47 protein-coding genes and 1 pseudogene (2 of these 48 cut by a window edge) are annotated in these 57,671 nt (G+C 73.0%); 31 read left to right on the forward strand and 17 right to left on the reverse strand.

Translation table 11 applies throughout. The features are described 5' to 3' along the window. Both FHX32_RS28475 and FHX32_RS28480 read right to left on the reverse strand, forming a co-directional pair. A protein-coding gene (locus FHX32_RS28475) for an extracellular solute-binding protein (RefSeq protein ID WP_167189986.1) crosses the window boundary here: on the reverse strand, positions 1–1,256 show its 5' portion. The gene continues 91 nt to the left of window position 1, outside the view; 1,256 of the gene's 1,347 nt are visible here — the first part of the coding sequence; the start codon lies at positions 1,254–1,256; its stop codon lies off the left edge, out of view. A 19-nt stretch (positions 1,257–1,275) separates the two neighbouring features. Beyond that, the gene (locus FHX32_RS28480) at positions 1,276–2,406 is read right to left on the reverse strand and encodes a LacI family DNA-binding transcriptional regulator (protein ID WP_167189989.1); all 1,131 of its coding nucleotides are present in this window, start codon (positions 2,404–2,406) and stop codon (positions 1,276–1,278) included. A gap of 231 nt (positions 2,407–2,637) precedes the next feature. Between FHX32_RS28480 and FHX32_RS28485 the strand changes: the two genes are divergently transcribed. The 6 genes from FHX32_RS28485 (at position 2,638) to FHX32_RS28510 (ending at position 10,297) form a co-directional block, all read left to right on the forward strand. Further along, positions 2,638–3,966 (forward strand): Gfo/Idh/MocA family protein, encoded by a 1,329-nt coding sequence (locus FHX32_RS28485; protein ID WP_167190969.1) that lies wholly within the window; start codon positions 2,638–2,640, stop codon positions 3,964–3,966. 34 nt (positions 3,967–4,000) lie between these two features. Further along, a complete protein-coding gene (uxaC, locus tag FHX32_RS28490) occupies positions 4,001–5,422 on the forward strand; it encodes a glucuronate isomerase (protein WP_208419453.1) in 1,422 nt (473 codons plus the stop codon). Between the two features lie 56 nt (positions 5,423–5,478). After that, the gene (locus FHX32_RS28495; RefSeq protein WP_167189995.1) at positions 5,479–6,783 is read left to right on the forward strand and encodes an enolase C-terminal domain-like protein; all 1,305 of its coding nucleotides are present in this window, start codon (positions 5,479–5,481) and stop codon (positions 6,781–6,783) included. Continuing rightward, positions 6,774–8,264, forward strand: a complete 1,491-nt coding sequence (locus FHX32_RS28500) for a mannitol dehydrogenase family protein (RefSeq protein WP_167189998.1) — start codon at positions 6,774–6,776, stop codon at positions 8,262–8,264. Before FHX32_RS28495 ends, FHX32_RS28500 begins: the two co-directional genes overlap by 10 nt. A gap of 200 nt (positions 8,265–8,464) precedes the next feature. After that, the gene (locus tag FHX32_RS28505; RefSeq protein WP_167190001.1) at positions 8,465–9,658 is read left to right on the forward strand and encodes a Gfo/Idh/MocA family oxidoreductase; all 1,194 of its coding nucleotides are present in this window, start codon (positions 8,465–8,467) and stop codon (positions 9,656–9,658) included. Positions 9,659–9,868: 210 nt separating this feature from the next. Then, entirely contained in the window at positions 9,869–10,297 is a 429-nt protein-coding gene (locus tag FHX32_RS28510) for a DUF1801 domain-containing protein (RefSeq protein ID WP_167190003.1), read from the forward strand. Positions 10,298–10,340: 43 nt separating this feature from the next. On the opposite strand, the gene FHX32_RS28515 is transcribed toward FHX32_RS28510, so the two are convergent. Further along, entirely contained in the window at positions 10,341–11,225 is an 885-nt protein-coding gene (locus tag FHX32_RS28515) for a sigma-70 family RNA polymerase sigma factor (RefSeq protein WP_167190006.1), read from the reverse strand. Between the two features lie 102 nt (positions 11,226–11,327). On the opposite strand from FHX32_RS28515, the gene FHX32_RS28520 reads away from it, so the two are divergent. Further along, on the forward strand, positions 11,328–11,690 hold the full coding sequence (locus FHX32_RS28520) for a DoxX family protein (RefSeq protein ID WP_486481379.1): 363 nt from the start codon (positions 11,328–11,330) through the stop codon (positions 11,688–11,690). A gap of 98 nt (positions 11,691–11,788) precedes the next feature. Further along, complete coding sequence (locus tag FHX32_RS28525) at positions 11,789–12,508, forward strand: HD domain-containing protein (protein ID WP_167190012.1); 720 nt, start codon at positions 11,789–11,791, stop codon at positions 12,506–12,508. A 111-nt stretch (positions 12,509–12,619) separates the two neighbouring features. On the opposite strand, the gene FHX32_RS28530 is transcribed toward FHX32_RS28525, so the two are convergent. Both FHX32_RS28530 and FHX32_RS28535 read right to left on the reverse strand, forming a co-directional pair. Next, a complete protein-coding gene (locus tag FHX32_RS28530; RefSeq protein WP_167190015.1) occupies positions 12,620–14,452 on the reverse strand; it encodes an AMP-dependent synthetase/ligase in 1,833 nt (610 codons plus the stop codon). 307 nt (positions 14,453–14,759) lie between these two features. After that, on the reverse strand, positions 14,760–15,272 hold the full coding sequence (locus FHX32_RS28535) for a hypothetical protein (RefSeq protein ID WP_167190018.1): 513 nt from the start codon (positions 15,270–15,272) through the stop codon (positions 14,760–14,762). 371 nt (positions 15,273–15,643) lie between these two features. On the opposite strand from FHX32_RS28535, the gene FHX32_RS28540 reads away from it, so the two are divergent. Then, a complete protein-coding gene (locus FHX32_RS28540) occupies positions 15,644–17,152 on the forward strand; it encodes an Nramp family divalent metal transporter (protein WP_167190021.1) in 1,509 nt (502 codons plus the stop codon). Positions 17,153–17,199: 47 nt separating this feature from the next. Here the strand turns inward: FHX32_RS28540 and FHX32_RS28545 are convergent, their stop codons facing one another. Genes FHX32_RS28545 through aceB form a run of 4 tightly spaced genes read right to left on the reverse strand, consistent with a single transcriptional unit; the run spans position 17,200 to position 22,934 of the window. Beyond that, complete coding sequence (locus FHX32_RS28545; RefSeq protein ID WP_167190024.1) at positions 17,200–18,588, reverse strand: heterodisulfide reductase-related iron-sulfur binding cluster; 1,389 nt, start codon at positions 18,586–18,588, stop codon at positions 17,200–17,202. Position 18,589: 1 nt separating this feature from the next. Beyond that, positions 18,590–19,855: an FAD-binding oxidoreductase gene (locus FHX32_RS28550; RefSeq protein ID WP_167190027.1), complete on the reverse strand. Its 1,266-nt coding sequence runs from the start codon at positions 19,853–19,855 to the stop codon at positions 18,590–18,592. Then, positions 19,855–21,321 (reverse strand): FAD-linked oxidase C-terminal domain-containing protein, encoded by a 1,467-nt coding sequence (locus FHX32_RS28555; RefSeq protein ID WP_167190030.1) that lies wholly within the window; start codon positions 21,319–21,321, stop codon positions 19,855–19,857. The genes FHX32_RS28550 and FHX32_RS28555 overlap by 1 nt, the downstream gene beginning before the upstream one ends. Positions 21,322–21,350: 29 nt before the next feature. Further along, a complete protein-coding gene (gene aceB / locus FHX32_RS28560; protein WP_167190033.1) occupies positions 21,351–22,934 on the reverse strand; it encodes a malate synthase A in 1,584 nt (527 codons plus the stop codon). A 142-nt stretch (positions 22,935–23,076) separates the two neighbouring features. On the opposite strand from aceB, the gene FHX32_RS28565 reads away from it, so the two are divergent. Continuing rightward, positions 23,077–23,937 carry an alpha/beta hydrolase gene (locus FHX32_RS28565; RefSeq protein ID WP_167190036.1) on the forward strand — a complete coding sequence of 287 codons (861 nt, stop codon included), beginning with the start codon at positions 23,077–23,079 and terminating at the stop codon, positions 23,935–23,937. A gap of 174 nt (positions 23,938–24,111) precedes the next feature. Here FHX32_RS28565 and FHX32_RS28570 read toward each other — a convergent pair. Continuing rightward, positions 24,112–24,579: pseudogene (locus FHX32_RS28570) on the reverse strand (PQQ-dependent sugar dehydrogenase); the annotation flags it as partial. Here FHX32_RS28570 and FHX32_RS28575 point away from each other — a divergent pair. Next, complete coding sequence (locus FHX32_RS28575; protein WP_486481380.1) at positions 24,518–24,898, forward strand: YccF domain-containing protein; 381 nt, start codon at positions 24,518–24,520, stop codon at positions 24,896–24,898. The pseudogene FHX32_RS28570 and the gene FHX32_RS28575 sit on opposite strands and share 62 nt — an antisense overlap. Positions 24,899–24,986: 88 nt before the next feature. Here FHX32_RS28575 and FHX32_RS28580 read toward each other — a convergent pair whose 3' ends face one another. Together FHX32_RS28580 and FHX32_RS28585 are read right to left on the reverse strand one after the other, a co-directional pair. After that, positions 24,987–25,754 carry a Stf0 family sulfotransferase gene (locus FHX32_RS28580; RefSeq protein WP_167190042.1) on the reverse strand — a complete coding sequence of 256 codons (768 nt, stop codon included), beginning with the start codon at positions 25,752–25,754 and terminating at the stop codon, positions 24,987–24,989. Between the two features lie 54 nt (positions 25,755–25,808). After that, complete coding sequence (locus FHX32_RS28585) at positions 25,809–26,885, reverse strand: hypothetical protein (protein ID WP_486481420.1); 1,077 nt, start codon at positions 26,883–26,885, stop codon at positions 25,809–25,811. Positions 26,886–27,190: 305 nt separating this feature from the next. Here FHX32_RS28585 and FHX32_RS28590 point away from each other — a divergent pair, with 305 nt between their 5' ends. Next, on the forward strand, positions 27,191–27,619 hold the full coding sequence (locus FHX32_RS28590) for a DoxX family protein (protein ID WP_167190045.1): 429 nt from the start codon (positions 27,191–27,193) through the stop codon (positions 27,617–27,619). Positions 27,620–27,654: 35 nt separating this feature from the next. On the opposite strand, the gene FHX32_RS28595 is transcribed toward FHX32_RS28590, so the two are convergent. After that, entirely contained in the window at positions 27,655–28,647 is a 993-nt protein-coding gene (locus FHX32_RS28595) for an acetylxylan esterase (RefSeq protein WP_167190048.1), read from the reverse strand. A gap of 45 nt (positions 28,648–28,692) precedes the next feature. Continuing rightward, the gene (locus FHX32_RS28600) at positions 28,693–29,724 is read right to left on the reverse strand and encodes a LacI family DNA-binding transcriptional regulator (RefSeq protein ID WP_167190051.1); all 1,032 of its coding nucleotides are present in this window, start codon (positions 29,722–29,724) and stop codon (positions 28,693–28,695) included. A 421-nt stretch (positions 29,725–30,145) separates the two neighbouring features. Here FHX32_RS28600 and FHX32_RS28605 point away from each other — a divergent pair, with 421 nt between their 5' ends. The 12 genes from FHX32_RS28605 (at position 30,146) to FHX32_RS28660 (ending at position 46,464) form a co-directional block, all read left to right on the forward strand. Beyond that, positions 30,146–31,138 (forward strand): ABC transporter permease subunit, encoded by a 993-nt coding sequence (locus FHX32_RS28605; protein WP_167190054.1) that lies wholly within the window; start codon positions 30,146–30,148, stop codon positions 31,136–31,138. Then, on the forward strand, positions 31,135–32,055 hold the full coding sequence (locus tag FHX32_RS28610; RefSeq protein WP_167190057.1) for a carbohydrate ABC transporter permease: 921 nt from the start codon (positions 31,135–31,137) through the stop codon (positions 32,053–32,055). Before FHX32_RS28605 ends, FHX32_RS28610 begins: the two co-directional genes overlap by 4 nt. A 54-nt stretch (positions 32,056–32,109) precedes the next feature. Continuing rightward, positions 32,110–33,750, forward strand: a complete 1,641-nt coding sequence (locus FHX32_RS28615; protein WP_486481381.1) for an ABC transporter substrate-binding protein — start codon at positions 32,110–32,112, stop codon at positions 33,748–33,750. Between the two features lie 136 nt (positions 33,751–33,886). Beyond that, on the forward strand, positions 33,887–35,419 hold the full coding sequence (locus FHX32_RS28620) for a GH39 family glycosyl hydrolase (RefSeq protein WP_486481382.1): 1,533 nt from the start codon (positions 33,887–33,889) through the stop codon (positions 35,417–35,419). A 76-nt stretch (positions 35,420–35,495) separates the two neighbouring features. Continuing rightward, positions 35,496–36,185 (forward strand): DUF624 domain-containing protein, encoded by a 690-nt coding sequence (locus FHX32_RS28625; protein WP_167190066.1) that lies wholly within the window; start codon positions 35,496–35,498, stop codon positions 36,183–36,185. Then, positions 36,182–37,510 carry a beta-galactosidase trimerization domain-containing protein gene (locus FHX32_RS28630; RefSeq protein WP_167190069.1) on the forward strand — a complete coding sequence of 443 codons (1,329 nt, stop codon included), beginning with the start codon at positions 36,182–36,184 and terminating at the stop codon, positions 37,508–37,510. The genes FHX32_RS28625 and FHX32_RS28630 overlap by 4 nt, the downstream gene beginning before the upstream one ends. After that, positions 37,507–39,612, forward strand: a complete 2,106-nt coding sequence (locus tag FHX32_RS28635; protein ID WP_167190072.1) for an alpha-glucuronidase — start codon at positions 37,507–37,509, stop codon at positions 39,610–39,612. The genes FHX32_RS28630 and FHX32_RS28635 overlap by 4 nt, the downstream gene beginning before the upstream one ends. Before the next feature lie 217 nt (positions 39,613–39,829). After that, a complete protein-coding gene (locus tag FHX32_RS28640) occupies positions 39,830–40,252 on the forward strand; it encodes an acyl-CoA thioesterase (RefSeq protein WP_167190075.1) in 423 nt (140 codons plus the stop codon). Between the two features lie 215 nt (positions 40,253–40,467). Then, positions 40,468–41,583, forward strand: coding sequence for a glycoside hydrolase family 183 protein (locus FHX32_RS28645; RefSeq protein ID WP_167190078.1), 1,116 nt, complete (start codon positions 40,468–40,470; stop codon positions 41,581–41,583). A gap of 118 nt (positions 41,584–41,701) precedes the next feature. Further along, the gene (locus FHX32_RS28650) at positions 41,702–43,537 is read left to right on the forward strand and encodes a glycoside hydrolase family 3 protein (RefSeq protein ID WP_167190081.1); all 1,836 of its coding nucleotides are present in this window, start codon (positions 41,702–41,704) and stop codon (positions 43,535–43,537) included. An 8-nt stretch (positions 43,538–43,545) separates the two neighbouring features. Next, entirely contained in the window at positions 43,546–45,369 is a 1,824-nt protein-coding gene (locus FHX32_RS28655; RefSeq protein ID WP_167190084.1) for a serine hydrolase, read from the forward strand. Between the two features lie 582 nt (positions 45,370–45,951). Continuing rightward, entirely contained in the window at positions 45,952–46,464 is a 513-nt protein-coding gene (locus FHX32_RS28660; protein WP_167190088.1) for a winged helix-turn-helix domain-containing protein, read from the forward strand. A gap of 97 nt (positions 46,465–46,561) precedes the next feature. On the opposite strand, the gene FHX32_RS28665 is transcribed toward FHX32_RS28660, so the two are convergent. Beyond that, the gene (locus FHX32_RS28665) at positions 46,562–50,929 is read right to left on the reverse strand and encodes a S8 family serine peptidase (RefSeq protein WP_486481383.1); all 4,368 of its coding nucleotides are present in this window, start codon (positions 50,927–50,929) and stop codon (positions 46,562–46,564) included. A gap of 337 nt (positions 50,930–51,266) precedes the next feature. On the opposite strand from FHX32_RS28665, the gene FHX32_RS28670 reads away from it, so the two are divergent. Then, the gene (locus FHX32_RS28670) at positions 51,267–51,821 is read left to right on the forward strand and encodes a winged helix-turn-helix domain-containing protein (RefSeq protein WP_486481384.1); all 555 of its coding nucleotides are present in this window, start codon (positions 51,267–51,269) and stop codon (positions 51,819–51,821) included. Positions 51,822–51,872: 51 nt separating this feature from the next. Here FHX32_RS28670 and FHX32_RS28675 read toward each other — a convergent pair whose 3' ends face one another. Continuing rightward, a complete protein-coding gene (locus FHX32_RS28675; protein ID WP_167190094.1) occupies positions 51,873–52,769 on the reverse strand; it encodes an AurF N-oxygenase family protein in 897 nt (298 codons plus the stop codon). Between the two features lie 48 nt (positions 52,770–52,817). On the opposite strand from FHX32_RS28675, the gene FHX32_RS28680 reads away from it, so the two are divergent. From FHX32_RS28680 to FHX32_RS28700, 5 genes are all read left to right on the forward strand, one after another. Continuing rightward, complete coding sequence (locus FHX32_RS28680; protein ID WP_167190097.1) at positions 52,818–53,534, forward strand: TetR/AcrR family transcriptional regulator; 717 nt, start codon at positions 52,818–52,820, stop codon at positions 53,532–53,534. Positions 53,535–53,610: 76 nt separating this feature from the next. Further along, positions 53,611–53,901 carry a DUF4873 domain-containing protein gene (locus FHX32_RS28685; RefSeq protein WP_167190100.1) on the forward strand — a complete coding sequence of 97 codons (291 nt, stop codon included), beginning with the start codon at positions 53,611–53,613 and terminating at the stop codon, positions 53,899–53,901. Beyond that, positions 53,891–54,763: an SDR family oxidoreductase gene (locus FHX32_RS28690; protein ID WP_167190103.1), complete on the forward strand. Its 873-nt coding sequence runs from the start codon at positions 53,891–53,893 to the stop codon at positions 54,761–54,763. Before FHX32_RS28685 ends, FHX32_RS28690 begins: the two co-directional genes overlap by 11 nt. After that, a complete protein-coding gene (locus FHX32_RS28695) occupies positions 54,760–55,584 on the forward strand; it encodes an alpha/beta fold hydrolase (RefSeq protein ID WP_167190108.1) in 825 nt (274 codons plus the stop codon). Before FHX32_RS28690 ends, FHX32_RS28695 begins: the two co-directional genes overlap by 4 nt. 155 nt (positions 55,585–55,739) lie before the next feature. Beyond that, positions 55,740–56,441 carry a dihydrofolate reductase family protein gene (locus FHX32_RS28700; protein WP_167190111.1) on the forward strand — a complete coding sequence of 234 codons (702 nt, stop codon included), beginning with the start codon at positions 55,740–55,742 and terminating at the stop codon, positions 56,439–56,441. A gap of 80 nt (positions 56,442–56,521) precedes the next feature. Here FHX32_RS28700 and FHX32_RS28705 read toward each other — a convergent pair whose 3' ends face one another. Continuing rightward, positions 56,522–56,773: a hypothetical protein gene (locus FHX32_RS28705; RefSeq protein ID WP_167190114.1), complete on the reverse strand. Its 252-nt coding sequence runs from the start codon at positions 56,771–56,773 to the stop codon at positions 56,522–56,524. 105 nt (positions 56,774–56,878) lie between these two features. On the opposite strand from FHX32_RS28705, the gene FHX32_RS28710 reads away from it, so the two are divergent. Continuing rightward, positions 56,879–57,671, forward strand: partial view of a D-alanyl-D-alanine carboxypeptidase family protein gene (locus FHX32_RS28710; protein WP_486481385.1) — the 5' portion only. Its footprint extends 398 nt past the window's final position; only the first 793 of its 1,191 coding nucleotides appear in the window; its start codon is at positions 56,879–56,881; its stop codon lies beyond the right edge, outside the window.

Below are 57,671 nucleotides of genomic sequence, written 5' to 3' on the forward strand. Positions count from 1 at the left end.
ACCAGTTCGGAGCGGACCTTGCTGTGACCCTTGATCGGCACCTGCGGCGAGTCGCCGAACTTCTGCGCCAGGTCGGACTCGACCTGGATGGACTGCTTCATGGCCGCGTTCGTGGTTGCCTCGCTGACCTTGGCGCGCAGGTCGAGGTTGGACGGCAGGCCCCGGTCGGTGCCGAGCAGGGCCACCGCCTCCTGGTCGTTCATCATAAAGTTGATCACGTCGACGGCGATGTCCTTGTGCTTGCTGCCCTTGAACACCGACCAGTACATGGCGGCCCGCGCCCACTGCCCGCTCGGGTCACCCGGGTACGCGATCACGCCCAGCTCGTCCTTGGTGCTCTTCTTCAGGTCCGGCATCTGGTTGACCCAGACCCAGGAGGTCGCGGACTTGCCGGTGACCACCAGTTGCTTGGTGATGTCGCTGGAGTTGCCCTCGTGGATGACGTCCGGCGTCGGGGTCGCGCCCCGGTCCCGGGCACCCTTCCACAGCTCGAACCACCTCGTCACGTCCTCGACGGTGAAGCCGAGGTCCTTGCCCTTGTAGAGGTCCTTGCCCTGCTGGCGCAGCCACACCCAGAACGCCTTGTAGTCGGCGCTCGGGTCCTGGGTGCCGGGCACCTTGGCCGTCTTCGCCACCCGCTCGGCCCAGGCGATGTGCTCCTCCCAGCTCATCCCGGTGGTCGGCTCCGGCAACCCGTGCTCGGTCAGCAGCGTCTTGTTGTAGACCAGGCCCTGGGTGTTCTCCCCGGCGGCCACACCGGCGAGCTTGCCGTCGACCACCCCGTACTGCCAGAGGCTCTTCGGGAACTTCGACACGTCCAGCTTGCCGGAGTCCTTGTAACTGGTCAGGTCCATGGTGGTGCTGCGGCCGGCGTACTCGGCGAGGTAGTTGTCGTCGATCTGGAACAGGTCCGGCGGGTTGCCGCCGGCGGTGAGGGTGGCCAGCTTGTCGAAGTAGCCCTGGTTGGCCTGCCAGGTCTTCTCGAACGTCACGTTCGGGTGCTTCTTCGCGTAGAGGGCGAGGGCCTCCTCGGTCAGCTTGGCCCGGGCCTCGCCGCCCCACCAGAAGACGGAGAGCTTCACCGGGGCGTTCGGGTCGGTCGCCGGGTCGTCGCCGCCGCAGGCGGCGGCCCCGGTGACCAGCGGCGCGGCGACCGCCACGGCGAGCAGGCCGCGCAGCAACCGGCGGCGGAGCAGCGGGGTACGGTAGGTGCGCCCGGCGGGCGCGCTGGCGGTGGGGGGCGTTGCGGGGTGCATGTGCGCTCACTCCTCGGCGTTAGGAGGCGACGCCGTCACCGGTGGCCACCACCGGGTCGCCCGGGCCCGCAAGGCGATGCGGGCCCGGGCCTGCCGGGGCGGCCGAGGGACGGTCCCGGCCGGCATGGGGGCCCGGCCCGGTCGAGTCGCGGATGACCAGTTCGGTCTGGAGCATCACCTGTGCGGTGGTACGACGGGCGCCGGCTGCCGTGCCGGTGCCGATCCCCCGCGCGGCGCGCGGCGGCTCGGCGTCCTGTTGCAGCAGCATGTCGACGGCCGTCCGGCCGGCGGCCGCGGTCGGTGTGGCCACCGTCGTCAGCTTGGGACGGGTGAGCCGGCTCAGCGCGATGTCGTCGACCCCGACGACGCTCACCTGCTCCGGCACCCGGATCCCCAGTGCGTCGAGCCCCTCGATGAGGCCGATCGCCATCAGGTCGTTGTAGGCGAGCACGGCGGTGACGCCGCTGCGCTGGATCTGTTCGGCCAGCGCCAGGCCACCGGTCTCGGTGGGCGGGTTCGGGCCGAGCACGGTCAGTTCGGCCCCGCCGGCCCGGGCGGCCGCGCCGGCGGCGCGGCGGATCTCCCGGTTGGTCCAGGAACCGCGCGGACCGCCGAGCAGCGCGATCTCCCGGTGGCCGAGGCCGACCAGGTGGTCCACCGCCGCCCGGGCGCCCTGCCCCACGTCCATCAGTACGCAGGGCAGGCCGGCCAGCTGGCGGTTCACCACCACCAGCGGGACCTCTCGGCTGAGCTGCTCGATGAGGCTGTTGCTCATCCGGGGGCTGCACAGCAGCACGCCGTCGACCTGCTTGGCCAGGGCGTGGACCAGTTCCTCCTCGGTGGTCGGATCCTCGTTGGTGTCGGCCACGAAGACGTGGTAGTCGCGGTGCCGGGCCTGGCCCTCCGCCGCCTTGATCAGTGGCGGGAAGAACGGGTTGGCGATGTCGGCGATGATCAGGCCGATGTTGTGCGTCCGGCCGGTGATCAGTGCCCGGGCGGCCCGGTTGGGCCGGTAGCCGAGGTCCTCCGCGCAGGCCAGTACCCGGACCCGGGTCTCCGGGTTGACCAGGTGCGGTGCGGAGAAGGTGCGGGAGACCGTGGAGACGTGCACGCCGGAGGCCCGCGCGACGTCCCTGATGGTGACTGGCACGGCGTCCCTCCGATGTGGCGGCGGTCACGGGTGCCGCCAATTAATGCAAACGGTTGCTCCAGTGTCAACGGTGGATGATTACAGCTCGGTTTCGGCTGCGCTCCCATCAGGCGCCCGCATCGCCGCTAATGCCATCAAAAGCCGCTGATTCCCGTCCGGGCGTTGACTCGTCAGCATCGATCGTGGTTACTTCACTGCAAACCTTTGCAGCTTGCCCGGGAGGCCGAGCAGATGTCACCCCAGGCCAGCGGGCGTCTCCGGTACGCCGTGGTGGGCACCGGCGCCCGCGCCGAGATGTTCGTCCGGGCGCTGGTGCGCGACCACCCCGACACCGCCGAGCTGGTCGCCTTCGCCGACGTCAACCAGGCCCGGATGGACGCGCACAACCGGTGGCTGGCCGAGTCGGGCCACCCGGCGGTGCCCACCTACCGGGCCGCCGACTTCACCGCGATGCTCACCGAGGAGCGGGTCGACGTGGTGCTGGTGACCAGCGTGGACGTCACCCACGACCGCTACATCGTGGCCGCGCTGGAGGCCGGCTGCGACGTGGTCACCGAGAAGCCGATGACGGTGGACGCGCCGCGCTGCGAGCGGATCCTGGACGCGGTGGCGCGTACCGGCCGACGGATCACGGTGGCCTTCAACTACCGCTACAACCCGCTGCACGAGCAGGTGCGCCGGCTGCTCGCCGAGGGCGCGGTCGGCGAGATCGGGTCGGTGCACTTCGAGTGGCTGCTCGACGTGCGGCACGGCGCCGACTACTTCCGCCGCTGGCACCGGGACAAGGCCGCCTCCGGCGGGCTGATGGTGCACAAGGCCAGCCACCACTTCGACCTGGTGAACTGGTGGCTGGACGCCCGGCCGGTGGAGGTCTACGGCGCCGGCCGGCTCTTCTTCTACGGCGAGTCCGGCCGCCGGCACGGCTACGCCCGCGACTACGACCGGGCGCACGGCTCCCCCGCCGCCGGCGACGACCCGTTCGCGCTGCGCCTGGCCGCGCACCCCCGGCTGCGCGAGCTCTACCTCGACGCCGAGGCCGAGGACGGCTACCAGCGCGACCGCAACGTCTTCGCCCCCGGCGTCACCATCGAGGACGACATGGCGGTGCTGGCCCGCTACTCCACCGGCGCCACGATGACCTACCACCTCACCGCGTACGCGCCCTGGGAGGGCTACCGGGTGATGGTCAACGGCAGCCGGGGCCGGCTGGAGCTGGAGGTCACCGAGAGCGCGTACGTCAGCCCGGCGGCCGCCGGGGCGCTCAAGGGCGCCGCCCTGCACGGCGCGGAGGCCCCCGACGAGGCCGGCGGGGCCACCCTCACCCTGCGGCCGTTCTGGGCCCCGCCGCGGGCGGTCACCGTCGAGGGCCACACCCGGCAGGGCCACGGCGGCGCCGACGCGCGGATGACCCGGGTGCTCTTCGGCGGCGCCCCGGACCCGCTCGACCGGGCCGCCACCGCGCACGACGGCGCGCTCGCCCTGCTCACCGGGCTGGCCGCCAACCGGTCCTTCGACACCGGCCGGCCCGTCCGGGTCGCCGACCTGCTCACCCTGCCCTGACCTCGACCCCCGGGAGCCGCATTCCGTGCCCACCATGTCCCGTACCGACCTGCTCCTGCCCGCCGAACCGGGCCAGCGCGCGCTGGCCCGGGAGCTGTATGCGCTGGCGGCCGAGCTGCCGATCATCTCCCCGCACGGGCACGTCGACCCGGCGCTGCTGGCCGAGGACCGGCCGTTCGCCGACCCGGCCCGGCTGCTCATCGTCCCCGACCACTACCTGACTCGGATGCTGCTCAGCCAGGGCGTGCCCCCGGCCGAGCTGGGCGTGCCGAGCCGGGACGGCAGCCCGGTGGAGACCGACGGCCGGCGGATCTGGCGCCGGTTCGCCGCGCACTGGCACCTGTTCCGCGGCACCCCGTCCCGGCTCTGGCTGGAGCAGACCTTCACCGAGGTGTTCGGGGTGGGTACCCCGCTCTCCCCGGCCACCGCCGACGCCGTCTACGACGAGCTGGCCGCCCGGCTGGCCGAGCCGGGCTTCCGGCCCCGGGCGCTGTTCGAGCGGTTCAACATCGAGGTGCTGGCCACTACCGAGTCGCCCCTGGACGACCTGGGGCAGCACGCCAAGCTCGCCGCGGACGGCTGGGGCGGGCCGGGCGGGCGGGTGGTCACCACCTTCCGCCCGGACGACGTGGTCGACCCGGAGTTCGACAACTGGTCGGCCAACCTGGCCCGGCTCGGCGAGCTGACCGGCGAGGACACCGGCCGGTACGCCGGCTACCTGGCCGCGCTGCGCGCCCGGCGGGCGGCGTTCGTCGCGGCCGGCGCCACCTCCTCCGACCACGGCCACCCCACCGCCCGGACGCTCGACCTGGCCCCGGCCGAGGCGGCGGCGCTGTACGACCGGCTCCGCCGCGGGCGCGCCGAGCCCGGCGACGCGGAGGCGTTCCGGGCGCACATGCTGCTGGAGTTCGCCCGGATGTCGCTGGAGGACGGCCTGGTCATGCAGCTGCACCCGGGCGCGGTGCGCAACCACAACCGGTGGCTGCACGCCCGGCACGGCCGCGACGTCGGCGGCGACGTGCCGCAGGCCACCGAGTACGTGCACGCGCTCGCCCCGTTGCTGGACGCGTACGGCAACGACCCCCGGCTGCGGGTGGTGCTCTACACCCTCGACGAGTACACCTTCACCCGGGAGCTGGCCCCGCTGGCGGGCGGCTACGCCGCGCTCTACCTCGGGGCGCCCTGGTGGTTCCTGGACTCCCCCGAGGTGCTGCGCCGGTTCCGGGAGGCGGTCACCGATACCGCCGGCTTCTACAACACCGCCGGTTTCGTCGACGACACCCGGGCGTTCTGCTCGATTCCGGTCCGGCACGACGTGGCCCGGCGGCTGGACGCCGGTTTCCTGGCCCGGCTGGTCGCCGAGCACCGGTTGCCGATGGCGGAGGCCGCCGAGACCATCGTGGACCTGGCGTACCGGCTGCCGAAGCGAGTCTTCAACTTCGGGGAGTCACGGTGAGCGCGAGAAGTGCAGCGCAGCGGAGCCCCGCGGTCGCGAACGAAACGGGAGCAGGCATGAGCGTCACCATCACCTCCGTGGACGTGCACGACGTCCGGTTCCCCACCGCGGCGCGGGGCGACGGCTCGGACGCGATCAACCGGGGCGACTACTCGGCCACCTACGTCGAACTGGGCACCGACGCCGGGCCGACCGGCGCCGGCTTCACCTTCACCAACGGCCGGGGCAACGAGCTCACCTGCGCTGCCGTCCGGGCGCTGGAACACCACGTACGCGGCCGCACCGTCGCCGAGATCGCCGCCGAGCCGGTGGCGTTCTGGCGCTCGCTCGTCGCCGACGTCCAGCTGCGCTGGCTGGGCCCGGAGAAGGGGGTCATCCACCTGGCCACCGGGGCGCTGGTCAACGCGGTCTGGGACCTGCGGGCCAAGCTGGCCGGCCAGCCGCTCTGGCGGTACCTGGCCGAGCTGCCCACCGACGACCTGGTCGGCTGCGTCGACTTCCAGCACATCGCCGACGCGCTCACCCCGGACGAGGCGGCCGCCCTGCTGGACAAGGGACGCGACGGGCTGGCCGACCGGCTGGCCACCCTGGAGCGCGACGGTTTCCCCGCGTACACCACATCGGTGGGGTGGCTGGGCTACCCGGACGACAAGGTCCGGACGCTGACCCGGCAGGCGTACGCGGACGGCTGGCGGGCGATGAAGATGAAGGTCGGCGGCCAGCTCGCCGACGACCTGCGCCGGGCCCGGATCATCCGGGCCGAGATCGGCCCGGACGCGCTGCTCATGATGGACGCCAACCAGGTGTGGGGGGTCGACGAGGCGATCGCCGCGATGACCGCGCTGGCCGAGGTGGACCCGTACTGGATCGAGGAGCCCACGCACGCCGACGACATCCTCGGCCACGCCCGGATCGCCCGGGCCGTCGCCGAGCTGACCGGCGGCCGCTGCCGGGTGGCCACCGGGGAGGTCGCCGCCAACAAGGTGATCTTCAAGCAGCTGCTCCAGGCCGAGGCGATCGGGGTGATGCAGGTCGACGCCTGCCGGGTCGGCGGGGTCGACGAGGTCCTCGCCGAGCTGCTGATGGCGGCGAAGTTCGGGGTGCCGGTGTGCCCGCACGCGGGCGGCGTCGGGCTCTGCGAGTACGTCCAGCACCTGGCGATCTTCGACTACCTGCGGGTGGGCACCAGCCTGGACGGCCGGATGATCGAGTACGTCGACCACCTGCACGAGCACTTCGTCGACCCGGTGCGCACCCGCGGCGGCCGGTACCTGCCGCCCACCGCGCCCGGATACAGCAGCACCATGCGACCGGAGTCGGTCGCCCGGTTCCGGTTCCCGGACGGTCCGGCATGGCGCTGACCGTGGGCCCGTCCCGGCTCGGCCTCGGCTCGCTGCGCCGGCTGCCGGCGGCGAGCCGGCCGCTGCTGCGCCCCGGCACCGTGCCGGCCGGCGTGCTGCACCTTGGCCTCGGCGCGTTCCACCGGGCCCACCAGGCCGTCTACACCGAGGCGGCGGTCGGCGCGGCCGGCGGCGACTGGGGCATCGTCGGCGTCGCCCCGCGCAACGCCGCGCTGGTCGCGGACCTGACCGCGCAGGACAACCTGTTCAGCGTCACCACCCTGGCCGCGGACGGCGCGGGAACCCGGGTGGTGGGCGCGCTGGCCGAGGTACGGCACGCGGCCAGCGACCCGGCGGCGGTGGTGGCGTTGCTCGCCGACCCGGCGATCCGGGTGGTCACGCTGACCGTGACCGAGAAGGCGTACCAGCTCGACCCGACCACCGGGGCGCTGCGCCCGGACCCGGCGCTCGCCGCCGACCTGGCCGGTGACCGGCCGCCGGCGACGGTGCCGGGGCTGCTGGTGCGCGGCCTGCTGGCCCGGGCCGCCGCCGACGCCGGGCCGGTGGCGCTGGTCAGCTGCGACAACCTGCCGGCCAACGGCCGCCGGCTGCGCGGCCTGGTCGAGCAGGCGCTGGCGTACGCGGGCGCGCCGGCGCACGCGGTCGGCTGGGTCGGCGAGCAGGTGTCCTTCCCCGGCACGATGGTGGACCGGATCGTGCCGGCCAGCACGGCGGAGACGCTCGACGTGGCCCGGCACGCGCTCGGGGTGACCGACCTGGCCGCGGTGGCCGCCGAGCCGTACGCGCAGTGGGTGATCGAGGACGACTTCCCCGGCGGCCGGCCGGCCTGGGAGCGGGCCGGGGCGGTGCTCTGCGCCGACGCCGGGCCGTGGGAGCGGCTGAAGCTGCGCACCCTCAACGGCGTGCACTCGGCGGCCGCCTACCTCGGCGCGCTGGCCGGCTGCGAGACGGTCGCCGACGCGCTCGCCCTGCCGTACCTGGCCGACGTGCTGCGCCGGCTGGTCGCCGAGGACGTCGCGCCCAGCTTCACCCCGCCGGACGGCATCCGGGTGGTCGACTACGGCGCGCAGGTGCTGGACCGGTTCGGCAACCCGGCGATCCGGCACCGCACCCTCCAGGTGGCGATGGACGGCTCGCAGAAGCTGCCGCAGCGCGTCCTGCACACCATCGCCGACCTGCGCGCCGCCGGCCGGCCCGCGCGCTGGGCCGCGCTGGTGGTCGCCGCCTGGCTGCGCTTCGCCCAGGGCGCCGCCGACGACGGATCCCCACTGCCGTTGCAGGATCCGCTCGCCGACCGGATCCGCGCCGCACTGGCCGCCGCCCCGCCCACCCCGACCGGCGCGGTGGACGCGGCCTTCGCGCTGCGCGAGATCTTCCCCGCCGAGCTGGCCGAGGACGCCGTGGTCCGCGCCGACGTGGTGGGCTGGCTGGCCGACCTGACCCGGCACGGGGTGCCGGCGACCCTGGCGGGTGCCCGGTGACCGGCTCCCCCGCCGCCCGGTCCCCCGCCGGCGAATCCCCCGCCGCCCGCTCTCCCGCCGCCGGCGACCCTGCCCGGCGCCCGGCGCCCGGCCCGCTCCCACCCGGCCTCCCCGCCCCCGGCTCGCCGGTCGGCCGGCCCGGGGCGCGCCCGGACAGCCGGTACCGGACAACCGGACGGCGGCCGGGTGACCCGCCCCGGGTGGCGCTGGTCGGGGCGAACGGGCACGGACGCTGGCACCGCCGGGTGCTGGCGCCGCTGCACGCGGCCGGCCGGCTGCGGTTGGCGGCCCTGGTGGACCTGCGCCCGGTCGAGGACGATCCGGCCGCGCCGGTGCCGGCGGAAACCACCGTACACACCGACCACCGGGAGATGCTGGCCGCCGTACGCCCGGACGTGGTGGTGGTCTGCACCCCGCCGCACACCCACCTGCCGGTCGCCCTGGACGCGCTCGCCGCCGGGGCGGACCTGCTGCTGGAGAAGCCGCCGGTGCTGTCGACGACCGAGCACGACGAGCTGGCCGCCGCGCTGGCCGCCACCGGCCGCGCCTGCCAGGTGGGGTTCCAGGCGCTCGGCTCGGCGGCGCTGACCGAGCTGACCGCGGCGGTGACGGCCGGTCGGCTCGGCCCGGTCACCGGCATCGCCACCGTCGCCGCCTGGCGGCGCACCGACGCGTACTACGCGCGGGCGCCCTGGGCGGGCCGCCGGACGCTGCACGGCCGGCCGGTGCTGGACGGCGCGCTGGCCAACCCGCTGGCGCACGCGGTGATGCAGTGCCTGGCGATCGCCGAGGCGGCGGCCGGTACGCCGGTGCGGCCGGCCAGCATCGAGGTGGAGCGCTACCGGGTACGCCCGATCGAGGTGGAGGACACCGCCGTGCTCCGGGTCCGGCCGCGCACCGGGCCGCCGGTCCTGGCCGCGGTGACCCTGGCCGGTGAGGATTTCATCGCCGGCGAGGTGCTGGTGACCGGGGACGCCGGGCGGGCCGTGCTGGAGTACCCCACCGACCGGCTGCTGCTGCCCGGCGACGCCGCGCCGCGCGAGGTGCCCGGGCGGCGCGGCCTGCTGGAGAACCTGCTCGACCATCGGGTCGACCCTGCCGTGCCGCTGATCGCCCCGCTGGCCCGGACCGCGGCGTTCACCGCCGTGCTGGACGCGCTCCGGTCGGCGCCCGCGCCACGGCTGCTCGGCGCCGACCTGGTCGAGCCGCTCGGCGCCGGCCCGGAGCGGGTGCTGCGCCTGCGCGGCGTCAACGAGGTGCTGCGCCGGGCCGCCGAGCAGGGCCGGCTGCCCTCGGAACTCGGCGTGCCGTGGGCGGTGCCGCCGTACCGCACCGCGCTCTCGCTCTGCCGGGGCCCTGACCCGTTGTTAGCGTGCGGTGATGGCGACCATTGATTCCCTCACCGTCGAGCTGGAGGACGGATAGCACCGCCTCACCATCGGTAGCGATTCGGAACCCTGCTCCGACCCGGACGGATTCCTGTGGGAGGCCGCATCCTGCTGAGCAAGCATCCGGCTGAAGCCAGGTGGTTGCATCTCGCTACGTCGACGCAGTCGCGACGTCTCTTTCCGGATGTCGCGGACCGCACCAAGGAAGTGTCACTCATGTCCGATGACAAGAAGCCCGACGCGGGACCGAGGTTGCTCTCGGGCGGCAATCCCCAGATCCCCAAGGGTGAGGGAAGCGGGCCGGTTCGGGACTACATCGCTGCCATGCCCGGCTGGAAACGAGACGTCGGGCAGCGCCTGGACGACCTCATCGTGCGCACCGTCCCCGGCGTGCACAAGGCCGTGAAGTGGAACCAACCGTTCTACGGGCTCAAGGGCGAGGGCTGGTTCCTGTCGTTCCGCTGCTATACGAACTACGTGCAGGTGCAGTTCCTGAAGGGGACATCGCTCGATCCCATGCCGCCGAAATCGTCCAAGCACGACGAGGTGCGCTATCTCGACATCCGCCCGGATGAGGAACTGGACGAGGACCGGCTGCGCTCCTGGATCGAGCAGGCCAGCCGGTTGCCGGGCGAGCGGATGTGACCAGGCGTCAATGCCCAGCCGTCGAGCACCGCGCCGCCGCGGCCTAGTCGTCGGTCCCGGCAGGCCGGCAGGGGGGCGTGGGCATGGACGCCAGCCGGCGCGGGTCGGCCAGAGCCACGACCTCGACGAGGCGGCCACCGCGCACGGTACACGCCATCACGCTGAGTGGCGCTCCGGTGCGGCTCCAGGTCATGATGCCCGGCTCCCCGTTGACCAGGACCCGGCGTGCCACGACCGAGGCGCGGGTCCCACGTTCGGCGGCGGCGATCACCTCGGTGGCGCCGAGCTTCACCACGACTCCGCCCGGGGTGTACGACCGCCACGTGATCTGTGGGTCGAGTACCTGCAGCAGTGCCTCGAAGTCCCCGTCCCGGGTAGCAGCCAGGAAGGCGTCGACCACCTGACGTTGGCGGCGGCGGCCGTCGCTGGGAAGGTCGGCGCCGCGCACCTTGCGGCGGGCGCGGCTCGCCATCATCTTGGCTGCGGCCGTGGAGGTGCCGAGGATCTCGGCGATGTCCTTGAACGGCACCGCGAAGATGTCGTGCAGCACGAACGCCAGCCGTTCGTCGGGCCCCAGCGCCTCGAGCACCACCAGCAGAGCGAGGCCCACCGCGTCGTTGGCCGCTGCCGCGTCATCGGGGGGTTCAACGTCCTCGCTGACCGTGAACTCGGGGAGGTCGGGCTCATGCGCCGGGAGCGGGCGGTGCTTGCGTGCGCGCAGCATGTCGACACAGACCCGCGCCGCCACGGTCGTCAGCCAGCCAGGGAGGTTGTCGATCGACGCCGGATCCTGGCGAACCAGACGCAGCCACACCTCCTGGACGGCATCCTCGGCATCCGCTCGCGATCCGAGCATCCGATGGGCCAGGGCCACCAGGCGTCCTCGCTCGTCATCGAACACGGCTGCCAGATGCGTGTCCGGCGTCATCGTCGTTACCTCTCGTGGCTGGGCTCCGTCACACCTACGACGCGCCTCGGGGAGGCGAGGTAACGGATGTGAGGAGCTGTCATGCACACCGCACTATGGATAGTGACTGCCATTGTCGCGACCGGGTTCGTCATCGGCGGGGTCAGTCAGGTCGTACTGACGAAGGAGCGGTTCCGCTCGTTCGGAGCCAGCCAGCACTGGGTGGACGACTTCGGCCGCGGGCACATCAAGGCGATCGGCACGATCAAGATCATCGGTGCTCTCGGCCTGATCCTGCCAGCTGTCGCCGACGTGGCTGTCGTGCTCGTGCCGTTGGCTGCGTCCGGCCTGATGCTGGTGATGGCGGGTGCGGGGACGACCCGGTTCCGCCGCAGCGAGTGGGGCTACCTGCTCGGTGACCTGATGTTCATCGGCCTGCTCGGTTTCGTCGCCTGGGGGAGGTTCGCGCTCGAACCGCTGGGCTGACGTGCGCGTGCGCTCACCGGGCGACGGCTGCCGGCCCCGCCCGTCGGGTGGCCGACCGCCGGACCGGGTTCGTGGTGAAGATCCGCTATAAGTGACGCATGGACTTCCCCGCGTACCTCGCCACCATGCCGATGCACGCGATCACCGAGATCCACGGCGAGCCCGGCCTGCTGGAACGGTTCCGGCTGGAGATCCGGGCGTTCGACGAACCCGCCCGGCAGCGGCTCACCGCCGCCCTCGACCTCGCCGCCGACCTGCACCGCGACGACCGGCGGGTCCGCGAGCCGTACCTCAACCACCTGCTACGGGTGGCGATCCGGATGATGCACCACTACCAGGTGCGCGACGTGGACGTGATCGTCGCCGGGCTGCTGCACGACGCGGTCGAGGACCACCCCGACGAACTGGCCGGCGACGCGGAGGTCGACGACCCGACGACGGCGGCGCTGGCCACCCTCGCCGACCGGTTCGGCCCCCGGGTGGCCCGCCTGGTCGCGGCGGTCACCAACCCGGCGTACGACCCGGGGCGGGACCGGCACGAGCAGTACCGCGAGCACGTGGCGGCGAGCCTCGAGGGCGAGCCGTGGGCGCGGGTCATCAAGGTCTCCGACTTCACCGACAACGGGGTGGGCGTGATCCACACCGTCGGCCCGAAGGTGGCGTCGGCGGCGGCGAAGTACCGGCCGCTGGTGCCGGTCTTCCGCGACCTCGTCACCCGCCCGGACACCCCGCTGTCGGCCCCGGTCAAGCAGCACATCCTCGACCAGCTCGACCTGGCCGAGGAACGCTTCAGCGCCATCCTGGACCAGCCCGCCTGACGGCCCGGCCCGGGCGCAGGCCACGTTCACCGTGCTGCTCACCTTCGTCTCCGCCCTGCTGCCGCCTCGCCGCCGGCTCCCGGCTGACGGAAGTCCGCCCGGCGCGGTGGTTCAGTGGCCCCGGTACAGCGCCTCGACGTCCTCGGCGTAGCGCGTCGCCACCACCTCCCGTTTGATCTTCAACGTGGGGGTGAGTTCGCCCTCGGCCTCGGTGAGGTCACGGTGCAGGATCCGGAACGTCTTGACCTGCTCCGCCCGGGACACGGTCGCGTTCGCCCGGTCGACGGCGGACTGGATCTCGCCGCGCAGCTCCGGGTGATCGCGCTGCTCGGCCACCGGCACGTCGGGCAGGCCGCGCGCGGCGCGCCACCGCGACCAGGCGTGCTCGTCGACGGTCACCAGGGCGGCCACGTACGGGCGGCCGTCGCCGACCAGCATCACCTGGCTGACCAGCGGATGCTCGCGGATCGCGTCCTCGATCGGCGCCGGCGCGAGGTTCTTCCCGGCCGCGGTCACCATGATCTCCTTCTTCCGGCCGGTGATCCGCAGGTAGCCGTCCTGGTCGAGGCCGCCGAGGTCGCCGGTGCGCAACCAGCCGTCGCTGGTGACCGCCTCCCGGGTGGCCTCGGGGTTGTTCCAGTAGCCGGTGAAGATCATCGGGCCGTGCGCGAGGATCTCGCCGTCCGCGGCGACGCGGATCCGCACGCCGGGGATCGGGCGGCCGGCGGTGCCGATGCGCATCGCCGACGGCGGGTTGACCGTCAACGCCGGTGACGTCTCGGTCAGCCCGTAACCCTCCAGCAGGGCCATCCCGGCGCCGCGGAAGAAGTGCCCGAGCCGGTCCGCCAGCGGCGCCCCACCGACGATCGCCAGCCGGCACCGCCCGCCGAGCGTGGCGCGCAGCTTCCGGTACGCCAGCACCTCGAAGACCGCGTGCGCCAGGCGCAGCAGCGGCCCCGGACCGCGCGGGGCGTCCAGCGCCCGGCTGTAGCGCACCGCCAGCCGGTCGGCGAGGTCGAACAACCGCGCCCGATTCGCCTCGTCGGCCTTCTGCCGGGCCCGGTTGTACATCTTCTCGAACATCCGCGGCACCGCCAGGATGAACGTCGGCCGGTACTTCCGCAGCTGGTCGAGGACGCCGCTCATGTCGGCGCTGTGCACCATGGTCGCCCGGCTGTGCACCATGCCGACCTGGATCAGCCGGGCGAACGCGTGCGCCAGCGGCAGGAACAACACCGTCGAGGCGCCCGGGTGCAGCAGGTCCCGCAGCACCTCGACGGCGCCGGTGACGTCGCTGTGGATGTTGCGGTGGGTCAGCACGCAGCCCTTCGGCCGTCCGGTGGTGCCGCTGGTGTACACGATCGTCGCGACGTCCCCGCCGGTCACCGCGCGCCGGCGGGCGTCCACCCGCGCGTCGTCGACGGCGCGGCCCTCTCCCGCCAGGGCGATCAGGTCGCCGCCGTCGATCCGCCACACCTGACGTAACGCGGGCAGGTCGTCCCGGAAGCCGGCGAGCATCGCGGCGTGCTCGCCGGTCTCCAGCACGCAGCCGACCGCGCCGGAGTCGGTGAGGATCCAGCGGAGCTGGTCGGCGCTGGAGGTGTCGTAGATCGGCACGGTGACCGCGCCGACCGACCACAGGGCATAGTCGACGAGCGTCCACTCGTAGCGGGTGCGGCTCATCAGGGCCACCCGGTCGCCGTGGCCGATACCGGCGGCGACGAACCCGCGGGCGAGGGCGAGCACGTCGTCACGGAACTGCCGGCAGGTCACCGGCTGCGGGCCGGTACGCAACGGCCGCGGCGCCGGCCAGGATCTGGGGACCGGGTCCGGGCGCAGGAACTGCACCGCCTCGGGCGCCGCCTCGGCGTTCTCCCACACCACGTCCGCCAGGCCCGCCGACCGGGCCTCGGCGACCACCGGTTCGACCGACACGTCCTGCACGTCAACTCCCCCGTTCCTCCGTCACCGGCACGCGGGGGCCCGCCGGGGTGGCTCCGCGGCCATCATGGCGCGACCGGCGGCGCGGGCGGCGGCGAACGGCGAAAGTGCGGCCGCCGCCGTGGGCGTTCTCGTGCCGGGACGCAACGGGTGGGCCGATTGTCGGCTTCGCCGGCACGCCGCCGCCCCGCCTTCGTGCCGATGCGACGGTGCGGCCCGACGGACGGGTCACCCGGCCGGCGCTGGAGCGTGCGGTCCGACCATCGGCCGGGCGGGGCGGCGCGACGCCGCCCCGCCCGGTCGTCGCAGGTCAGGCGGGGATCGCGTCGACCAGCTTGCGCAGCAGTGTCTCGTTGGCGGTGGCGTCGTCGTGGAAGCTGCTGATCTGGACCGTGTAGGCGCCCGCCTTGCTGATCACCACGGCCTCGGCCTCCGTCCCGCCGGCCGCGAGGTACCCCTGGTCGCCCTTGTCCACGTCGGACACCCGCTCGAACCGCTTGCCGGCCTGTTCCCTGCTGTAGTCGTAGGTCGTCTGACCGGCCAGCTGGGAGGCGAGGGTGATGGTCAGGATGGCGACGCCGTTGTCGTCCCGGAACAGGCAGTTGCCGTCGGCATTCAACGTCCGCCCGACCAGCTCCGAGGCACGCTCCGGGGTGAACGGGCAGGACGGGCGCTCGACAGCCGCCCCGTCCCCCTCGATGACGCCGTCACCGCCGTCGACCTCCTCCGCCGCCCCGGGCGACCCTTGCGGCTCGTCCGAGCCACCGCATCCGGTCAGAGCCAGCACGACCGCCAAGGCCGCCGGCGCGATCCACCGCCGCATGACACCCCTCGCTCTCGTTCACGTCGAAGAGACCGGTTCCGGGCTCGCACCGCCGGGGCCGGATCGGCCCGGCCGCCCACCGGTCGCCACCGCCACCGTCGGGCGGTCCGGCACGCCTCGACGCTAGCTTTCGGACCACCGTCGACGAATCGGGGAAATCCCTACCTACTGACCGGATCCCATCCCGCCGAAACCCGGGACGTCCGGCCGGACCGCGGGCCGCGGCGCGGGTCATCGGCGCGGTCCGGCGATCATTTCCGGGCACGGCGTGGAAACGATCAGCGAATCGTCACATACAGATCAGTTATTGCTTCTGTGTTAACGAGGTATGACGATTGATCAGGGGGGCCCTTCCCATAAGGAGGTTCTTCATGACCGAAGTAACTGAGGCCCCGGACGTCCGCACCTATCAACTGGGAAAGAGCCGTCCTCCGCTGGCCGTGGCGGACCTGCCCGAGCCGGAAGAGGTGTTCGGTGTCCGCAAGCTCGGGCTTCCGCAACTGTTCAAGTACGCGCTCGGGCCGAGCCTGATCGCCCTCGGCATCTCCATCGGCAGCGGGGAATGGCTGCTCGGCCCGCAGGCGGTGGGCCAGTTCGGCTTCGTCGGGGTCGGCTGGGTGATCCTCGTGTCGGCCGTGCTCCAGACGTTCTACAACGTCGAGTCGTCCCGGTACGTGATGGCCACCGGCGAGGCGCCCGTCGTCGGCTGGGGACGGGTGCCGCCCGGCTACCTGTTGTGGGTGCCGTTGTCGGTGTTCCTGGTCATCTTCGCGTTCATCGCCGGCGGTTGGGCCGCGTCCGCCGGCCAGGGCCTGTACGCGCTGGTCCACGGCACGGTGCCGCCGGCCGGAGCCGAGGAGCCGCGGCTCTGGGCGATCGGTCTGCTGGTGCTGGTCTTCCTCATCACGGCGGCGGCCAGACGGATCAGCCGCACGCTGGAGCTGGCCAACTGGCTGATGATCGGGACGATCCTGGTCGCCCTGCTCTTCGTCACCCTGCTCGTGGTCCCGGGGAGCCTGTGGTGGGAGGGCATCCGCGGGTTCTTCACGCCGGCCGCCCCACCGGCCGGCATCACCGCCACCCAGCTGGGCGGGCTGGCCGGCTTCACCGCGCTCGCCTCCGGCCTGAACTGGTACGTGATGGGCCACTACCGGGACAAGGGCTACGGCATGGGCTACCGCACCGGCTACATCTCCGGGCTGCGCGGTGACCGGCGCGAACTGCTGGCCAACGGGGTCACCTTCCCCGACGACGCCGCCAACGCCGCCCGCTGGAAGCGGTGGTACCGGCTGCTGCTCACCGACATGTGGGGCGTCTTCTTCGTCGGCGCCATGCTGGGCATGCTGCTGCCCACCGTCCTCATGGCGCAGGCGGTGGAGCTGTCCGGCGAGACGCCGACCACGGCCACCGTGCCCACCTTCGTGGCCACCGCGCTCGAACCCGAGTACGGCCAGGTGATGTTCTACGGCATGCTGCTGATCGGTGTGCTGATCCTGTTCAGCACCCAGCTCGGCATCTTCGAGGCGATGGTGCGGGTCACCACCGACGCGGCGCACGCCACCAGTCCCCGGCTCCGTCGCCTGCTGGAGGGCGATCCCCGCCGGTTCTACTACCCGTTCATGCTCCTGCTGCTGGTGATCATCGCCGTCGTCCTGCACCTCGCGCTGCCGGTCAGCCTGGTGCAGTGGTCGGCGAACATGTCCAACCTGGGCGCGCTGATCTTCCCGTTCATGCTGATCTACCTGAACCGCCGGCTGCCCCGCGCGGCGCGCCCCCGCTCGTGGCACTACGCACTGCTCATCATCAATGTCATTTTCTTCGGCTTCTTCTTCGTCAACTTCATCGCCGACTTCATCGGCGACCCGCTGGTCACCTTCTGACCGGTCGGATCGGCCGGCACCCCTCCCGCGCGCTGGCGGGAGGGGTGTCACGGCAGCAGGTCGGTGACCGGTCGGGCGCGGATCGACGCGTCCAGCACCTGCGCGGTGTGGGCCAGGGCGACCGTGCCGCCGAGCCGCCCGACCGCTGCGGCCACCTGCATCAGGCAGCCCGGATTGGCGGTGACGAGCAGCTCGGCGCCGGTGGCCAGCACGTCGCGGGCCTTACGCTCCCCGAGCTGCGCCGCCGGCTCCGGGTTGAGCACGTTCCAGACCCCGGCCGATCCGCAGCAGATCTCCGGGTCGGCGATCTCCCGCAGTTCGAGCCCGGGGATTGCGCGCAGCAGGTCGCGGGGCTGCGCCCGCACCCCCTGGGCGTGCGCCAGGTGGCAGGCGTCGTGGTAGGCGACGGTCACCGGCAGCGGGTGCCGCCGGGCGACCGGGCCCAGCTCGACGAGCAGCTCGGCCAGGTCGCGCACCGCGGCGGCGAAGGCCGCCGCGCGCTCGGCGTACGCCGGGTCGTCGCGGAGCAGCTCGCCGTACTCCTTCAGCGACGACCCGCAGCCGGCCGCGTTGACCACGAACCGGTCGATGCCGGCGGCGTCGAAGACGTCGATCAGCGCCCGGGCGAACCGCCGCGCCTCCTCCGTTCGTCCGTTGTGGACGCTCAGCGCGCCGCAGCAGCCCTGCCGGTCCGGGAGGATGACCACCTCGCAGCCCTCCGCGGCGAGGACCCGGGCGGTGGCCGCGTTGACGTCGGGGAAGAACGCGCGCTGCGCGCAGCCGGTGAGCATGCCGACCCGCGCCCGCCGCGGGCCGTACGCCGGCAGCCGCGCCGGCAGCCGGGCCGCCCGCCCGAGCGTGGGGGCCAGCGATTCGAGGGTGGCCAGCGTCGGCGCCAGGCGCGCCGCCAGGCCGCTGCGGCGTACCAGGCGCCGCAGGCCGCTGGCCTGGTACGCCCGCAGCGGCCCGCGCAGCAGCCGCAGCCGGCGCGGGTACGGGAACACCTGGAAGATGGCGGTCCGCAGCAGCCGCTCCCGGCGGGACCGGTTGTGCCGACGTTCCACCTGCTGCCGGGTGTCCTCGATCAGCCGGTCGTAGCGGACCCCGGACGGGCACGCGGTCACGCAGGCCATGCAGCCCAGGCAGCGGTCGAAGTGCCGCACCATGGACGGGCTCAGCGGCTCGCCGTCGAGCCCCTCCTCCATCAGGTAGATGCGCCCGCGCGGCGAGTCCATCTCCTCGCCCCACAGCAGGTAGGTGGGGCAGGTGGGCAGGCAGAAGCCGCAGTGCACGCAGTCGTCGACCAGGTCCCGCCGGGGCGGGTGGTGGTCGTCGAAGGCCGGTTCGCCCGGCGCTCCGACGACCGGCCCCAGCACGTCCGGCAGGGCGCGGCCGGGCCGGTCGACACCGCGCTGGGCGGGGACTTCGCTCGACATCTCAGATCCCTCCCACGAAGCGGCCGGGGGCGAACCGGGCGTCCGGGTCGAACTGCGCCTTGACCCGGTGCATCAGTTCCAGCCCGCCGACCGGTCCCCACAGGTCGACCCGGTCCCGCACCGCGGCCGATGCGGTCAGCACGACGGCGTGCCCGCCGGCGGTCGCCGTCGCGGCGCGCAGGTCCGCGACGATCCGGGCCACCACGTCGGGCGTCGCGGCGCCGGGCAGGCCGGCGTAGAGGACGCCGGTGCCCGCCGAACCGCTGACCCGCACCGGTACGCCGCGCCGCCGCCCCGCCTCGCGCGCCGCCGCGAGCAGTCCCGGGACGCCGGAGAGCGCGGCGGTCAGCTTCAGTCCGACGTCACCTGTCCGCCACGGGTAGGCCGACCACCACGGCGGCGGAGTGTCCGAGGCGGTGGCGGCGGCACCGAGCAGGCGCCGGGTCGCGGCGACCCGCTCGCGGACGCCGGACGGCGTGCCCTCGATCAGCACCGCGACCTCGACGCCGCCGTCGGGCGAGGCGTGCACCTCCAGCGCGCTCGGCACGAGCTGCGCGCCGAGCACGGCGGCCACCAACCGGCCGGCCTCGGTCGCACCGTCGGCCGGGCGGCGCACGTACCCGCTGGCGGCCGGCAGCGGATGCAGCCGGAAGGCGCACTCGGTGATCAGGCCGAGCGTGCCGTACGAGCCGGTGAAGAGCTTGCCGAGGTCGTAGCCGGCCACGTTCTTCACCACCTTGCCGCCGGCGTGGGCAATCACCCCGTCCGGCCGCACCACGGTGATGCCGATCAGCAGGTCCCGGACGGCGCCGTAGCGCATCCGGCGCGGCCCGCTGGTGTTCACCGCCACCGCGCCGCCGACCGTCGCGCCCGCGCCGCCGGCCAGCGGCGGCGCGTCCAGGGCCAGTTGTTGCGCGGCCGGGGCCAGCTTGGCGCGCAGGTCGCCCAGTCGGGTGCCGGCCCGTACCACGACGATCAGGTCGCCGGCGGCGTGCTCGACCACCCCGGTGAGCCGTCGGGTGTCGACGACCAGGTCGAGCCGGCGCGGGGGGTTCGCCCAGTCCTGCTTGGTCCAACCGCCGGCGGCGACGACCGCGAGGTCGTGCGCGGCCGCCACCCGCAGGACGGCGGCGGCGGCCTCGGTGGAGCCGGGCGCGGCGCGGTAACGGGCCGGCACGCCGGCCACCGCGAAGCCGGCACCGGCCGGGCGGACGGCGTCGCGCTCGCCGGCCGCGGCGCGGAGGGCGGCCAGCACGTCGTCGGCCATCAGAACAGCTCCGCCAGACCGGCCTCCTGCGCCGGGTGGACGCCCCGACGCCGGCCGGGCACCTCGCCGCAGAGCCGGGGCGTCGGGAAGACCTTGCCCGGGTTGGCCAGCCCGCGCGGGTCGAAGGCGCACCGCAGCAGCTGCATCGTGTCCAGGTCGTCGTCGGTGAACATGCGCGGCATGAAGGTCACCTTGTCCATGCCGACGCCGTGCTCGCCGGTGATCGAACCGCCGTGTTCGACGCAGAGGTCGAGGATCGCCCCGGAGACCTCCTCGGCCTGTTCGGCCTGGCCGTCGACGCTGTCGTCGAAGAGGACCAGCGGGTGCAGGTTGCCGTCGCCGGCGTGGAAGACGTTGGCCACCCGGACGCCGCGCCGGGCGGCGATCTCCGCGATGCGGCGCAGCACCTCGGGCAGCGCGGTGCGCGGGATGACGCCGTCCTGGACGATGTAGTCGGGGCTGATCCGGCCGACCGCGGCGAACGCCGACTTGCGCCCCTTCCAGATCAGCGCCCGCTCGGTGTCGTCCGCGGCGACCCGGATCTCGCCGGCGCCGTTGTCCCGGCAGAGCCGCTCGACCTCGGCGAACTGGGCGTCCACCTCGGCCGTCGGGCCGTCCAGCTCGACGATGAGCACCGCCCCCGCGCCGGCCGGGTAGCCGCACCGCACGGCCGCCTCGGCGGCGGAGATGGCCAGCGCGTCCATCATCTCGATCGCCGCCGGCACCACGCCGGCCGCGATGACGGCCGAGGTCGCCGCCCCCGCCTCGTCGGTGGAGGGGAAGGCGGCCAGCAGCGTACGGACCGACTCGGGCAGCCGGACCAGCCGCACGGTGACCTCGGTGGCGATGCCGAGCGTCCCCTCGGAGCCGACGAAGGCGCCGAGCAGGTCGTAGCCGGGCGGATCCGGGGCGCGGCCGCCGAGGCGCACCAGGTCGCCGTCCGCGGTGACCACCTCCAGTCCGGTGACGTGGTTGGTGGTGAAGCCGTACTTCAGGCAGTGCGCGCCGCCGGAGTTCTCCGCCACGTTGCCGCCGATGGAGCAGATCTGCTGGCTCGACGGGTCGGGGGCGTAGTAGTAGCCGTACGGGGTGGCCGCCCGGGTGACCTGGAGGTTGATCACGCCGGGTTCCACCACGGCCCGCTCGTCGGCCGGGGCGACCTCCCGGATGGCGCGCAGCCGCGAGGTGACCACCAGCACCCCGTCGGCGTGCGGCAGCGCCCCGCCGGACAGGCCGGTGCCGGAGCCCCGGGCGACGAACGGCACTCCGGCGTCCACGCAGGCCCGGACCGTCGCCGCGCACTCGGCGGCGGTGCCCGGCAGGGCGACCAGGGCGGGGATCACCTTGTACTGGGCGAGCCCGTCGCACTCGTAGGTGCGCAGCTCCTGCCGGTCGGTGATCACATGCTCCGGGCCGAGGACGGCCCGCAGCGTCGCGGCGAGGGTGCCGATGTCCGTCGTGGTCATCGCCGGCCTCCCGTCGCGGTCGCTGGTGGTCAGGGCATCCGCTCGTACGCGGGCAGGGTCAGGAAGTCCACGAAGTCGTCGGCGACGGCGACCGCCATGAACAGCGACCGCGCCTCGGCGTAGTCGGCCGGGTCGCCCGGCAGCTTCGCCAACTCCTCGTCGGCGAGCCGCTCGACCAGGTCCCGGTCGACCTTCTCGCCGGTGTCGTCGAGGGTGACGCCGTTGTGCAGCCACTGCCACACCTGGGAACGGGAGATCTCCGCCGTCGCGGCGTCCTCCATCAGGTTGAAGATGGCCACCGCCCCGGTGCCGCGCAGCCAGCTCGCCAGGTACTGGACGCCGACGCTGATGTCGTTGCGCAGCCCGGCCTCGGTCCGCCGGCCCGGGGTACTCCGCACGTCCAGCAGTTGGGCGGCGGTGACCCGTACCTCGTCGCGGGTCCGGTCGAGCTGGTGGGGCCGGTCGCCGAGCACGGCGTCGAACACCTCGCGGCAGACCGGCACCAGGTCGGGGTGGGCCACCCAGGAGCCGTCGAAGCCGTCGCCCGCCTCGCGGGTCTTGTCGTCGCGGACCTTCGCCAGCGCGGTCTCGTTCACCTGCGGGTCGCGGCGGCTGGGGATGAAGGCGGCCATCCCGCCGATCGCGTGCGCGCCGCGCCGGTGGCAGGTCCGCACCAGCAGCTCGGTGTACGCGCGCATGAACGGCGCGGTCATGGTGACCGCGTTCCGGTCGGGCAGCAGGAAATCGCGGCCCCGGGTGCGGAGCTTCTTGATCACGCTGAACATGAAGTCCCACCGGCCCGCGTTCAGGCCGGCGGAGTGCTCCCGCAACTCGTAGAGGATCTCCTCCATCTCGAACGCAGCCGGGTAGGTCTCGATGAGCACGGTCGCGCGGATGGTGCCGCGCGGGATGCCCAGCCGCTGCTGGGCGAACAGGAACACGTCGTTCCAGAGCCGCGCCTCCAGGTGGCTCTCCAGCTTGGGCAGGTAGAAGTACGGCCCGGAGCCGCGGTCGAGCAGCCGGGTGGCGCAGTGGAAGAGGTACAGGCCGAAGTCGACCAGGCTGCCCGAGGTGCGTTCGCCGTCGACCAGGATGTGCTTCTCGGTCAGGTGCCAGCCGCGGGGCCGGAACACGATGGTGGCCAGCTCGCCGTCGTGCAGCGCGTACCGGCGGCCGTCCGGGGCGGTGAAGGAGAGCGTGCGGTCGATCGCGTCGCGCAGGTTGAGCTGGCCGCCGATCACGTTCTCCCACAGTGGGGTGTTGGCGTCCTCGTGGTCGGCGAGCCAGACCTTGGCGCCCGAGTTGAGCGCGTTGATGGTCATCTTCGCGTCGGTCGGCCCGGTGATCTCCACCCGGCGGTCGACCAGGCCGGGCGCGGGCGGAGCGACCCGCCACTCGCCGTCGCGCACGTGCCGGGTCTCGGGCAGGAAGTCCAGCAGCTCACCGGCGGCCAGCGCCGCCTCGCGGTCGGCGCGCCGGGCGAGCAGCTCCCGCCGCCGGGCGTCGAAGGCGCGGTGCAGCTCGGCCAGGAAGGCGAGCGCCTCCGGGGTGAGGATCTCCGGGAACCGGTCGTGCCGGGGGCCGGCCAGTTCGACGCCGTCGGGCATACCCATGACGCGCTCCTCACCGTCGAGGGAAGATGCAGTCGGATCGATCCACGGGATGCTGGCGTCGACTCTAGTTGCCCTTTCGCCCGACCGCGAGGGGTCGCGCGCGGGGGCGGCCCGCTGAGCCGCCGATCAGTAGGATCTCCGCGTGGCGACTTTCGACAGTGCTGACGGGACCAGGTTGGCGTACCACCGGCTGGGGGCGGGTGCTCCGCTGGTCTGCCTGCCCGGCGGCCCGATGCAGGCCGCCGCCTACCTCGGTGACCTGGGTGGGCTGTCCGCGCACCGCGAGTTGATCCTGCTGGACCTGCGCGGCACCGGCGCGTCCGCCGTCCCGGCGGACCCGGCGAGCTACCGGTTCGACCAGCAGGTGGCCGACATCGAGGCGCTGCGCCGCCACCTGGGGCTGGACCAGCTCGACCTGCTGGCGCACTGCGCCGGCGCGGCGCTCGCCCTGTGCTATGCGGCCCGGCATCCCGACCGGGTCGGCCGGCTCGCCCTGGTCACCCCCAGCCCGCGGGTGGTCGACCTGGCGGTCACCGACCAGGACCGTCGGCTGGTCGCCGAACTGCGCCGGGACGAGCCGTGGTTCCCGGCGGCCTACGCCGCGTTCGAGCGGATCTGGTCGGGTCGGGCCACCGACGCCGACTGGGCGGCCATCGCGCCGTTCACCTGGGGCCGGTGGGACGCGGTCAGCCAGGCCCACCGCGCCCGGGAGGCGAGCCTGCGCAACGCGGACGCGGCGGCCGTCTACTACTCGGCCGGCGCGGTCGACCCGGCGACCGTCCGGTCCGCCCTCGCCCGTCTCGCGGCGCCCGTCCTGGTCGTCGCGGGCGAGTACGACGTCTCGCTCCCGCCGACGTGCGCCGCCGAGTACGCCGGCCTGTTCCCGCACGCCGAGGTGACAGTGCAGCCGGGCGGCGGGCACTTCCCGTGGCTCGACGACCCGGAGTCGTTCGTCGCGACGCTCGCCGGGTTCCGGCGTCCTCCGGCCGCACCCACCGCGTAGAGCCGGCCCCGCCAGTCCCAGGCCAGGTCCTGCACGTTGCGGTGGCCGAGGCTGTGGACCAGCGGACCCGGACCGGGTTGTCCCACGGCACGCCGCCGTCGGGCCGCAGCCGCAGCATCTTCCCGTCGCGGCTGCGGGATCCTGAACGGTGGCCGGCTGGGCGGCGTCCCCGACGCCCGCGTAGAGCATCCCGTCGGGGCCCAAGGCGATCCGGCCGCCGTCGTGCGAGCCGGCCCGGGCGAGCCCGGTGAGGATCGGCTGCTGGACCTGCGGCGCGGCCAACCGGAGGCGGACGATCCGGTTGTCCACGGCGGAGGTGAAGTAGGCGTACACGTAGCCGTCGGCACGGTAGCGCGGCGAGACGGCCAGCCCGAGCAGCCCGGACTCGCCGACCGCCGACACGCCGGCGATCCGCGCCACCTGCCGCGGCGCCACGCCCCGGCCCACCCGCAGGACCCGCCCGCTGTTCCGCTCACCGACCAGTGCGCTGCCATCGGCTAGGAAGGCCAGTCCCCACGGCGCGTACTGACGCCGGAGGCGTCGGGACACCCGGTGGCGAGCGGTGTCCATGCTGGAAGGCGTGATTCGCTTCGTGTTGAACGTGCTGTGGCTCATCTTCGGCGGCGGCCTCGTCCTCGCCATCGGTTACGGCATCGCCGCGCTGATCTGCTTCGTCCTCGTCGTCACCATCCCGTTCGGGGTGGCCTCCCTGCGCCTGGCCGGATACTCGCTGTGGCCGTTCGGCCGCACGCTGGTGCCCAAGCCGGGCGCGGGGGTCGCGTCCGGCCTGGCCAACGTGCTCTGGGTGGTGCTGGCGGGCTGGTGGCTGGCCCTGTCCCACCTCGTCGCCGGCGTCGCGCTCTGCGTCACGATCATCGGCATTCCGTTCGGGGTGGCCAACTTCAAGCTCGTCCCGGCGGCGTTCTGGCCGCTCGGGCGGGACGTCGTCGACACACCGTAGGCGCGCCGACCGCCCGCACCTCGACCCGTACGTCACCGGCGCGGCGACCGGCGACGCGGGGCGGCCGGCTGTCGGCGTGGTGGACAGCTCAGGCGCCGGCCAACTCTGCCCGGTACCGCCGGATCCACTCCCGGTTGAGCCGGTCGGCCTGGCGCCGGTGCCGGGCCACGATGGCGCCGTCCCCGGCCGGCGCGTCGAGCCCGAGGAAGTCCAGGACGCCGCGGGTGGCGGCCACCATGTCCTGGTCGAGGTCCTCGTAGCGCACCCGGTACGGCCGGATCCCCCGCGTGGCGAACCACGCCTCCCAGGCCGCGTTGTGCTTCTCGATGACCTCGACGTGGCGCCGGATCCCGATGGCGTCGAAGCGGGGCGCCCGGCCGGTGCCGGCGTTGCCGCTGATCTCCCCGTTGCCGCCGACGAACCAGGTGCCGGTCTGCTCGGCCCGGAGCCAGGAGACCGCCTGGGCCAGCACGTCCGCGCGCCGCAGGAAGACGAACCGGGTACGGCCGAACGCCCGAGCCAGCAGGGCGATGTCGTCACCGGCCAGGTCGGGGTGGACGGTCGCGAGGCGGGCGGCCAGTTCGTCCACCGTTCCCCACATGAGCTTCGCGCCGAACACCCCGTTGCCGGTCCGGCCCTCGGCGAGCGCGGCCCGCAGGTAGTCCGCGTAGTCGATGCCGCCGTCGGCGGTGCGGGGCAGCCGCCACCGGTCGGCCCAGAGCGGCTCGTCCGGCGACCGGAAGTACGCCTGGGGACGACCGGCGACACCGGTGGACTCCAGCAGCCCGAGCAGCAGCGAGCTGCCGGTACGCGGGGTGGCGCAGACGAAGTACGAGTCGATCGGGTCGGCCGGCATGGCCACACCCAAGCGCACCGCCGGCGTGCCCGGCAACCGAGTTCGCCGACCGGCTCAGCGCGGCCGGCCGGACCGGGCCCGCCGCGACCGGGCCAGCACGAGCAGGCCCGCCACCAGCAGGCCGAGCCCGATCGCCCCCGCCGCCACCGTCGGCGTGACCCCGCTGCCGGCGCGGTCGGCCCGGTCGCCGGCGACCCGGTCGCCCGGCACGGAGGTGGTCGGCGGCGCGGCGGGTGACGGGGCCGCCGCCGGGTAGCGCAGGATGCTCGGTCGCGTGCCGACGGGCTGGTCGGCGGTCTCCGAGACGGTGAGCAGGGACCGCCCGTCCCGGCTGTAGGTGATCGACTCGCCCTGCGGTTCGTCGGGCAGCGGGGTGACCCGCGGCGTCCCGCCGGTCAGCGCCTCGATCACGTCGCCGCCGGTGACGTCGAATTCGAACGCGTCGGCGTAGGTGCGCAGCACCACCCGGCTCCCGCCCGGCGCCGTGGCGGCGCCGGTGACCGCCGTCCGGCCGAGCACCGAGAACGGGTTGCTCGTCGTGGAGGCCGGCAGCCGGACCTGCCCCACCTGCGCCAGCGGCACGGTCGCGCCCGGCCGCAGGGCGGTGCTCGGTGCGTAGAGCACGCCCGAGTACTTGGCAACGATCACCGGCCGGTCGTCGCCGGTCACCAGCATCGCCTCGGCGTCGTGCGGACGGTCCGGGTACGTCATCCGGTACAGCACCGGCCGGGCCGCACCCGGGGGGAGCTTCCACACCGCGACCGTCTGCCGGGAACGGTCGTTGTCGCCGATGTCCGCCACCCAGAGCGTGCCGTCCGCGCCGACGGCGAGATCCTCGGTGTCCCGGGGCCGGGACGGGTAGCGCAGGGTCCGGGTCACCGCGCAGTCCGCGTCCAGGAAGAATATCCGGCGGCGGGCCTCGTCGTCCGCGCCGTCGTTGACCACGACGTACCCGTCGTCCGTGGCCACCAGCCCGGAGATCTCGGTCAGCCGGTCGTCGCGGATCTGGCACACCGGGACGCCCGCGGCGGGCGTCGGGTCGGCCGCCGCGCCGGTCGGGGTCAGCACGGCGAGGGCGACGGCCGCGGCCACGGCGGCCGACAGCCGGGGCGTTCCGTCACGTGGTCGCATCACCGGCAATCCTTCCATCACCGGTCGCGCCGGCCGCGCCGGCCGCGCCGGCCGCCCGTGGCCGGACCCGGTGCCGGTTGGAGCGGCCGCTCACCGCCACCGTGGAGCCGCAGGAAGTCCGACCCAGTTGTCGACCGCTGGGCCCAGGCCGCCGGCGGGCGGACGACTCCGCCGCCGCGCGACCGGCGACACCGGTCGCCAGCCCGTCCGTGGGAGCGTTCCCACAGTGGGGGAAAGTATCGACATAACTAGATGCACGTCGGCATCCTGGGCCCCGGTTGGTTTCTTAGAACGGAGGTGTCGGAATGCGTGCTGAGCAGATCGTCGGACCGGCGGTGTCCCTCTTCCGCGCGGTCATCGGGCTGCTGTTCCTCTGCCACGGCCTCGCCTCGCTCTTCGGCGTCCTCGGCGGCAACCGGGGCACCGGCGAGGCGATCCCGCTGGGCGCGTGGCCGGGCTGGTGGGCCGCGCTGATCCAGGGGATCTGCGGCGCGCTGGTGCTCCTCGGCCTGCTCACCCGGCCGGCCGCGATCCTGGCCTCCGGCTCCATGGCGTACGCGTATTTCGTGGTGCACCAGCCGGACGCCCTGCTGCCCCTGCGCAACGGCGGCGAGCTGGCCGTGCTGTTCTGCTGGTCGTTCCTGCTCATCGCGGTGCTCGGCCCCGGCGCGTGGGCGCTCGACCCGCTGCTGCGGACCCGCCGCGCCGGCCGGGCGCCGGTCCCCGCCCGGTGAGCGTTCGGCGCCGGCCCGGTCGGGAGCCGGGCGGGTCAGTGGCCGAGCACCCCGGCCAGCCACCGCAGCTGACGCCGCACCTGCACCGCCTCCCCGCCCTCGTGCTGGTTGAACGGGTAGACGTGCAGTTCGCGCTCGGGAAGGTCGGGCCGGCCGTTGCCGGCGCCGTACTGGTTGTAGGCGGCGAACCCGGTGCTCGGCGGGCAGACCTGGTCGCGCAGGCCGATCCCGAAGTGCGCGGGGGCGGTGGCCCGGCGGGCGAAGGCGACGCCGTCGACGTAGGACAGCGTCCGGCGGACCGGCTCCTCCGCCTCCCGGTTGACCGCCAGGTACTGGGCGATCTCGCCGTACGGCGAGGCGTCGGTGATCTCGATGGCCCGCTGGACGTGGCAGAGGAACGGCGCGGTGGTGAGCAGCGCGGCGAGGTCGGGGACCAGCCCCGCCACGGCCAGGGCGAGGCCGCCGCCCTGGCTGTTGCCGGCCGCGACCACCCGGCCGGCGTCCACCCCGGGCAGCACGCGGGCGGCCTGCACGGCCCGCACCGCGTCGGTGATGAGCCGGCGGTAGTAGTAGCTCTGCGGCGTCAGGATGCCCCAGGTCACCGGCCAGGGGCCGCCGGGCGCGCCGGCGCGCGGGTCGACGGTGTCGCCGCCCCCGTACCGGCCGGACTGGCCCCGGGAGTCCATCAGCAGGTGCCCGTAGCCGGCCACCGGCCAGGTCAGACGCTCGTGCGGCAGCCCGCGGCCGCGCCCGTAGCCGACGTACTCCACCACGGTGGGGAGCGGCTCGTCGGTGCCGGCCGGGCGGGTGTACCAGGCCCGGACCGGGTCACCGCCAAAGCCGGCGAACGTGACGTCCCAGGAGTCGACCAGGCGCAGCTCGGTCGGCTCGGGCCGGACGTCGAGCAGCACCGGCCGGCCAGCCTCCGCGGCCAGCGTGGTGCGCCAGAACTCGTCGAAGTCCTCCGGTTCGGGCACGACCGGCGCGTACCGCTGGAGTTGGTCGAGGGGAAGGTCGAACAGGGCCATGGCTCCTCGCGGGCGGGCGCGGCGGGTGGGCTCAGCGGGGTCGGGTCAGCGGCGGTCGGCCGGCGGCGCGGTGGTCTCCCGTACGATCAGTTCGGTCACCAGGTCGACCCGGGAGGTCGGTAGGTCCGCGCCGCGTGCCAGGTCGAGCAGCATCTGGGTGGCGGTGCCGGCCATGTCACCGAGCGGTTGGTTGACAGTGGTGAGGGCCGGGCCGATCCACGCCGCCACCGGCAGGTTGTCGTACCCGATCACCGAGAGGTCCCGGGGGACGTCCAGGCCGAGCTGCCACCCGGCCCGGAGCACCCCCATCGCCTGCATGTCCGAACCGGCGAAGATCGCCGTGGGGCGGTCCGGTCGGGACAGCAGCTCCAGCCCGTGCGCGTAGCCGGCGTCGACGTAGAAGCTGCCGAACCGGATCAGCTCGGGGTCGACCGGCAGGCCGGCCTCGTCGTGTGCGGAGCGGAAGCCGGCGGCCCGGGCCCGGCTGCACAGTACGTCCTCGGGCCCGGAGATGATCCCGATCCGGCGGTGGCCGAGGTCCAGCAGGTGGCGGGTGGCGAGCAGGCCGCCGTTCCAGTTGTTCGAGCCGACGGTGGGCACCGAGGCGGACGTCGCGCTGTCGGTGTCGACGACGACGAACGGGACCGCCTGACGCCGCAGCTGCTGGTGCTGCGACTCGGACAGGTGGCAGAGCACGAACAGCATGCCCAGCGGGGGATGCGCGAGCGCCTCGTCCAGCCACTGCTGCGACGGGCGGTGCCGCCCGCCGAGCTGGGACAGCAGCACGCCGACGTTGGCCGGGGCCGCCACCGACTCGACCCCACGGATGATCTCCATCGCCCACTCGTTGTCGAACTCGTGGAACACCAGGTGGATCTGCCGGGAGCGGGCCGACTCCCGGCGTGACCGGCGGCGGTACCGGTGCCGGTCGAGGCTGGCCTCGACGCGCGCCCGAGTCTCGGCGGCGACGTCCGAGCGTCCGTTGAGGACCTTCGAGACGGTCGCCGCGGAGACGCCGACCTCTTCCGCGATGGTCGCGATGGTGGCGGGGGCGCGCGCTGGGCGGGACGGTGTCATGGAACCTCATCCGTGACGGCCGAAATTTTCGGGGAACCCTAGCACAGCGTGCCGGCGGCCACGAGGCCTCCTGTCAAGCACGTCGATTACCGACGTCGATACCCAATCGTCCAATCCAACCGTGGGAACGGCAAGTTCGCGACTCTTGACACACCTGGAGTCGCCCCCTAGGTTTCCGCAGCAAGTACCGGGAGGTTTCCGAAACTTTCGAAGACGGCCACCGCAGTGCAGCCCTGCTGCCGGACGGCGGCGTCTGGTCGACCTGAAGGGGTGTGCATGACCAACCAGTTGCCCGCCGGCCGTCGACCGACCCGGGATCCCGGGCCGGACCGGCACCCGCGGTCCACACCGGCCGGACGCGGCACGGCGTCGCCGGAGCGTCCGGCCACGGTCCTCCCGCTCGCCGCCTAGGAGACCGCCGATGAGCACCCCCGGAACGCTGCATCCGCCACCGCCGGCACCTGACCTGCCCGCGACCAGGACCGCCGCCGCGCCCCGGCGTCGCAAGCGCCGCCGCACCTGGCGCCAGGCGCTGCGCCGGGACTGGCAGCTCTATTCGCTCGCGGTGCTGCCGCTGCTGTTCTTCCTGATCTTCCGCTACCTGCCGATGCTCGGGAACGTGATCGCCTTCCGCCGGTTCGAGCCGGGCGGGAGCATCTTCGGCGAGCGGTGGGTGGGGCTGCGGTACGTGCGGATGTTCCTCAACGACCCGTCGTTCTGGGAGGCGTTCACCAACACCCTGGTGCTGGGCGCGTTGACCCTGCTGTTCTGCTTCCCGCTGCCGATCGTGCTGGCGTTGCTGCTCAACGAGATCCGCACCCGCAAGCTCAAGCAGTTCGTGCAGTCGGTGTCGTACCTGCCGCACTTCCTGTCGATCGTGATCGTGGCGGCGATGGTGATGCAGCTGGTCTCCGTCGACGGGACGGTGAACCAGCTCGTCCAGGCCGCCGGCGGGGAGCCGGTGCCGTTCCTGCAACGGCCGGAGTGGTTCCGGACCATCTACGTCTCCTCCGAGGTCTGGCAGACCGTCGGTTGGGGCACCATCCTCTATCTCGCCGCGCTCACCACCGTCGACGACAACCTCTACGAGGCGGCCCGGATCGACGGCGCGAACCGGTGGCGCCAGACCTGGCACGTGACCCTGCCGGGCATCCGGCCGACGATGGTGACGCTGCTGATCCTCAACATCGGCACGTTCATGGCGGTCGGGTTCGAGAAGATCCTGCTGCTGTACAACCCGCTGACGTACCCGACCGCCGACGTCATCTCCACGTACCTGTTCCGGATGGGCTTCGGGTCCAGCAACTTCAGCTACGCGGCGGCGATCGGGCTGTTCGAGGCCGTGATCGGGCTGACGCTGGTGCTGTCGGCGAACCTGATCGCCCGCCGCACGGTGGGGACGAGCCTGTGGTGACCCTCGAGACCACCGAAGCCCCGCCGCGACCACGGCCCCGTGGCCCCCGGGCGAGCCGGGGCTACCGGGTGTTCCAGGCGGTCAACGCCGTGATCCTGACCGGCGTCGTGGTGGTGACGTTGTACCCGTTCGTCAACATCGTGGCCCGCTCGCTCAGCGACGAGGCGTACATCATCGCCGGTCAGGTGAGCCTGGTCCCACGAGGGTTCAACCTGGACACGTACCGGCTGGTGATGTCCGACTCGATGTTCTGGACGAACTACCGCAACACGGTGGTGTACACGGTGGTCGCCACGTTCATCTCGATCGTCCTGACCACCTGCTACGCGTACGTGCTGTCCAAGAAGCACCTGCGGGGCCGCTCGGCGCTGGTCGGCGTCGCCGTGTTCACCATGTTCTTCTCCGGCGGGCTGATCCCCAACTACGTCCTGGTCACCAGCCTGGGCATGAAGAACACGATCTGGGCCATCGCCGTACCGAACGCCATCAACGTGTTCAACCTGCTGGTGATGAAGGCGTTCTTCGGGGGCCTGCCGGTGGAACTGGAGGAGGCGGCGGCCGTCGACGGCCTGAACACGTACGGCATCCTGCTGCGGATCGTGCTGCCGCTGTCCAAGGCGGTGGTCGCCACGATGGTGCTGTTCTACGCGGTCTCCTTCTGGAACTCGTGGTTCGCCGCGTTCCTCTACCTGGACCAGCAGGACCTCTGGCCGGTGACCGTCTACCTGCGCAACCTCATCGCCGGGGCGACCGGCGCGGAGAACGTCGGCGCCATCGCCGAGGCCGACGAGGTACAGGCCGAGGCGACCCTCAAGGCCGTGACCATCGTGCTCACCACCCTGCCCATCCTGCTGGTCTACCCGTTCGTGCAGCGGTACTTCGTGTCCGGGGTCATGCTCGGCGCGGTCAAGGGCTAACCAGCGGTCTCCGCCATGTCCCACCCATCCCCCACCCCACCGAAAGGATCCGCCGTGTTCCACAGATCGCGGCGCCGGCTGGCGGTAGCCGCCGCCGGCCTGCTCGCCCTCACCACCCTCGTCGCCTGCGGCGACGACTCGTCCGACGGGAACGACCTCGCGGAGAACCGGGTCGGCGCGATGGCCGACTACGGCGTCGGCACCCAGTTCACGGCCACCGAGCAGCTCTCCTTCCCGGTGCTGTACAACAACCACTCGAACTACCCGCTGAAGGACGACTGGCTGTTCTGGTCCGAGTTGACCAAGCGGACCAACGTCAAGCTCGAGCCGGTCGCCGTGCCGGCGGGCGACTACGAGCAGAAGCGCAGCCTGCTGATCGGCGCCGGCGACGCGCCGTTCATCATCCCGAAGACCTACCCCCACCAGGAGGACGCCTACGTCTCCTCCGGCGCCATCCTCCCGGTCAGCGACTACCTCGACCTGATGCCCAACCTCAAGGACAAGATCTCGAAGTGGAACCTCAAACCCGAGATCGACACCCTGCGACAGGCCGACGGCAAGTTCTACCTACTGCCCGGCGTGCACGAGAAGCCGTGGCACGACTACTCGCTCGCCGTCCGCACCGACATCCTCGATGAACTCGGCCTCCAGGTGCCGAAGACCTGGGACGAGCTGTACACCGTGCTCAAGGCGATGAAGGCGAAGTACCCGGCCACCTACCCGTTCTCCGACCGGTGGAGCAAGCCACACCCGGGCGGCAATCTGCTGAACCTGCTGGCCCTGACCCACGGGCTGGCCGGCGCCGGCTGGAACTACCAGCACGCCAGCTGGGACCCGAACGCCAAGAAGTTCCGGTACACCGCCGCCACCGACCAGTACAAGCAGATGTTGCAGTACCTGAACAAGCTGGTGAAGGAGGGGCTGCTCGACCCGGAGAGCTTCACCCAGACCGACGACCAGGCGCGGCAGAAGCTCGCCAACGGCAAGTCGTTCGTGATCAGCGCCAACGCCCAGACCCTGGTCAACGACCACCGGCCGGACCTGGCGAAGACCATCCCGAACGCGAAGCTGGTCAAGATCCCGCTGCTGGTCGGCCCGGCGGGTGAGATCAACCCGGCCAGCCGCCTGGAGAACGGCGTGATGATCTCGAAGAAGGCGCGGGACAGCAAGAACTTCGTGGCCATGATGCAGTTCGTCGACTGGCTGTGGTACTCCGACGCGGGCCAGGAGTTCGCCCGCTGGGGCGTGGAGGGGACGACCTTCGTCAAGGACTCCGCCGGCAAGCGCACCCTGGCGGACGAGGTCAACGTGGTCGGGCTCAACCCGAAGGCGAGCAAGCACCTGCAGAAGGACTTCGGCTTCTACAACGGCGTGTTCGCCTACGGCGGCAACCCCGACCTGGTGCAGGCGTTCTTCTCCGCCGAGGAACAGCAGTTCCAGCAGGTGATGAACGCCCGGACGCCGATCCCGGTGGCCCCGCCGTACCCGCTCACCGACGAGGAGCGCGAGCAGGCGTCGCTGTGGGAAACCCCGCTGCGCGACCACGTCACCCAGGCGTCGCTCCAGTTCATCCTCGGCCAACGCGACCTGGGCCAGTGGGAGGCCTACCTGACCGAACTCAAGGGCAAGAACATGGACCAGTACCTGGAGATGGTCAACAAGGCGTACGACCGCTACCAGAAGGAACACGGCTGACCTGACGATCCGTCGGGTGGCGCCGCCCACCGGCGCCCCCCGACGGTCCGAGCCGCCTGCGCCGGCGCCACCCGACCGGCCGCGGCCGCCCCAGGCGACGACCGCGGCACCCCAGCCGCACCGAGCACAGAGGACGATGATGCGCATCTCCGTACCGGAGCACCCCTCGGGCCGGTTGACCGGCGCGTGGCGCGCCTGCGTCGGCACCGGCCGGTTCGACCTGGCGCTGCGCCGCGACTACCAGGAATCCCTGGCCCTGGTGCAGCGGGAGATCGGCTTCCGGCACATCCGCGGGCACGGGCTGCTCAGCGACGGCGTGGGCGTCCACCGCCCGTACGAGTACCAGGGGTCGCGCCGGGTACGGCACGCGTTCACGTACGTCGACCAGGTCGTCGACGCCTACCTCGAACTCGGCATCCGGCCGTTCGTGGAGCTGGGCTTCATGCCCTCCGGCCTCGCCTCCGGCGAGCAGACCGTGTTCTGGTGGCGCGGCAACGTCACCCCGCCCCGCTCCTGGACCGAGTGGGCGGACCTGGTCCGCGCCACGGTCGGCCACCTCGTCGACCGGTACGGGCTCGACGAGGTGCGCGGCTGGCCGATCGAGGTCTGGAACGAGCCCAATCTGCCGGCGTTCTGGCAGGGCGCCGACCAGGACGCCTACCACCGGCTGTACGAGGTCACCGCGCACGCGGTCAAGGAGGTGGACGCCGCGCTCCAGGTCGGCGGCCCGGCCATCTCCCCCGGCGCCGACGAGTGGCTGATACCGTTCGCCGAGTTCGTCACCGCCCGGTCGGTGCCGGTCGACTTCGTCAGCCGGCACGCGTACACCTCCGGCCCGGCCCAGCACGTGCCCTTCGGCACCCACCAGACCCTGGCGCCGGCGAGCAGCCTGCTGGAGCAGTTCGCCAGCCCGCGCCGGCACCTGCGCGGCACCGCGCTGGCCGACCTGCCGGTGCACATCACCGAGTTCAACTCCTCCTACCGGCCGGACAACCCGATCCACGACACCGCCTTCCACGCCGCGTATCTGGCCCCGGTCGTGGCCGCCGGCGGCGACCTGGTCGACTCCTTCTCCTACTGGACGTTCAGCGACGTGTTCGAGGAGGAGGGAGTGCCGACGTCGCTGTTCCACGGCGGCTTCGGCCTGCTCACCCACCGCCAGGTCAAGAAACCCACCTACCACCTGTACGCCTTCCTGGCCCGGATGGGCGACCAGGTCCTCGCCCGCGGACCGGACCACCTGGTCACCCGCGACGCCACCGGCCGGGTCACCGTGCTGGCCTGGGCTCCGGTGGACGTGACCGGTCACGAGCCGGTCCCCGACCGGCACACGGTGCGCCTGTCGGTGCCGCTGCCGGCGTCCGCGAGCAGCGCCTTCCTGCTGCGCTCGTCGGTCGGCGAGGAGGCCGGCAACGCCTGGCGGGCGTGGTGCGAGCTGGGCCGGCCCCGCTCGCCGCGTACCGGTGAACTGGACGCCCTGCGGGAGGCGGCCGAGCCGGCCCGCCGGCACGCCAGCCTGCCGGTGCGGGCCGGCCGCGTGGCGCTCGACCTGCACCTGGGCCGGCACGAGGTGACCCTGGCCGAGCTCACGGCGGTGACCGACGAGACCCCGCCGTGGTGGGCCGACGACCGGCTGCTCGGCCGGCAGGCGGGGACGGAACCGGCATGAGCGAGCGTCAGCGAGCGAATCATCGCTACAGCGCGAAAGTGCCTCATGGCGGCACGCAGCGCAGCGGAGTGCCGGCATGAGCGACGCCGTCGACACCCAGCGCCAGTTCGGCGACGGACCGCTGTCCCGCGCCGCGGCGCTGATCTACACCCTGCTGGTGGTCGAATCGCTGCTGCTGGTGACCACCGCGCCCGGCCTGGTCACCCTGGTGCTGCTGGACCGGGACGTGAGCAACCTGCCGCTGGTCGCGGCCTGCGCGCTGCCGGTCGGCCCGGCCGTCTCCGCCGGGCTGTACGCGCTGCACCACCAGCGCCTCGACCTGACCGACCTGCACCCCGCCCGGGTCTTCTGGCGCGGCTACCGGGCCAACCTCGCCGGCGTGCTGCGGATCTGGGTGCCGTTGCTGGTGTGGCTGACCGTCCTCGCGGTGAACCTCGCCCACCTGTCCGCCGCCGGCCTGCCGCGCTGGTGGGCGGTGCCGCTGGTGCTGGTCGGCGCGGGCGCGGCGGTGGTCGGCGTCAACGCACTGGTCATCACGTCGTTGTTCGCGTTCCGGGTGCGCGACGTCGTCCGGCTGGCCCGGTACTTTGTGCTGCGCACCCCGGTCGTCACGCTCGGCCACGCCCTGCTGCTGGCGGCGGCGACGGCGGTGGCGCTGGCCGGCTCCGAGGCGGTGCTCGCGGCGCTGGGCGCGGTGCTGGTGCTGGCCCTGCTGCGCGGCAGCGACCCGCTGATCGCCACCGTCCGGAAGGAGTTCACCGCATGAGCGAGCGGAGTGCCGGAATCAGCGGCCTGCCGGTCACACCGAAGGTGCCCTTCGGCGGCGACTACAACCCCGAGCAGTGGCCCGAGCCGGTGTGGAGCGAGGATCACCGGCTGTTCGACCTCGCCCGGATCGACACCGTCACCCTCGGCGTCTTCGACTGGGCGCTGATCCAGGCCGGCCCGGACGTCTACGACTTCACGCTGCTGGACCGGATCGTCGAGCGGGCCTCCGCTGCGGACGACGGCTCGCCGTCCTGGATGGCGTTGAGCCACGACCTGATGCGCGGGCTCAAGGACGGCCAGCCGTTCTGGTTGATGGAGCAGACGCCCAGCCACACCGCCTGCCGGGACGTCAACGAGAAGTACCACGGCGCGGTGATCGGCCACGCGGGCCGGTCGGACACCCGGGTGTTCCGGGAGGTCGCGCAGCTCGGCGCGGAACTCGACCGGCTCGGCGGGGCCACGCTCGGCGCGCGTACGCCGGCCCGGGTCGCGCTGCTGTTCGACTGGGACAGCTGGTGGGCGCTGGAGATCTCCGACGGCCCGTCCCGGCTGGTCCGGTACCAGCAGGTGGTGCTCACCTACCACCGGGCGTTCTGGGACGCCGGGGTGGACGTCGACGTGGTCGCCGTGACGGCCGACCTGTCCGGCTACGACGTGGTCGTCGCGCCGGCGTTGCACATGCTCAAGGGCGACCTGCCGGAGCGGCTGGCGGAGGTGGCCGCCCGGGGCGGCTCGGTGCTGACCACGTTCCTGTCCGGCCGGGTGGACGAGCACGACAACGCGTTCCTGGCGGACGTGCCCGGTCCGCTGGGGCCGCTGCTGGGCGTCCGCGTCGACGAGTGGGACGCCCGCGGGCCGGAGGTGGTCAACCCGGTGCGCCTGCGGTCGGGGTCAGACGAGATCGAGGTCGCCGCGCGCCTGCTGTTCGAGCTGGTCATCCCGCAGGGCGCCGAGGTTGTCGGCAGCTACCAGGCCGACTTCTACGCCGGCACCCCGGCGGTCACCCGGAACACCTTCGGCGCTGGCCGCGGCTGGTACGTCGGCACCGCGCTGGACCAGGCGGGGGTCTCCTGGGTGGTCCGGCAGGTGCTCGACCGGCACCGGCTGACCGGCCCCTATCCGGACGTGCCCGACCTGGAGACGGCCGTGCGGGTCACCCCGGCCGGGGCACGCCTGCTGTTCCTGCTCAACCACCGCGCCGAGCGGGTCGAGGTGACCGCCCGGGGCGGTGGGCTCGACCTGCTGACCGGTGACCGCGTCGAGGGCGGCGAGCCGATCCGGCTGGCCGCCCGGGGCGTCCTGGTGCTCCGGGAGGATTCGTGACCACCGGCGACCGGAACGACGTACACCCCGCCTGGCTGCCGCCGGAGGCGTTCCGCGCCCTCGGCGCGCGCCGCACCCTGGTCGCCGGCGACGGGCCGCTGGTCGAGACGGTGTACCGCGAGGTGGCGCAGGCGTGCGCCAGCTACGGCGGGGGCGTGTACCGGCCGGGCGGCGCGGCGGACCCGTTCGACCTCGTCCTCGCGCTGGCCTCGGCCGGGCCGCTGCCCGCGGCGGCGGAGGCGGTCGTCGCCGACCAGCGGCGGCGGGCGGGAACACTCGGCGCCGAGGGTTTCCTGCTGGCCCGGTACGGTGACGTCACGGTGGTGCTGGCCGGGCAGCCCGCCGGCCTGCTCTACGGCCTGTTCCACGTGGTCCGGCTCGGCGAGTCCGCGTTCGGCGTCACGCTCCCGCCGCGACCGCACCGCCCGGCGGCGCGGCTGCGCATGCTCGACCACTGGGACAACGTCGACGTGCATCCGGTGATGGGACAGGTCGAGCGCGGCTACGCGGGCGGATCGATCTTCTGGCGGGACGGCGCCCGCCGCGACCTGACCCGGGTCCGGGACTACGGGCGGCTGCTGGCCGCCGTGGGCGTCAACGCCGTCTCGGTGAACAACGTGAACGTCCACGCGACCGAGGCGCGGCTGCTCACCGACCGGCTCGACGACGTCGCCGCGATCGCCGACGTGCTGCGGCCGTACGGGATCCGGGTGCACCTGTCGGTCACCTTCGCCGCGCCGGTCCTGCTCGGCGGCCTGCCCACCGCCGACCCGCTGGACGAGCGGGTGCGCACCTGGTGGGCCGGGACCACCCGCCGGGTGTACGAGCGCATCCCGGACTTCGGCGGCTATCTGGTGAAGGCCGACTCCGAGGGGCAGCCGGGTCCCTTCTCGTACGGGCGCAGCCACGCCGACGGCGCGAACCTCCTCGCCGAGGCGCTGGCGCCGTTCTCGGGCGTGGTGCACTGGCGGGCCTTCGTCTACAACCATCACCAGGACTGGCGCGACCGGTCCACCGACCGGGCCCGCGCCGCGTTCGACCACTTCGCCCCGCTGGACGGCCGGTTCCGGGACAACGTGATCCTGCAGGTGAAGCATGGTCCGATGGACTTCCAGACGCGGGAGCCGGTGTCGCCGGTGATCGCCGCCATGCCCGCCACCCGGCTGGCGGTGGAGTTCCAGGTGACCCAGGAGTACACCGGCCAGCAGCGGCACGTGTGCTACCTGGGGCCCTGGTGGAGCGAGGTGCTCCGGTTCGCGCCGTGGGGCGACGGCGGACCCACCGTCGCCGAGGTGGCCACCGGCATCCGGGACGGCGGGTCGTCCGGCGGCGGCCTGGTCGCGATCTCCAACGTCGGCGACGACCGCTACTGGACCGGGCACCCGCTGGCCCAGGCGAACCTGTACGCGTTCGGCCGGCTGGCCTGGGACCCGGGGCTGGACCCGGTGGCCGTCCTCGACGAGTGGATAGGCCTCACCTTCCCGCCACCGGCGGCCGCGGTTTCGGCGCCGGCACAGGCGGGCGGCGCTCGCGACCACGACCTGGTGCGGCGGACGCTGCACGAGATCATGGACGACTCCTGGCGCAGCTACGAGCGGTACACCGCGCCGCTGGGCGTCGGCTTCATGGTCCGTCCCGGCACCCACTACGGCCCCGACGTGGACGGCTACGAGTACACGCCCTGGGGCACATACCATTTCGCCGACCGCGACGGGGTGGGCGTCGACCGCACCCGGGCCACCGGCACCGGGTTCACCGGCCAGTACCCGCAGCCCTGGTCGGAGGTGTACGAGTCACTCGACCGGTGCCCGGACGAGCTGCTGCTCTTCTTCCACCACGTGCCGTACGGGCACGTGCTGCACAGCGGCGCCACGGTCATCCAGCACATCTACGACACCCACTTCGGCGGGGTGACGGAGGTGGCCGCGATGCGGCGGCGGTGGAACCGGCTCGCCGGGCTGCTCGACCCGGCGCTGCACGCCCGGGTGGCCGAACGCCTCGACGAGCAGCTGCGCTGCGCCGAGGAGTGGCGCGACCAGGTCAACACCTACTTCTTCCGCAAGTCGGGGGTGCCGGACGGGCACGGCCGCCGCATCCACTGACCGCCGCGCTCACCGCAGTGCCTCGGACCGGGCCGGCAGCCGACCACGGGCCACCAGCCGTGCCGACCCCGGGTGATTCGTCGACCGGCGGTCGACGTCGGACGGTCGCCGCCAGGAAGAGGCGCAGGCGCGCGCTCTCGGGCCGGAAGGGTGGTGGCCGTTCTGATCGGGGGGCGTCCCGGCTGGTGATGTCGTACCCGTCGGTAGGCTCTGCGGTGTGGAAGATCCGTTCCGGGTACGCATCACCGTCCGTGGTTACGAGCTCGACACCCAGGGCCACCTGAACCAGGCCGTCTACCTCCAGTACGCCGAGCACGCCCGGTGGAAATGCCTGCGCGCCGCCGGCATCTCGCAGGACCGGCTGATCGCCACCGGCGTGGGGCCGGTCGCCCTCGAGGTCACCCTGCGCTATCTGCGGGAGCTGCGCGGCGGTGACGAGGTGGACGTGTCGTGCGCGTTCCACTGGGGTGAGGGCAAGACCTTCCGGATCGAGCAGGACTTCGTCCGCGCGGACGGCACCCGGGTGGCGGCGCTGACCGGGGTGGGCGGCCTGCTGGACCTGTCGGCCCGGCGGCTGGTGCCCGCCCCGCAGGAGCGGTTCCGCGAGCTGGCCGGCGACCCGCAGCCGCTCAACCTCTGATCCCGGCCGCGGCTGCTCGCGGGCGGCGCGGCCTCGGCGGCTACAGCGTGCCGTCCCAGTTGTCGGCGAAGAACTGGCCGGTGTCTCGCTCCGACTGCCCGCGAGTCTGGCGAGACACCACGACGCCTGTCAATGGCATCGCGAAAAATTCCGGCGGAGCGAGAAGGACTCCCTGAAGACATCCTTCGGCGATGCGCCGCCGCTTGACTACCACTATGACCATCAATCGCCGCACCCTGCTCGGCCGGGTCGGCGCGGTCGGCGCGGCCACGGCGGCCGGCGCCCTGCTCGCCCCCGGGCCCGCCCGGGCCGCGTCCTGGAAGAAGCGCCTCACCGGCGCCGACCTGGACACCTACCACCGCTGGCGGGTCGCCGGCACCGACCTCGGCATCCCCTACGTGCTGGAGAACGGCTCCATCGGGTACCTCTTCGGCGACACCTTCAACACCCCGTGGCCGGAAGGTCCACCATTGCCGAACGACTGGCGCTCGCCGGTGATGCTGCGCTCCAACATTCACCCCGGTGCCGCCGGCGGAGTGGTCTTCGACAGCGCGGCCCGGGTCGCGGGCAACGGGCGGGCCCCGGAGCTGATGCACAACGGCCACAACGGGATCGGCATCGACGGCCTCTGGGAGGTGACCGTCATCCCCAACGACGGGATCAGCTTCCCGGAGACCGGCCGCCAGCTCATCTCGTACATGAGCATTGAGAACTGGGCCTCCGCCGGGCCCGCCGGGCCGCACTGGCGGTCGCGGTACGCCGGACTGGCCTACAGCGACAACGGCAACGACTTCATCCGCACGCCGCTGAAGTGGTGGAACGACGGGACCAACACCGACCCGTTCCAGATGTGGACGATGCAGCGCGACGGGGACTGGGTGTACGTCTTCTCGGTGCGCTCGGGGCGCCAGGACGGCCCGATGATGCTGCGCCGGGTCCGCTGGGACCGGCTGTTCTACCCGGAGTCGTACGAGGGTTGGGGCTGGAACGGCAGCACCTGGGGCTGGGGTCGGCCGTGCACGCCGATCCTGACCGGCCGTTTCGGCGAGCCGTCGGTCCGGCGGCTCGCCGACGGCACCTGGGTGATGTCCTACCTCAACTGTGCCACCGGTTGCATCGTCACCCGCACCGCCGGCGGGCCGGACCAGGTCTGGACGCCGGAGAAGGTGCAGGTCACCTCCTGGCAGGAGCCGGGGCTCTACGGCGGTTTCGTCCACCCGTGGTCCAGCCGGCGGGCCAACGACCTGCACCTGATGGTCTCGAAGTGGACCAGGACGCCCGACGGCCGGAGCACCGCCTACCACGTCAGCCAGTTCGTCGGCACCGCCTGAGCGGCGCGCCCGCCGCGCTCGCCGCGCCGTTCGGGCCGTCCGACTTGTAGCAAACCTTCTTGACGATTCATCGATGCGTAGCTAAGTTTCAGCCATCCGGACTGAGAGGTCGTCGTCTATGAAGACCCGACTCGTCACCGCGACCGTCCTGGTGGCCACCCTGGGCGCCACCCTCGCGCCGCTGCCCGTCCAGGCCACCCCCGCCGCACCCGCCGCGCTGCCGCCCGCCGCGCTGCCGCCCGCCGCCGAACACGGCTGGGTCACCTCCACGCTGCGGCACATGAGCCTGGAGCAGAAGGTCGGCCAGCTCTTCGCCACCTACGTCTACGGCGGCGACGCCACCGCGCCGACGGCCGCGGACCGGGCCGCCAACCGGGCGGCGTTCGGCGTCGAGACACCGGCCGAGGTCATCGAGGAGTTCCACCTCGGCGCGGTCTGCTACTTCTCCTGGTCGCACAACCTGGACAGTCCGCGGCAGATCGCCACGCTCTCCAACGGCCTGCAACGGGCCGCCCTCGGCGACGGCGGCAAGGGCCGCGTCCCGCTGCTCATCTCCACCGACCAGGAGCAGGGCGTGGTGCTGCGGATGCCCGCCCCCGCCGCGCAGTTCCCCGGCGCGATGGCCCTGGGCGCCGGGCGCTCACCGCGCGACGCCCGCACCGCGGCGGAGATCACCGGGCGCGAGCTGCGCGCCGTCGGCATCCACCAGCCGTACGCGCCGATCGCCGACGTCAACGTCGACCCGGCCAACCCGGTGATCGGGGTGCGCTCGTTCGGTGCCGACCCCACCCTGGTGGCCGAGCTGACCGCCGCGCAGGTCACCGGCTTCCAGCGGGACGCCGGCACGACCGCGGTGGCGAAGCACTTCCCGGGGCACGGCGACACCGACAACGACAGCCACACCGACCTGCCGGTGATCAACCACACCCGCGAGGAGTGGGACCGGATCGACGCGCCGCCGTTCCGCCGGGCCATCGCCGCCGGCGTCGAGTCGATCATGACGGCGCACATCGTGGTGCCGGCGCTCGACCCCTCCGGCGACCCGGCGACGCTGTCGCCGACGATCCTGTCCGGGGTGCTGCGCGGCGAGCTTGGCTTCCGCGGCGTGATCGTCACCGACGCGTTGAACATGGCCGGAGTGCGGCAGAAGTACGGCGACGAGCGGGTGCCCGTGCTGGCGCTCAAGGCCGGCGCCGACCAGCTGCTGATGCCGCCCGACCTGCGGCTGGCCCGGGACGCGGTGCTGCGGGCGGTGGCCACCGGCGAGCTGACCGAGCGGCGGATCGACGAGTCGGTCCGGCGCATCCTCGCCCTGAAGTACCGCCAGGGGCTGGCCGGGTCGCCGCTGGTCGACGTCGAGGCCGCGGTCCGTACGGTCGGGGCGGCCGAGCATCTCGCCGCCGTCACCCGGGTCACCGACCCGACGCTCACCGCGGTGCGTAACGACGGCGGACTGCTGCCGCTCGCCCGCACCGACCGGTCGGTGCTGGTGACCGGCTGGAACAGCGCCGCCTTCGCACCGGTCGCGACGGTGGCCGACGGGTTCGCCGCCCGCGGGGCCCGCGCCACCGCCCGGCCCGCGACCCTGCCGTCCGACCAGGCGATCGCCGCGACCGCCGCCGAGGCGGCCCGGCACGACCTCACCGTGGTGCTGGTGAACAAGGCGTGGGACGTCGAGGTCAGCGACCCGCGGGGCAGCCAACGGCGGCTGGTCGCGGCGCTGCTCGCGACCGGCCGACCCGTGGTCGTGGTGGCGGTCCGGGACCCGTACGACATCGCGTACCTGCCAGGTGTGTCCACCTACCTGGCGACCTACTCGTACACCCGGGCGGCGATGGACGCGCTCGTCCGCGCGCTGCACGGCGAGCTGTCCCCGCGCGGACGGCTGCCCGTCACGATCCCCACCGCCGACGGTGGGCTGCTCCACCCCTACGGCCACGGCCTGACCTGGTAGGAGGGACCATGCCGGCGAGGACTGTCCGCGCCACGATGAGCACCCGCCCGGGCCTCGCCCTCGGCCTGGCCGTGGCCGTGCTGGGCACGACCCTGCCGGCGACCGGGGCGGCTGCCGCCGGGCGGCCCCCGGCCGATTCCGCACCCCCGGCCGTCACACCCGCCGACATCCAGTTCCGCCACGACACGCTGCGCTACGGTGGGGCCCGCGAGGTGGGGCTGCTCCCCGAGCACGTGGACCGCATGCCGGCCGACCTCGCCGGGTACCTCGAACCGCATCCGGACCACCCGGGCCATCCCACCTACGCCGGCGCCGTGGTGCTGGCCGCCAAGGACGGCGTGGTCGTGCAGCACGCCGCGGTGGGGTCGGCCGTGCGCTACTCGGCCGTCGGGCCGCCGCCCGGGCTGGTCGGGGTGGAACTGCCCGCCGACGAGCAGCTCCCGATGCGGCCAGACACGATCTTCGACCTGGCGTCGGTGTCGAAGCTGTTCACCACGATCGTGGTGCTGCAGCAGGTCGAGTGGGGTCGGGTCGAGCTGGACGCGCCGGTCGCCCGGTACGTCCCGGAGTTCGCCGCCGGCGGCAAGGAGGCCGTGACGGTACGCATGCTGCTCACCCACACCTCCGGCCTGCCGGCGTTCACGGCACTGTGGAGCCGGTACCCGACGCCGGCCGAACGGCTCGCCGCCGCGCTCGCCACGCCACTGGCGGCCGGGGCGACGCCGGGCACCCGGTACGTGTACTCCGACCTCGGGCTGATCGCGCTCGGCGTGCTGGTGGAGCGGGTGACCGGCCGGTCGTTGGCCGACCTGGTCCGCGACGGCGTCACCGCGCCGCTGGGCATGACCGACACCGGCTACAACCCGGCGCCGGAGCTACGGTCGCGGATCGCCGCGACCGAGTACCAGCCGTACGCCGGGCGCGGCATGGTGTGGGGCGAGGTGCACGACGAGAACGCCTGGTCGCTCGGCGGCGTGGCCGGGCACGCGGGGGTCTTCTCGACCGCGGCCGACCTGGCCGTGCTCTGCCAGACCCTGCTCAACGGCGGCGAGTACCGCGGCCGGCGGATCCTGCGCGCCGACACGGTGCGGGCGATGCTGGTCAACTACAACGCGCCGCTGGAGCAGGCCTACCCGGAGAGCGACCGAGGGCTCGGCTTCGAGCTCAACAAGCACTGGTACATGACGGGTCTGTCCTCCCCGGTGGGGTTCGGGCACACCGGGTTCACCGGCACCTCGCTGGTGGTCGACCCGCTCTCCCACTCGTTCGTCGTCCTGCTGAGCAACCGGGTGCATCCCGACCGTGGCTGGGGCAGCAACAACGTGGCCCGACGTGCCGTCGCGACGGACCTCGCCGAGGCGATGCCGGTACGGCCCCGGTCGCGGGAGGCCTGGCGGGCCGACCCACACGACTCCACGACGGTCACCCTCACCGCCCCGCTGCGCCGGGCGGCGCGCGGCGGCGGCACGGCGAGCTTCCTGCTCTGGTACGACACCGAGCCGCGCTACGACAGCGCCCGGTTCGAGGTCTCCACCGACGGCGGGCGGACCTGGACCGCGGCCCCGATGCGGCTGCGGCACGGGGACCGGCGCTGGGCCAGCGACGGCACGGTCACCGGGTACGGCGGCCGGGTCTGGTGGCAGGTCTCCGTCGACCTGCCCGACCAGGCGACCCACCTGCGATGGAGCAGCAGCACTGACGTCTCCGCCCGGGGGCGCGGGGTCTACGTCGACCGGATCGTCGCGGCGGACCGGGCCGGCCTGCTGTTCCAGGGCGAGGGCGGGGACGCCGCCCGCCTCGTGGCGGACGGGTGGTCGCCCGCCCGGACCTGACGGCTCGCCGGTCGCCGCGCCGGAGGACCCGGTGGCCCGACGAACAACCCCACGCAGCCACGGACGACATCTGCAGATGCGTCAATGTCGTGTCGGATTTCTTTCCCGGCCCGGAGATCGGTACGGATATCGTGGGACCGGCCCGGCAACTCCGGGTCGGACCGCCCGGATATTGTCCGCCAGATCACATTGCACTACCATTTCCACCGTCTCACTCGACCATCGGCGACAAACCGCCGGCGGGGATCCGTCACTGGCCGGTGAAGCCTCTGCCAGGTGCGCGGCAGCGGCCCGGCGACCAGCCGAGCGCCTCGCCACCGCACGGTCACCTGCCCGGCGAGCCGCCAACCCAGCCCCCACCACACCTACCCCGACCCCCTGGCGGACATCCCGGTGAATTCGGTCAAGCCATGCTGAAAACGTTTACGCCCGAGGCGCGGAACAATGTCGCAGCCATTTACAGATGCCTACGCGCAACTATCTTTGACCGTACCGATATAAAGCAGAACTAGGGTCTCGATTGATTGACGGCCGTCGCGGAACGACCGCCCGGAAATCGTGGGGGAACGGGGAAGGTGGGGGATGAGGGGGATCCGGGTCGCGTCCCTGGCGATCGGCATCGCTTCCTCGCCGGCGGAGCGCAGACGGCTGGCGCAACTGCTCGGCGGCAGCGAGGCGTTCCTGATCGTCTCGAGTGTGGATCAGGCACGGCGGTTCCTCGACGTGGTCGAGCCGCCGCGCGAGCTGCCGGCGGCTCCGCCGGACCAGCCGGTGGTCACCGAGACCCCACCGGGCGCCGCGGCACCGCCTACCGGCCTGACCGTCGACTCGGATCGCCGGGTGCTGCGCTGGCTGGACCGCGAGATCGAACTGACCCGGCTGGAGCACGACCTGCTGCGCTGCCTGGTCGGCACGCCCGGGCGGGTCTGGACCTACGAGCTGCTGCACCGCGAGGTCTGGGGCAACGAGCACCTCGGCCGCGGGTCCGACATGCACTCGGTGGTGCGGCGGGTACGGCGCAAGCTCGACCGGCTCAACGCCGCGGCGACCATCCACGCGGTACGCGGAGTCGGCTTCCGCCTCGCTCCGGTCTGACCACCGGCCCACTCCACCCCGCGGCTCACCCGCCGGACGTGAACCGGCCCGCCTGGTGGACGACCAGGCGGGCCGGATCGGTCAGCTGACGGTCAGGTCAGCAGCGGATGGGTAACAGTGCGAAGTCCTCCACCGTGGGCGTGCTGGTGTTGATCCTCGTCCGACGGGTCTGGGGCTTCCAGTCGTCCTTGGCGACGATCATCGTCAACGGGTTGTTCCGGCGGTCCATCCAGTAGGCGTACTTGCCCTCGGCGTCGGTGGCGAAGGTCCAGGACATCGCCCACGAGTCGATCTGGACGACCGCACCGGCGATCGGCGAGCTGACACCCTGGCAGCTCGTCCCGGTGACCGTGCCCATCAGCTTGCCCCAGGTCTTCGGCGGATTCACGTTCATCGTCACCGCCACCGGCGAGACCGTGTACGGGGTGTTCTCCTTGATCGCGACCGAGGCGGTGTAGGCACCCGGCTGGTCGACGTTCGCCGCCATCCCGACGGTGACCGTGACCTGCTCGCCCGGCGCCAGCGTGGCCGACGTCTTGTCGATCGTCATCCAGCTGACGTCGGCGGCCGCCTCGGCGCACTCCTCGAACCCGGGCAGCACCTCGCTGTCCGGCGTCGCGGTGAAGCTGCCGGACGAGCCGCCGATCTTGTAGAAGCCGCACGCCGCGCCACCGCGGTAGCGCGCCGTGTTGGCGTTCGGCAGGTTCGACCACGAGTTGGTGGCCGGGTCGTACGCGAAGCCGGCGTTGGTGATGGCGCCGCCCTGCGAACCGCCGACCACCAGGAGCCTGCCGTTCGCCACCGCGAACGAGCTGGCCCAGTTGTCGGCCGGCGCGTCGGGGATCGCGGTCCAGGCGTTGGCCCCCGGGTCGAAGGCGTAGCTGGCCTTCTGCGAGGCGGAGCCGTCGTTGCCGCCGGTGCAGTAGACGACGCCGTCGATCCCGCCGCAGGAGGCGAAGGCCACCGACTTCGGGTAGTTCGGCAGCGTCTCCCAGCTGTCGCCGGCCGGGTCGTACCGGACCACGCTGTTCGACATCGGCGTGCAGGCCGAGGTGGTGCAGCCGCCGATGGCGTAGAGCTTGCCGTCGACGACCGCCTGGCCGGCGGCGGAGCGGGCCGCCGGGTTGTCGGCCACCTTCGTCCAGGTGTTCGCGCCCGGGTCGTACGACCAGGTGGTGCCGGAGGGGCCGGCCGCCGCCCAGCCGCCGGTCGCGATGATCTTCCCGCCGACCACGCCCACCGTCATGGCGTTGCGTGCCTCGGGCAGATCGGCGATCGGCGCCCAGCTCTGCGCGATCGGGTCGTAGACGAAGTTCTTCGTCGTGGACGCCGAACCGTTGCCGCCGGCGATCGAGTACACCTTGCCGTCGAGGTTCACCATCCGGTTGTCCATCACGTTCGCCGGGTAGTCGGCGATGTCCGTCCAAGGCTCGGCCTGCGGGCCGACAGCGGCGGAGGTCGCGTTGCTCGACATGCCCGAGGCCCGCGCGGCGAACGACGTCGGGACGTTCAGCCGCTGCTCGGGTGCGCCGTTGGACCCGATCACCTGCTGTTCGGTCAACCGGGACCCGTCGGCCCGGAGGAGCTCGAAACCGCCGTCGCGCTCACTGAACTCGACCTCGACCGGCGCCCCGCCGGTGTTGGTCACCGTGAACGTCTTGTTGACCTTGCCGCTGGGCATCTGGAGCGTGGCGCTCACCTGGGCCGGCTTGACCGCGAGCCGGCCGGCCGCGAGCCGGAAGTTGGTCGCGGTCGCCCAGTCGGCCTGCACGTCGACGTTCTTGCTCTGGCTGACGTAGTTGCCGGCCGCGGCGGTGAACTTGTGCGTGCCGGTCAGCGAGGAGAACAGCCAGTAGAAGCCGTCCGCCAGCTCGGTGTCGTCCGGGGTGGCCACGGTGGTGGCCTTCTCCGCCGGCCGGTCGTTGCTGGTGACCGTGGCCCCGTTGACGTAGCCGTCGTCGTTGCGGTCACGGACGTGCCCGAGCACCAGCCCGCCGTTGGTCGGCCGGCAGACGACCTCGCTGCCGATGAGGACGTTGTCGACCTCCCACCACCACTCGAACGAGGCGTCGTAGTAGTGGAAGCGGACCTGGACCTGCGCCTGCCCGGCGGCCTGCGGGATCGGGATCTCGGTCACCCGCGGCCCCCGGACGTCGGCCGCCTGCCGGAGCACGTTCGTCCAGGTGGCGCCGCCGTCGAGGCTCAGGTCGACGTCGGCGCGGTCCGGACCCAGATGGTTGAAGTCCTGGTTGAACCGGATCACCGGAGCCGCCACGTCGGTCAGGTCGACGACCGGGGTGACCAGCGAGCTGTCCTGCCGCCCGCCGGAGCCGTACTCGTCGCTGTCGATGATGGCGAAGTTGCCGGTGCCGCCGGTCAGGTTGCCCCGGTTGCCGTCGTCGGTGAACTTCCAGACCTGGCCGGTACCCGCGTGGTCGACCACCGACCAGCCGGCCGGCACGCCGGTGCCGTCGAACGTCTCGTAGACGCCGTCGGAGCCGAACGTGTAGCCGGGCGCCGTGGTGCAGGCGTTGGTCTGCACCGGCACGGCGATGTCGGCGGTGACGTTGCCCGAGCCGACGACGACCTCCTTGGTCACCGTCTGGTAGCCCGGGTACTGCGACTCGACCTTCAGGGTGTAGGTCGCCCCGGCTGGCAGCGTGAAGCTGTAGCGGCCGTTGGTGGGCGTGGTGTAGTCGGACACGCCCGACGGGCCCTGCACGGTCACCTTTGCGTAGAGCGGCCAGCCGTGACCGGAGCCGTCGGTGACCGACCCGCTGACGGTGACGCTCGGCACCGCCGACAGCGCGACGTTGACCGTCGTGGTGGCGTTCTGGGTCACCGTCGCCGGCACCGTCCGGCTCTGGTAGCCGAACGCCGCCACGGCGACCTGGTAGTCACCCACCGGCAGCAGGGACGAGTACGTCCCGTCCGCCCCGGTGGTCAGCTGGCGCTCGGCCGGACCGGTCACGGTCACCGTGGCGTCCGCGATCGGGGCGCCCGTGGCCGCGTCGGTGACGGTGCCGGTCAGCGTGCCGGTGTCGCCGATCGGGGCGGCGTTGAGCAGCGCCAGCGCGTCCAGCCGGCCCTCACCGAAGACGTTGTTGTCGTCGGTGGTGCCACCGCACTGGGCGTCGGCGCTGTCGATCGCGGTGTTGTCCAGCAGCGCGCGGGTCGCGTCGACCTCACCCACCAGCGCGGGTGCCGCCGACCACAGCAGCGCGATCGTGCCGGCGAGGTGCGGCGCCGCCATCGAGGTGCCGCTGATGGCGCCGTACCCGTTGCCCGGAATGCTCGACCGGACGTTCACCCCGGGGGCCGAGATGTTCGGCTTGGTCTCGCCGTTCTGCCCCGCACCCCGGGCCGAGAAGCTGGCGATGTTGTTGTTGACGTCGTACGCGCCGGAGGAGTAGTTGCTGGCCAGGCTGCCCGGCGAGCCGCTGGTCTGGCACCCCGGCCCGCTGTTGCCGTTGGAGAAGACACCGAAGATGCCCGACTCCTTCCAGGCCAGCGTCACGTCCTCCATGAACGGGTCGTTCGAGGGCAGCCGGGTCCCCCACGAGTTGTTGATGATGTTCGGCCGCTTGCTGGCGTCCGGGTTCTGGCCGTTGACGTCGGTCGGCTCGAGCATCCACTGGCCGGAGGTGACCAGCGCGGCGTCGCTGGGGCAGCAGCCGTTCGCGGCGATCCACCTGACCTCGGGGGCGACGCCGATCTGGTTCGCTCCGTCGGAGCCGACCATCGTGCCCATCGTGTGCGTGCCGTGGCCGTCACCGTCGCACGGCGTGGCGCAGGTGCCGGCGGCGTTGAACCAGTTGTAGTTGTGGTCGAACGTGCCGTCGCCGTTGTTGCCGCGGTAGGAGTTCACCAGCGCGGGGTGGTCGAACTGCACGCCGGTGTCGATGTTGGCGATGGTGATGCCCTCGCCCTTGACGCCGTACTGGGACCAGACGTCGTCGGCGTTGATGTTCGCGATGCCCCACTCGAGGGCGTTCACGGTCTTCTCGTCGGTGCCCTTGGTGGTCTCCGGAACCTCGTAGGCGACCGGCGCGTACAGGCCCTCGACCTCGGCGTGCGCGGCGAGGTTCTGCGCCATCGCCAGCGAGCCGCCGCTGACCCGGATGGCGTTGGTCGCCCAGAAGGTCTGGTACTTCGCGCCGGCGGTGTCCAGCTCGGCCCGGATCTTGCCCTGGCTCTCGGCGGCGGTCTTCTTCAGCGCCTCCGCCACCGCGGTGCCCCGCTCGGCCCAGTCCTTGATGCCCCTGGCCCGGCTGAGGTCGGCCCGATCCTTGAAGCGGATCCAGAAGTCGCCCTCGGTCTTGCCTTCGAGCTGCTTCGCGAGGTCAGGCCGGATCTTGTCCGACGCGGCGACCGCACCTGCCGCCGTGCCGGCCTGCGCGGCCTGTGCGCCGGTCCCGGTGGCCAGGCCTGCCGCGACGAGGACCATCGCCGCTGTGGCGCTCACCAGCGATCTGGCTGTGCGCCTCCTGTGTGGACGTCTGAACATCGGTGCTGCCTCCTTCAGAACGACCCAGGTTCGAGTGAGCCATGGTGAAGGGGTTCGGGGGATGACGTCCCTTGTGGATGTAGGCGGAACGGCTGACCCCCTCCAGGCCCCCCAGGCATCGCGCGGGTCACGCCGGCTGCCCGAGTGGACACTATGATCTAGCGGAAAGGACGATCAAGAACTTGCCGTAAGCAACTTGTCACTAACCGTTTGCTGACTCGCGGCAAGGTTGCCCTTTATTGTCAGACGACGATGGAACTGGGCAGGCGCTGCCCAGCGTTTCCGGGCGGGTGCGGTGGCCGAGGACGACGAGAGCACGGTGCCGGGTGGTGGGTCCGGACCGGCCGAGGAACTGTTCCCGCTACTGATCGCGGTGACCCCGTCAGCGGCCGAACGGATCCGGCTCGCCGAGCGTCTCGACGGCATCGCGCCCCTGCTGCTCGTCGCCGACCTCGACGAGTTGCGCCGGCTGATCTCGGTCCCGCAGCAGCTCGGCCGCGGGTCGCCCGCACCCGCGCCGGTCGGCGTTCCGGCGGCCGACAACGCGCTGCGCATCGACTCGGCCCGGTCCACCGCCCGCTGCCGGGACCGGGAGGTCTCCCTGACCCGGCTCGAACACGACCTGCTGGGCTGCCTCACCACCGAGCCGGTGCGAGTGTGGAGCTACGCCGAGCTGCACCGGGCGGTCTGGCGGGACGAGGGGTTGCGGCGCAAGGCGGACGTGCAGTCCGTGGTGAAGCGGCTGCGGCGCAAGCTCACCGAGCTGGGCACCGGGGTCACCATCGACACCGTGCGCGGGGTCGGCCTGCGGCTGACCGACCATCAGCAACCGAGGATCAGCGGCGCCTGACGCCTGCCTGACTCGGGCAGCCGTCGTCGCCGCCGCCGGCCAGCCGCGCAGTCAGATCAGCCCGGCACGGGTCCACAGCAGACGGCCCGGTCCGGCCACCAGGCCGAGGCCGGCCAGGTGCTCGTACACCTTGGCGGCGGACCAGCGCAGGGTGGCCCGCCAGTGCGGGTTCGCGCGGGCGGCGGCGCGGCCGACCGCCGGCGGGATGCCCACCGCCGCGTACGCCTGCGGATGGACCAGCCGGTTGGCGATCGAGTACGCGGCCCGGCCGATCAGCAGCCGGGCGTACGACAGGCCCAGCGGCCCGGCCGCCTCGACCTGGCGGGCCAGTTCCGCGCGGGCGAACCGGACGTGCCGCGCCTCCTCGACGACGTGGATCCGGGACACCATCCGGATCAGCGGCTGGAGCGACTCGTCCGCCATGATCTCGCGCTGGAACGCGTCGAGGATCTCCTCCGCGATGAGGATCGCGGCGTACATCCGCGGGCCGGTGGCGGTGGCCTTGAGGAAGCGGCCGAGCAGGTGGTCCACCGGGTCGGCCCGGTAGACCGGGCAGCCCATCGCCTCGATGAGCCGGCCGAACATGATGGAGTGCCGGCACTCGTCGGCGACCTCGGTGAGCGCGTACTGGGCGTGCCGGCTGGTCGGGTCGGCGTCGTAGTAGTGCCGGATCAGCATCTGCATGAGGATCGTCTCGAACCACAGTCCGGCGCTGGCCGCGCTGGCCACCTCGTGCTTGGTGAGCTCGACGCGCTGCTCCTCGGTGAGCCGCTGCCACAGCGGGGTGCCGTAGAGGCTGCTGCGCCGCGGCGGCAGCCAGTACGCCCCGGGCACCGCCGGGGCGTCCCAGTCGATCTCGACGACCGGGTCGTAGCTGGTCCGCAGCGAGGAGGTGAGCAGCCGGGTGGCGAGCGCCGCGCGCTCGGGCCGGTCGGACGTGGTTTCCATGACGCCTCCATATTGACGTGACGTCCGGTAACTGTTACGAGTAGTAGCATGCAATTGCCTGTGACGGATGTCAATGGATCCGGGTCGTCCGGCGGGCCGCCCGCGGCGCGGGCCAACGGTCGCCGGGACCGCTGGGCGGACCATCGGGAACAGCGGCGGCAGGAGCTGATCGGGGCGGCCGTGCAGGCGTTGCTGCGGCACGGGCCGGAGGTCGACATGGACCAGGTGGCCGCCACGGCGGGGGTGAGCAAGCCGGTCCTCTACCGCTACTTCGCCGACAAGTCACAGCTCTGGCTGGCCGTCAGCGAGGTGGTGGCCGCCCGGGTGGTCGACACCGTGGCGCCGGCGGTCGAGCAGGTCCGCGAGGAACGCGACCTGGTCCAGGCGACCATCGACGCGTACCTCGGGGTGATCGAGTCGGAGCCGAAGCTCTACCGCTTCCTGATGCACCAGTCCAGCCATCCCGGCATCCACCAGGTGGTGGCCGGCACCAGCCGGCAGGTGGCCGCCGGCCTGGCCCGGGTGATCGGCGACCGACTGCGCGCGCTGGGCCTCGACGCCGGCCCGGCGGAGCCGTGGGCGTACGGCCTGGTGGGCTTCGTGCAGGCGGTCGGCGACTGGTGGACCACGAACGGGCAGCCGATCCGCCGGGCGGCCCTCACCGACTACCTGACCACGCTGCTGTGGAGCGGCATCGAGGGAGTACGGCGCAGCGCCGACCTGCCGCGCGAGCTCACCCGCGCGCACGAGCGGATCGTGCCGTGAGCCGGCGTCAGCGAGCGAATCGTCAGCTCAGCGCGGCGGAGCCGCAGGCCGCCACCGGGCCCGGCGAGGGGGCGGCATGAGTTACCACGGCCCGGCCAGTCTCGCCGGCACCCCGGTCCGGGTGCACCTGAGCGGGCGGTGGGAGCCGGTTGACGGCCGCTACCACTGGGGCGGGCGGGTCGAGCCGGAGCCGGACGTGGCCCGGCTGCTCCGCTCCGGCCGGCGCGACGTCGAGCTGCGCGTCGCCGGCCGGACCTGCCCGGCCCGGCTGGCCGAGGTCGACCCGTGGGGCGGCGTACGGATCACGGGAGTGGGCGGTCCGCCCTGGCCCGCCGCGGCGGACGGGGAGCACGCCGATGCGGGATGACCTCGCGGGCCGGACGATCCTCGTGACCGGGGCGGCGCGTGGCATCGGCGCGCAACTGGCCCGCCGGGCCGCCGCCCGGGGTGCCCGGGTCGCCCTCGTCGGGCTGGAACCCGACCTGCTGGAGCGGCTCGCCGCCGACCTCGACGCGCACTGGTACGAGTGCGACGTCACCGACCAGGCGGCCGTGGATGCCGCGGTGGCCTCCACGGTGGACCGGTTCGGCGGGATCGACGTGGTGGTCGCCAACGCCGGCATCGCCAACCTCGGCACGGTCGCGCTGGGGCCGGTCGACGCGCTGGTCCGTACGGTCGAGGTGAACCTGTGCGGCGCGATCCGCACGGTCAGCGCCGCACTGCCGCACGTCACCGCCGCCCGTGGCCACATCCTGATCGTTTCCTCCGCCGCCGCGTTCACGGCGATGCCCGGGATGGCCGCCTACTGCGCCTCAAAGGCGGGCGTCGAACAGTTCGCCAACGTGCTGCGGCTGGAGACCCGCCGGCACGGCGTCACCGTGGGCACCGCCCACCCGATCTGGATCGACACCGACCTGGTCCGCGACATCCGCGACGACCTGGCCTCGTTCCGCGCCACGCTGCGCCGGCTGCCGCGGCCGCTGTCCACGGTGGTGCCCGTCGACCGGTGCGCCGCCGCGCTGCTGCGCGGCATCGAGCGCCGCAGCCGCAAGGTCTACGTGCCGCGCTCGCTCGCCGTGGTGCAGGCGCTGCGACCGCTGGTGCTGAGCGGTCCCACCGACGCGCTGGTCACCCGGCTGGGCGGCCGCACCCTGGTCGACCGGATGGAGGACGAGGTACGCGGGCTCGGCCGCTCCTTCGGCCGGACCTCGGTGGAGGAGCGGCCGTGAGGGTCCACTTCCGCCGGGCCGGCCGTGGGGAGCCGCTCGTGCTGATCCACGGCATCGGGCACCGCCACCAGGCGTGGGACCCGGTCTTCGACCGGCTCGCCGCCCATCACGAGGTGATCGCGCTCGACCTGCCCGGCTTCGGCGACTCCCCGGTGCCCGAAGCGGGCATGCCCGCCGACATGGCCGCCACCGTCGCGGCGATCCTGCCGGTGCTCACCGGGTGGGGACTGGAGCGTCCGCACGTGGCCGGCTACAGCCTCGGCGGGGCGATCGGCCTGGAACTGGCCGCCGCCGGGGCGGTCGCCTCGGCCACCGCCCTCTCCCCCGCCGGCTTCTTCACCCCGGCCGAGCGGCGCCGGGCGCTGGCCATCCTCAGGCTGCTGCGGGCCAACGCGTACCTGCCGACCCCGGTCATGCGGGTCGCGCTGCGCTCGGCGTACCTGCGGGCGATGTGCTTCGCGCCGCTGGTGGCGCGGCCCCGGTCGCTGGACTTCGAGCGCGCGCTGGGCGACGCGCTCGCGCTGCGCCGGGCGGTCGGCTTCAGCACCGTGGCTCGGGCCGCCCGCGGCTACCGCTTCGACTGTGCCCGGCTGTCCGGCGCGGCGGTGCCGGTGACCGTCGGCTGGGGCGACCGCGACCGCATCTTCGGCGTCCACCAGGCCGAGCGCGCCCGGGCGGGGCTGCCGGCGGCCCGGGTGGTGACCCTGCCCGGTTGCGGGCACGTGCCGATGAGCGACGACCCGGACCTGGTCGCCGCGCTGATCCTGGAGACCACCGGCGCGGTCCCCCGCACTGACCGGCCAGCGGACCGACCAGGCTGACCACCGGCCCCGACGGGATCGGGTCCGGACGGAGCACGGCCGGCAACTGTGACCGCCGTCACGTCAATCCGCGGTAGGGGTGCCGCGATCGGCTCCGACCTCTCACCGAGCAGGCGCCCGGAGCGGGTGCCGAGGATCGAGAGGACCGTGCCGAGATGACCAAGGTGACCGCCCAACTGTCGGTGTCGCTGGATGGGTTCTACGCCGGCCCGCGGCACACCGGCGACGGCGACTGGATGACGTCGGCCGAGAGCGCCGGCTTCTTCCGGGTCACCCGCTGGGCGACCGAGGCGATGGCCTGGCGGGAACGGCAGGGCTTCGCCGGCGGCGAGCGGGACACGAACTCCGACGTGATCGCCGAGTCGTTCGAGGCGGCCGGCGCGTACGTGATGGGCCGGCGGATGGCCGACGGCGGTGAGGTGCCCTGGGGTGAGGAACCGCCGTTCCGCGCGCCGGTCTTCGTCGTCACGCACCGCCCTCGGCCGCGGCTGGAGCGCAAGGGCGGCACCAGCTTCACCTACGTCACCGACGGCGTGGCCAGCGCGGTCGAGCAGGCGCGCGCCGCCGCTGGCGGCCGGGACGTCGCCGTGGCCGGCGGCGGCAGCCTGGTGCGGCAGGTGCTCAAGGCGGGCCTGCTCGACGAACTGGAACTGCACGTCGTTCCGGTGGTGCTCGGCACCGGCCTGCGGCTGTTCGACGCGGATCTGGACCTGGCCGAGAAGGAGGCGGTCGAGTTGACGCCGACCCGGGTCATCCACACGCCGCAGGTGACCCACATCCGGTACGCGGTGCGCGGCCGCGCCCCGCTGCTGCTCGACGACCGCGGCAGCGGTGGCGGCCCGACCGTGGTCTCCTGACCTGGGCCGGGGGCGGCCCAGGTCCGCCGGAGCCGCTCGTCCCCGGCCGTCTCCGGCACGTACCGGCAGGTGCGGCCCGATCAGGGCCGCACCGCCCGCTTCCGGCAGGTTCCGGCGAGGTCGCCGCGAAAGCAGCCGAACGGACCGGGAGGCGGAACATCGAGCGACAGGTACGAGCCGGTGACGTTGGTGTAATCGAGCGCCACCCGGTTGAATTCGACCCGGAATGGAGCCACCGCGTCCCGTTCCGCCCAGGGCGGCAATGGCGGCACGTAATGACAAGCACCGTATTCGGGCCCCGAAAAAGCCACGTCAACGGCGCTGCCCGGCACCGGGAAAATGCCGGACGACCTACGTGAACGGCACAACTTCCGGGCCACCGCCGGGCTTTCGGAAAACGGAGTTCGGTCGCGGTGCCGACGATTACGTTCGTTGTCGTGAGCACCTCTTCGGTCACCGCAGCGGCGCTCGGCGCCTTCCTCGTCCTGCCCACGGTCGCGGTCGCACCACCGGCGCGGGCCGCCGCCGCGCCGTACGTGCCGTGTCCGGCGGTGAAGCCGTCGGTGCCGCCGCCCGCCGTGCCGTCGCCACCGCCGGTCGATCCCGCACACCGGGCGGTCGGCGGGCAGGCGCTGGCCACCGCGGGGCTGGCCGCTCCGGCGGGTGCGCCGAAGGCGCCGGCGGTGACCGCCACCTCCTGGCTGGTCGCCGACCTCGACACCGGCGCGGTGCTGGGTGGCTGCGCCCCGCACGAGCACCGCACCCCGGCCAGTGTGCAGAAGCTGCTGCTGGCGGCGGCCCTGATGCCCCGCCTCGATCCGACCCTGATGGTCGAGGTGACCCGGGCCGACCTGCGCGATCTCGACCCGGAGAGTTCCCTGATGGGGGTGATCCCGGGCGGCCGGTACTCGGTGGAGAGCCTGTGGCTGGGGCTGCTGCTCAAGTCGGGCAACGACGCGGCCAACGCGCTGGCACGGGTGGGCGGCGGAGCGGCCGGCCGGGCGGGCGGCGTGCAGGCGATGAACGACGAGGCGCGCCGGCTGCGCGCGTTCCAGACGCATGCCGCGACACCCTCCGGGCTGGACGGGCCCGGGCAGTACACCAGCGCGTACGACCTGGCGCTGATCGCACGGGCCACCTTCGCCCGGAAGGACTTCTGCCGGTACATCGCCACCACGGTGGCGCAGATACCGGCACAGCCGACAAACCCCGGCTTCGCGATCATGCACG

Source organism: Micromonospora sp. CNZ280, assembly GCF_011759515.1.

Excerpts from the sequence above, each read along its gene's own strand:
- FHX32_RS28485 (WP_167190969.1), top strand. The coding sequence starts at position 2,638 with ATGTCACCCCAGGCCAGCGGGCGTCTCCGGTACGCCGTGGTGGGCACC.
- uxaC (WP_208419453.1), top strand. The coding sequence starts at position 4,001 with ATGTCCCGTACCGACCTGCTCCTGCCCGCCGAACCGGGCCAGCGCGCG.
- FHX32_RS28495 (WP_167189995.1), top strand. The coding sequence starts at position 5,479 with ATGAGCGTCACCATCACCTCCGTGGACGTGCACGACGTCCGGTTCCCC.
- FHX32_RS28500 (WP_167189998.1), top strand. The coding sequence starts at position 6,774 with ATGGCGCTGACCGTGGGCCCGTCCCGGCTCGGCCTCGGCTCGCTGCGC.
- FHX32_RS28510 (WP_167190003.1), top strand. The coding sequence starts at position 9,869 with ATGTCCGATGACAAGAAGCCCGACGCGGGACCGAGGTTGCTCTCGGGC.
- FHX32_RS28515 (WP_167190006.1), bottom strand. The coding sequence starts at position 11,225 with ATGACGCCGGACACGCATCTGGCAGCCGTGTTCGATGACGAGCGAGGA.
- FHX32_RS28525 (WP_167190012.1), top strand. The coding sequence starts at position 11,789 with ATGGACTTCCCCGCGTACCTCGCCACCATGCCGATGCACGCGATCACC.
- FHX32_RS28535 (WP_167190018.1), bottom strand. The coding sequence starts at position 15,272 with ATGCGGCGGTGGATCGCGCCGGCGGCCTTGGCGGTCGTGCTGGCTCTG.
- FHX32_RS28540 (WP_167190021.1), top strand. The coding sequence starts at position 15,644 with ATGACCGAAGTAACTGAGGCCCCGGACGTCCGCACCTATCAACTGGGA.
- FHX32_RS28545 (WP_167190024.1), bottom strand. The coding sequence starts at position 18,588 with ATGTCGAGCGAAGTCCCCGCCCAGCGCGGTGTCGACCGGCCCGGCCGC.
- FHX32_RS28550 (WP_167190027.1), bottom strand. The coding sequence starts at position 19,855 with ATGGCCGACGACGTGCTGGCCGCCCTCCGCGCCGCGGCCGGCGAGCGC.
- FHX32_RS28555 (WP_167190030.1), bottom strand. The coding sequence starts at position 21,321 with ATGACCACGACGGACATCGGCACCCTCGCCGCGACGCTGCGGGCCGTC.
- aceB (WP_167190033.1), bottom strand. The coding sequence starts at position 22,934 with ATGGGTATGCCCGACGGCGTCGAACTGGCCGGCCCCCGGCACGACCGG.
- FHX32_RS28580 (WP_167190042.1), bottom strand. The coding sequence starts at position 25,754 with ATGCCGGCCGACCCGATCGACTCGTACTTCGTCTGCGCCACCCCGCGT.
- FHX32_RS28585 (WP_486481420.1), bottom strand. The coding sequence starts at position 26,885 with ATGCGACCACGTGACGGAACGCCCCGGCTGTCGGCCGCCGTGGCCGCG.
- FHX32_RS28590 (WP_167190045.1), top strand. The coding sequence starts at position 27,191 with ATGCGTGCTGAGCAGATCGTCGGACCGGCGGTGTCCCTCTTCCGCGCG.
- FHX32_RS28595 (WP_167190048.1), bottom strand. The coding sequence starts at position 28,647 with ATGGCCCTGTTCGACCTTCCCCTCGACCAACTCCAGCGGTACGCGCCG.
- FHX32_RS28600 (WP_167190051.1), bottom strand. The coding sequence starts at position 29,724 with ATGACACCGTCCCGCCCAGCGCGCGCCCCCGCCACCATCGCGACCATC.
- FHX32_RS28605 (WP_167190054.1), top strand. The coding sequence starts at position 30,146 with ATGAGCACCCCCGGAACGCTGCATCCGCCACCGCCGGCACCTGACCTG.
- FHX32_RS28620 (WP_486481382.1), top strand. The coding sequence starts at position 33,887 with ATGATGCGCATCTCCGTACCGGAGCACCCCTCGGGCCGGTTGACCGGC.
- FHX32_RS28625 (WP_167190066.1), top strand. The coding sequence starts at position 35,496 with ATGAGCGACGCCGTCGACACCCAGCGCCAGTTCGGCGACGGACCGCTG.
- FHX32_RS28630 (WP_167190069.1), top strand. The coding sequence starts at position 36,182 with ATGAGCGAGCGGAGTGCCGGAATCAGCGGCCTGCCGGTCACACCGAAG.
- FHX32_RS28645 (WP_167190078.1), top strand. The coding sequence starts at position 40,468 with ATGACCATCAATCGCCGCACCCTGCTCGGCCGGGTCGGCGCGGTCGGC.
- FHX32_RS28650 (WP_167190081.1), top strand. The coding sequence starts at position 41,702 with ATGAAGACCCGACTCGTCACCGCGACCGTCCTGGTGGCCACCCTGGGC.
- FHX32_RS28655 (WP_167190084.1), top strand. The coding sequence starts at position 43,546 with ATGCCGGCGAGGACTGTCCGCGCCACGATGAGCACCCGCCCGGGCCTC.
- FHX32_RS28660 (WP_167190088.1), top strand. The coding sequence starts at position 45,952 with ATGAGGGGGATCCGGGTCGCGTCCCTGGCGATCGGCATCGCTTCCTCG.
- FHX32_RS28675 (WP_167190094.1), bottom strand. The coding sequence starts at position 52,769 with ATGGAAACCACGTCCGACCGGCCCGAGCGCGCGGCGCTCGCCACCCGG.
- FHX32_RS28680 (WP_167190097.1), top strand. The coding sequence starts at position 52,818 with ATGCAATTGCCTGTGACGGATGTCAATGGATCCGGGTCGTCCGGCGGG.
- FHX32_RS28685 (WP_167190100.1), top strand. The coding sequence starts at position 53,611 with ATGAGTTACCACGGCCCGGCCAGTCTCGCCGGCACCCCGGTCCGGGTG.
- FHX32_RS28690 (WP_167190103.1), top strand. The coding sequence starts at position 53,891 with ATGCGGGATGACCTCGCGGGCCGGACGATCCTCGTGACCGGGGCGGCG.
- FHX32_RS28700 (WP_167190111.1), top strand. The coding sequence starts at position 55,740 with ATGACCAAGGTGACCGCCCAACTGTCGGTGTCGCTGGATGGGTTCTAC.